The organism is Melioribacteraceae bacterium 4301-Me (genome assembly GCA_041538185.1).
GTDB lineage: Bacteria > Bacteroidota > Ignavibacteria > Ignavibacteriales > Melioribacteraceae > Pyranulibacter > Pyranulibacter aquaticus.
Window position 1 is genome coordinate 115,343 of sequence record JBGORM010000005.1, and the last position, 57,671, is coordinate 173,013.

Genomic DNA, 57,671 nt, shown 5'->3' on the forward strand with positions numbered 1-57,671 from the left:
GGTTATCAAACTCTTAGCAGAGAACTCACCTTCAATTTCCATACATAGTTGAATGAAGACACTAATTACACGAATTCTCACGAATTGTATTTAATCTCTCTTGTGTAGTAGAAAATTAATTTTTGAAATTAATATCTTTAGCCGAATCAAACTTCAATAAAATTGAATCTTAAAACCATTCCTAATTTTTAATTCCTAATTCCTAACTTTTAATTCCTGATTCCTAATTTTCATCATTTCTTTCAACTTCGGTTCATAATCCATATGAAAATGAAACGAGGGAAATTTTTTAGGAAGGTGGGTGATTTGATAAACAAGTACACTAATTGAAATCCTATCAAGCCACGAGGAAAGTGGCCATCCAAAATGTACGTGTATTTCTTTCTCTGACGATACTTCATATTCAATTGTTTTTAATAGGCCATGTATCATATCAAACAAACCAACGCCTCTTTGTCTTGAAAGCCAAAAGTGATTCGTATGTTTCGATTCAGGCATTTCAGTTCTTGGTAAGTAAAAACTTACGTAAACAGAATTATCTTCGTTGAGTCCTTTTTCTTCTTCGCGCGGCCTCCTAAAATAAATATTAACGACTTTTGATTTAATTTCGATTATCTTAAAAATTATTTCCATTGGTGAGTTTGAAAGCTTCCGTACTGCTATTTCTGGCGACCTTGTCTTAGCAATTCTAATTCCTGCTATCAATACTAAAGTTGAAATGAAAAGCCATAATAAAGTGCCATAAGGTCTATGTATAATTATATAAATGAATGTGCTCAATAGAATAATAAACAACACTAAGGTTCCTACTCTTGAGGTCGGCTCTGTAATTTCTTTCCTACCCATTGAATATCTGTATTTCAAAAGAGAAGCAGTGTTTATAACAAAACTTGCAACTAAACCCACAGCATACATTTCAGCTAAAATTGCTTGACTGCCACTTGTAATAAAAATTATAAATGAATAAAAAGAGGCATTAATTAAATGAATCTTATAAAAAGATTGTCTCTTATTTGTACTAATAAGCCAATGGAAAGAATATTTTTCTGCTATTTTTTCAATTAACTCTGCTGAAGCAACCATTGCAGTGTTTACTGCCATTATTAAAGTAATAGAAGCAGTAGCACTTACCAATAAAGCAAAAAATTCTCCGTTTACTGACTTTGCGAAAAAAGGAATTAAATCGGTTTCGTGCTGATCAACAGCAATATTTGCAGTTAACGAAAGAAGCGCTATTAAAGGAGTTAGTATTCCTACTGTAAATGCTAAGAATATGTAGGCTTTTTTTATATCCTTCCAGCTGTTTACTAACGAGGCTGTTTGAAGAACAGATTCTATACCAGAGTAAGCAAGGATGCAGCTGCCAATCCCTATTATAATAAACTCATAAGATTGAAAAGGATTACCAGCCGATAAATCAGCTAAAAAACCATTGAATCCTTTTCCTAAAATTACAAGTGAGTTGTGGTTGAAGTTTAATATTCCACCAAGTATTAAGTTCAATAAAATAAAAGAAGCCAGCACAAAAATTCCGAAAGTAAATTTGGCATTTTCCTTAATACCGATAATATTTAGTAGAGCTATAAACCAAACAACAGCAAAGTTAGTTATAAACTTTATGTTTGATCCGAAACCTAAGAATGTTGTTCCATTTTGAACTGCACTGACTGTTGAAATTGTAGCTGTCAAAACATAATCTACAAGTATCGATGAGATTGCAATAAAAGAAACGGTAGGACCCCAAACCAAATAAGAAAACGAAAATACACCACCGCCTTTCAGACCATTAACTTCTAGGATTTCAGAAATTTCTACCATTTTAGTAGATAAATATCTAATCAAAAGGGAAGTAAGTGCTATATAAATTATAGCTTTAAAGCCAATGAACCTATATGCTTCGAAAGGCGCATAATAAATTGATGTAAGTTCATCCATTAAGGTGATGATGCCTATTGCAAACCACGTAAGCCACCATTTGCTTCCATGAAAGTATGTTAAAAAATTGCTTTTCTTTATTATTAAAATAAATACAGCAACAAGGACAGTATTTAAAATTATAAACCAGTGCATAGTGTTATGAGTTGCCGATTAAATAGAATGAATAAAAAACTTGGTCTTCATTAATTAACTGGCTGGCTAGTGAGGAAATTTATCTTTGTATAATTTTATACTGTTGTTTATAACTTTATAAGCCTCGTCTTTTCCAAAGAACTGCTCTACAATTACATTCTTATGCTCTAATTTCTTGTAATCTTCAAAAAATCTTTTTAGTTGGATTGTTGTATGCGGGGGTAATTGTTCGAGATTATCGATATAATTTACTGACATGTCATTTTTAGCGACAGAAATGATTTTATCGTCGTACTCTTCGCCGTCAATCATTCGCATTAAGCCAAGCACTTTTGCCTCAATAATACATAAGGGGTCAACAGTTGCAGAGCAAATTACCAAAATATCGAGCGGGTCACCATCGTCACAAAAAGTTTGTGGAATAAATCCATAGTTAGCTGGATAATAAACAGCAGAGAACAAAATTCTGTCTACCCGTATCATTCCGCTTTTTTTATCGAGTTCATATTTAATTTGTGAGCCTTCTGGAATTTCTATAACTGCATTAACAATTTCAGGCGCTTTATCTCCAATATCAACTTCATGCCAGGGATGTAAAGTCATAGTTTATTTCTTAAAAAGTGAATTACTTATCCAAATTTAAACTATAAAAAGCCCATAAACAATATAACCTATTAGTGCTAATACGCTAACGAGTATAAGAAACATTAAGAAGTAAAACGAAAAATCTAAACCCCTATCTTTTTTTGAATCACTCACTTTTAATCTCTGTAAGTCTAATTTTTATAAATCGTTATTTATAACAAGTTTTTTATTGTTTTCATTTCATTATTTTATTTTATGCCAAGCTACGATATTAATTAAGTTTAATCGGCACTTAACATTCTTAATCCTTTTTTTGCAATTACATTTTTAGGGTCAAGAACCAAGACTCTTTTATATAGTTTAATTGCCTCACTATAATTTCCTAATTGATGTTCTGATGAAGCCAGCATAATTAAAAATGGAAGAACGTCGGCTTTCAGCTGCAAAGCTTTTTTTAAGTAATTAGATGCTAACGAGTAATTTTTTCTTTCGAAAGCACGTTGACCTAAATAGCCATAAGCATCAGCGCCTTCATTTCTGTAATTACTCTCTTTTCCTTCAATTAATTTCAACACAATCTGAAACTCATCTTCTACTTTAGAGAGTGAATCTAAAGCTTTATATACTTGTGCAAGCCAGAAGTGCGTGGAAACTTGGTTTTCGTTCAATCTAATAGCTTTAAGTAGGGCTTTTCTACTCTCGTCATATTTTTGTTCTTGAAAATATGCAAATCCAATATACCTATAAGCTGGTTCATTATTTGAGTCAACCTCGATTTGCTTTTTATAGAATTTTATAGCTTTGTCGTAATCTTTTTTAAGATAATTTAAATTTGCTAAGTCGATAAATATTTCTTTTAAGGTGCTGTCCTTTTGATATGCCTTGCTAAAAGATTGTAAAGCCAGGGAATCTTTATTAATAATTTCGGCTGCTCTACCTATTTTAATTAAATCCATAATATTGAGAAGTGAATCTGGAAGAGAAGTATATAAATTTACGGATTCATCGAGTTTAGTAAGGTAATATGCTGTAATTGCTTGTATTTTTTTTAGAGTATTATTGTTAGGATATAATTGTAAGCCACTCTTAGAATAATTATATGCTTCATTATATTTCCCTACTTCAAGAAACGAATTAGCAGCTTCTACATAAGCATCTTCACTTTTTTCTATATTTAAGTATTTAGTTAAATAAAAGGCAGCATTTTGATAAAGCTTAGCTAAATAAAATATTTTTGAAATATTTTTTATTGCCTGTACATTTGTTGAATCAACATGTAGAATTCTTAAGTAAGCGTTAACCGCATCTGTATATTTCTTTTGTTTATAATAAACCTCTGCTAATTTAAACTTTAGCGGGATATTTAATGAATCTCTTTTTTCGACTTCCAAATAATTACTTGCAGCAAGTTCTAAGACGCCTAATTTATTGTATACATCCCCAATCATTTCCTGTACTTTAATATTACCAGGCTCTTTTTCTCTAAGTATTATTAAAACTTTTAAGGCGGTGTCGGTCGAATCGACAGTTAACAAATCTTTGGCTAAGGTCAGGGCTTTTTCAAAATTACTGTTCTGAATAGCTTTATATGCCTCTTCAGATTTAGATTGTGCAAATAGAAGAGACACACTCAAAATAAAAAATAAAATAATGCTAATCTTTTTCATCGCGTTGTTCCAATTAATATAATTGTATTAGCTTTACAGGTACAGTAGCTGGACCAAGTTTATTATCTGCTACTATTTTTTGCCCCTCGTTACTAGTTAAAAAAGTGGTAAAGCCGGAAGCTAAACCAAGTCCTACCTCGTTCAATAAAATAATGGTTGTTCTAGTTAGCGGATAAGTTTCATTAACAAAATATCCTTGGGAGGGGCTATAATAAGTTGTTTCGTTCGCGTTATTCATACCAAGTTTAAGAGCTTTAATTTTGGTGTTTGAGCCTATCAAATCAATGCCTACAAATCCCATAGCATTTTTCACTTTTAAGATTTTATCGATGACATCTTTTTCGTTGTAAACAATATTTACATATTTAGGTTCGTTCCCATTAAGTAATTTTTGGGTTATAAATTCGTAAACGCCCGAATTTTTTTGCGGTAAATAGATTTTATAAGAAAAATCTTTTCCTGTAAGAAGATTTATTAATGTTGGAATTTTTATTCTATCAACGGCGCTTACAGAAGGAACAATTACAGCCACTCCATCGTAACAGAATTTAAATACCTTAGTGTCAGGTCTTTTTTTAGATATAAATTCTTTTTCTTCATTATTTAGTTCTCGTGAACAAACAAAAAATTTTGCTTCATTGTTTAACACTTTTGCTATTCCTTCTCTTGCAGTTATAAATTCAAGATCAATAACTGCATTATTATAAAGTGAAACGAACTTGTCTCTTTCGGCAATCATTACTTTTTTTAGAGATTCATCAACATAAGCCTTTAAGTAACCTTTTGTGGGAGTTTCTTTAGGTTCACTGCATCCTAAAAAAAGTGGAATGAAAAGAGTAAAACTAAACCACAAACAAAACATGCTAACACTATTCCTTTTCATTTGCATTATTTCTTTTAACTTTATACTTAGTTATTACTATTCTATAGGTTCCATAAAGAACAAATACAATGCCCATTATTTCTTTTAGTTGAGAAGGCAAATTTGTCGTGGAAATATTAGTAAAAAGAAATGCAAGACCAAACAAGATAAACAAGCTACCGGCACTGTAAGCAATATAACGTAAAAGCTTTTGCATTTTATTATTTATTCAACTCGAACTTAAAAGGAATAACAACCCAAACAGTAATAGGGTGTTGATTTTGAAGAGCAGGGGTAAAAACACTTTTCATTGCAGCGTCTATTGCTGCTTGGTTAAAAATTTCAGCATCAGTTTTAATAACAACGGCTTTTTTGGGTTTGCCTTCTTTATCCACCAATACTTTCACATATACTTTTCCACTTATACCTGCTCTTTGAGCAATTTCGGGGTAAACTGGTTTAGCAGCTACTACTATTTCTGGACCTTTTTCATAAGGAACGAATGCATTTATATCGGGCTCTTTATCTTCATCTTTCTCAATTTTAATATCTTGTGTTATTTGTGTGGTAACATTGCCAGTGCCGTTACCAATTGTAGGAGAAGACATTTGACTCATTTCCTCCTGAGTAGCTATCGTTTGTTCTGCAGGTGCTTTTTCGTCTGGTACTGGAACAGGAACCCCAACGGTTGGCTTAGCTACAGGTCCTGATACTGCAATTTGCGGTGGCACTTCATTTGCAATAGAAGGTGGTGGACCCAACTCACTGTACTTCATTATTCTAACTACGGGTGCTGATTCCTCTTCGTTTTTATTAATTGATTGGATAAAATAATATAAGCCAACACCCAAAATATGGAGCAACACAGCAACCACTAAACCAATAGTATAATTTCTCGTATAGAATTTTTTTAATTCGAAGGCACCAAAGAAATTTTCTGGGAATCCATCACTTTGTGGTTTGTTTATAACTATTGTATTCATTTTAGATTCCATAATTAAATTGCTTTAGACATTTCTTTTTGATCTATCTCATTCATGGGTGCTAAAGAAAACCTTGTAATTGAATCGAGATTTAATTCGTCTAAAACATCAATCATTACATGGTATTTGCTTTTTCTATCTATCTTTACTAAAACAACAAGTTTTGGATTTTTTTGAGCTTCACCAATCAAGAATTTGTGTAAATTATCCATCGACATTTTCTTAGGTATATCAATTCCATAATTCCAATACACAGTATTTTTTTCATCTATTCTAAGAGTGAGTAAATTTGATTCTGCCATTTCTACTTTAGCATCCTTAGGTGGAAGATTAATTTCCATTGTTTGTGGTTTTCTGAAAACTGTTGTAAGCATAAAAAATGTTAACAACAAAAAAGCCACATCCACCATAGGGGTCATATCAATCCTTATTGCTACTCTTCTTTTTTTCTTTTTACTTCCTTTTTTTCTTCTACTGCTTGCACCACCGCCAACATCCACTCCAGCCATTTTTTCTCCTTATTAACTTTTTTCTGTTTTAAGATTAGTTACCATTGCAAAACGTGTTATTTGCGTTTTCTGCAGTATATCCATTATGTCTGATATTATTCCGTAATCAACATTGGCATCGGCATTAATAATAGTTCTAAGTTTAGGATTGCTTATTCTTGCCTTTATTAATAAATCTGGTAGTTGGTCTAATGTTACAGGAACAGATTCCTTTAATCTGTTTTCCTGTCCAAACATCGATTGCATCATGTAAAAAGAGTCGAAGCCAAGATATACTTTACCGCTATCTGAGACAGTAATTTTCATAATATTAGATTCTGGTAGCTTCACGTCTGCGTGAGACAAAGGAAGAATAATCTGAACTTCTTCTGGCGGCCTGAATTGAGTAGTAAGCATAAAAAAAGTCAACAGTAAAAATGCCACATCAACCATTGGGGTCATATCTATTCTAATAGGGACTCTTGCTTTTTTAATGTGGGGCATATTCACCTCATTTCACTTTGTTTTCAAAAGTTGGATTACATTGTAAGATGCTTCATCAACTTGATATGTGAAATTATCGACTTTATTAACGAAGAAGTTATAAGCTACAATACCCAGAATAGCTACAAAAAGTCCGCCGGCAGTATTTACCAATGCTTCGGAAATACCAGTTGCAAGTTGAATTGCATCGGGTGCGCCTGCTTGCGCTAAGGCTCTAAAGGCTCTAATCATTCCAAGTACAGTACCAAGCAAACCTACCATTGTAGCTATTGATGCAATTGTAGATAATGCAATTAAATTTTTCTCTAAAAGGGGAGTTTCAAGCATCATTGCTTCTTCAATAGAACGCTGTACTTCAGCAAGCTGTTTATCTGCGTCAACAAGGTTGTGCTCACTAACAAGTTCTTTATACCTCTGAAGAGCGGCGCGTATAACATTTGCTACAGAACCTCTTTGCTCTTCACATAATTGTATCGATTCATCAATTTGTCCACTTCTAATTTTATCTAGAATCGAGGAAAAAAATTTATTTACCGATTTTTTACCAGAAGCTTTTCTTAGAGAAAGAGACCTTTCAATTATTATTGCAAAGTCCATTATAGACAATGCAATAAGCAGTGATACCAGTGGGCCACCAGTATAAACTTGTCCAATTATATTTAATGGCACTGACCGACCTTCGCCATCTTTAAAATTAACTGGATTACCCAAACCGTACTGGTAAATACTTATTGAAATTGCCAAAGCTAAAATGAAAAGAATTACAATAAAAGCAGATTGTTTCATTTCTGATTCTCCTATTAAAAAATGTTCTTTAATTTTAAGCAAGACTAATGCCGGATTATTTGTTTTAGCAAAACTTGTTTTTTACTCAAGAAAATGGCGATTCGTTGATTGGATTATCTTTGAAAGTATTTAAGGAAGGTGAATCCTACTTCTTTCGGATTTCAATTTGAAAATGTTTTTTTACAACTTGTTATTATTCAACAACTTAATCAAATTTCAAAATGAAATAATAATTAGATATTATATTCATTCCGTTTGCGCCACAGTGTTGTTTCTGAGATACCTAATATTTTAGCGGCTTCTTTAGAGTTCGAGGCAATTTTTATTACTTCCATTATATGTTTTTTTTCAAGTTCTTTTAGTGAAGGGATGACACTTAAAAATTGTTTTTGCTGTTGATTAAAAATTTCCTCAGGTAAAGATGACGGCTTAATTATTTTATCTTTCGAAAGCGCTACAGCTCTTTTAACAACGTTTTCAAATTCTCTAATATTTCCAGGCCAATTATAATCGGTAAGAATTTTTAAGGTCTCTGGTAAAACATAAAATTTAGTTTCTGGAGCAATTTTATCAAGAAAATGTTCAAGCAGAAGAGGAATATCGTCTTTTCTCTTTCTAAGAGGTGGAATTGAAAGTTTAAAGCCACTTATTCTATAGTAAAAATCATCTCTTATGTTACCGCTGTTCAAATCAAGCTTTACGTCTTTATTAGTAGCACTAATAATTCTCACATTTATTTTTCTTGTAATTCCTTCTCCCACCCTTTCAAATTCCATATTTTGTAGAAACCTCAACAACTTTACCTGCATTGGTTTTGGGATTTCAGTTACTTCGTCAAGAAATAATGTTCCACTGTTAGCAAGTTCTACTCTGCCAATTTTGTCTTTGAATGCACCTGTAAAAGCTCCTTTTACATGCCCAAATAATTCGCTTTCAAAAAGATTTTCGGGAACGGCTGCGCAATTTATTGGAATAAAAGGTCTATCGCTTCGGAGACTATTTTGGTGAATAAATCTTGCAAGTAGTTCTTTACCAGTTCCGCTTTCCCCTTCAATTAAAATAGATATTTCACTATTTGAAATATCTTTGGAAATTCTTAACAGTTCTAACATTTCGGCGTTTCTTGTAACAATATTTCCTGTATTAATTAGGTCTTCTATTTGTGTTTTTAGCCCAAGAACTTCTTTTGTTAACTTATGATATTCGTAGACACGTTCAGCAATAAGTATAAACTCTTTATGAGTAAACGGTTTTGTAATATAGTCATACGCACCTTTTTTAATTGCCTCTACTGCAGTATCAATTGATCCATAAGCAGTCATTATAATTGCTGTAGTATCGGGAGAACTTTTTTTTAATTTTTCAAGAAATTGAAGACCGTTTAATGGATGCATTTTGAGGTCGATAAATGCCAAGTCAAAATAAACTTCTCTAATTCGTTTTAGAGCTTCTTCAGCGTTTTGATAAACTTCAACCTCAAAATTTTGTGAGGTAAGTGAAAGTTCTATAGTTTTTAAGATGTTTACCTCATCGTCAACTACTATTACTTTGCACTTATTCATGTTTATGCTATAGGCAATTTAATTTGAAAAGTACTCCCACTCTTTGGTTCACTCCAGGCTTTTACAGTTCCTTTGTGTATTTCGACAATCTCTTTAACAATTGATAAACCAATTCCAATGCTGCCTGGAACGTTGCTATCTACTTGGTAAAATTTATCGAATATTTTTCCAATCTGGTCTTCTTCAATTCCAATTCCATTGTCTTGCACTTCGAAAAAGGCAAATCCTTCTTTACTGTAAAGCGAGACATTAATTGTACCACTATTGCCTGTAAACTTATATGAATTCGATATTAGGTTTTCAAATGCGCTTATTAAGTAATCTGAATTGCCATTAACAAACAGTGATTTTTCAGATACAAAAAAATTAAGTGCTATGTTTGTAGTCTTATCATATTGTCTTCTGAATTTCTGTATCAAATCATCAGTCAATTTTATTAAATCAATTTTATTGAATTCAATTTTTATGCTGCCCGACTGAAGTTTAGTTAACTGAAGTATTTCGTATACAAGTTTATTTAATCTATTATAATCCTGTTTCATTGAATTGTATAAATCCTTTTGTTTTTCGTTAATATTGCCTACTATTCCTTCGCCTAAAATTTCAAGAGCCATACCTAAAGAAGTCAATGGCGTTTTAAGTTCGTGTGATACCTTTCCAATAAATTCTGATTTCATCCTATCCAACTCTTGAAATTTTGTTACATCGTTAAATACAATTACTGTTCCAGTCATTTCACTGGCAAAACGTTCAAGCTTAGAGCGGTTTATCTTAAAGTACTTTAGATTTCCATTTTTATCTTTAACGGTAAGAAACTTTTCTTTTCCCGATTTTTCTTCTGAATTTATATCGTCGAGATACTCTTTCAGATCTATTAATTTTTCTATTTGTAAACTTTTTTCTTCTTTAATGTCAAATAATTCTTTAAATGAATTATTGGCAAGCAGAATTTTGTTAGAATTATCAATCATTGCAACAGGTTCGTACATACTTTCAATAATCAACTCAGATTTTTTCTTCTCGTACAAAAGCTTATCAACATTTAACTTTTCATATCTTCTAAGTTGCTCACTCATTTTATTGAATTCGACAGCCAAATTATTAATTTCGTCATTATTTTCGCTTACATCAATTTTCTCGTCAAAATTTCCATTTGCAATATGTTGTACAGATTGTGTTAAATTTAGAAGGGGACGAACAACATAATTTGAGAATTTCATAACAAAAAGGTAACTGATTATAATTCCCCCCACCAGGATAATTGCAATTAAAATTGCAGCCGATCTTGTAATATCATTAACTTGCTCTAACGTATTATTCATTAACTTATGATTAATCTCATATATGCTATTACATTTAAGTTTTATGTTACGAATTAACTCTACTGCTTTATTGAACATATTATTTTCCAAATCAATTTTATGAGATTGTATACCGTTCCAATTAATATTAGAATATGTTTCTTTTAAGAATTGTCCATAAAGCAGATTCATATCATCTAAGATATTTTGTTCCATCTTAGTAAAGGCGCTCTGACGTGCTTTTGTGTACCAGAAATAAAAATCCTCTTTAGAGCTTTCGAATAATTTTTTACCTTGAGCTGAATTGCCCGTAAAAACTAACAAAATAGAATGGAATTGGTCATCAAGAGCACGAACCATATTCTCGGCGGCTATTATACTAGAATAATTTTGGTTTAGAGTGGTTTTTATCGACTCATTCAATCTATAAAAATTGTAAACGCTCCAAAACGTAACAAATAACATTATAAAAATTACGATAGAATAGCCCGCAAGAATTTTACTTCTTAAGCTGGCATTAAATATTTTGAGTATTTTCATTTAAGTAAAAATAAAGATATAAACTTACTTTCTTTACTTTAAATTAAGCGAACAACAATCCATAAACAATATATCCCACAAAAGCCAAGACACTTACAACTATTAAAATCATCAAAAAGTAAAATGAGTAGTTCAATGATTTATCATTTTTTTCATTACTCATGATAATCTCCCGTTGAATTTTTTTGTAAATAATAACTTGATAAATTCAATGGGTTTTTATGTATCTGTTGAGTGTTGTATTGTTAATAAAGACTGGATTGAAATAATTATGAAGTACGGTTTAACTATTTGATGGGTTGAATATTTAGTAATGATTGCACAAGAGAAATTTGTAGAGTATAGATTTTTTAGAAAGTCGGATTTAACCTTTGTCTCTATTCTTCTATTATCTTCAGGTAGATTAATCTGTGAAGTAACTTGATTTATAATTTGTGTGGGGTAATCCCCTGAAGTTAATTTGTTAGTTAAAACAAACTCATTAATCTGAGTAAAAAACAAATTTAGAATTATTAGTAGATTCAAAAGCTTTTTAAAATGCATCATTAGTTTCTCTTTCTCACAAAAAAATCTTAGCAAAGTTAACATTATTATAAATATTTAAGAGCCTGGAAATACTATCTCCTGCGTCCTAAAATTTCTTGGAAATTGGCTTTTAAGTCCTTCTTTTGTCGCTACTGCTGTGCCAATTATTTCATCATTATACATAACTAGTTTTTGACCTAATTCACTAAAACTTTTTTTTATAAGTCCACCTTTCAAGTAAATTTTAAGATCTTCCAGACTTTCTAATTTTACTATATTTTTTTTGATATGCTTACCAAGCACTTGAGCAGCTAAAGAATACAGTTGTAATTTATTATCTTTATCAATTAAACCAAGTCGAGCGCCAATCCTAACAAAATCTATGTGATATTTAGTATGCCAGTCTTTATTTACAAAAAATATCTCATTTCGTTTTAATAAATAATTATAATTCTCAAAAACAGTATCATCAATACAAAAGCTGCTTTTAACGTTATTCAAATAATTTTTTACAGATGGGTCGTTTAAATTTCTTAGGGATAGTTTATTTAAAACTAAGTTGTCATTTACTTCAGAATATATCTCTCCAATCTTTCTAAGTTTAGCAATAAAAAATCCCTCTGAATTTACTTCCCACGGCAAAATTCTTCTCGCATTAGCCAAGGAAGGATTTAACTTTTCATTACCATATATTGTGAATGCCTGATGGGATGGTAAAGGCAAATTAATTTCTTCAACTTCTAATGGATAATTGTTAATAAGTTTATTAACAACTAATTCATTCTCTTCAAGACTAAGTGTGCATGTGGAATAAACAATTTCACCGCCAACTTTACACATTTTTGCTGCACTGAGCAAAAGTCGATATTGAAGATTAGAAAATTGAGGGATTTTATTTTCATTCCACCAATTATTTACTTCACCTTTTTTTTGAAGGATTCCTAATGCACTGCATGGCGCATCAACCAAAATTTTATCGAAATAATTATCAAAGATTTTACTTAATGCTTCTCCTTTTTCATTAATTACACCAACATTTAATAGATTCAATTTCTCGATATTAAAGACCAGACTTTTTATTCTATCTATTGAAATTTCATTAGCAATTAAAGTGCCTTCGTTATGCATAATTTCAGCTAACTGGGTAGTTTTTGAACCGGGTGCCGCACATAAGTCTAATACTATATCATTTTTTGAAGGATTTAATACTAATGGTGGAATCATTGATGACAAACTTTGAATGTAATATTTGCCTAATATAAAGTGAAAGGTTTTACCAATAATTTCATTTCCTTTAATAATTTGGTATGCATTAGCAATGTTGTTAACGGGTAGTAGTTGAATGCCATAGTTATTTAGTTGTTCTATTATCTCGTTTTTCTTTTCATTTGAATTGAACAATCTAATGTAATAGTTAGGCGTGGAATAAAAAAAATCTCTGTAATTTTTGAGGTAATTTTCTCCGAAGAATTTTTTTATATACTCAGCAATTTTTTCGCTTAGCTCTATCAATTTAGTAGCGGGAAATATTCAATGAATTAAATATTAAAGCAGATATTCTCTTGAAGCCTTTGGAATTAGGAAAATTCGTTTTGAATTCAATTTCAATTTCCTTTAAGATGTTATCCAAATACTTCTCATAATCTCTAACAATTTGGTAAACGCGTAAATCGGATTTAGGCATAAGCAACTTAGTCGGTCTCGTTCTATTGGCATAAATAACGTATTTAGCTTTATATTGATTATCCGTTGAATAAATAGTTTCACCTGTCTCATCAATAATTTGGTATTTATCAAAAAGCGGCGGTGGAAAAAATAATAATTTACTGGGCAATGATAATTCTTCACACTCATCATTGCCTAGAAAGTCATCCGGAAATTTTTTCAGGTCATTCTTAATCTTTTCTATGTAACTTGCCGCAAAATCCTTTTCGGTCATCTATTATCTATCACTCCATGTTAATTTGCGAGCACAAAAAACAATTTTAAACCAGGGTAAAATGCTAAATATACAAAACAAGAAGAGAAGCGAATTATTAATCTTATTTTCAATTACCAAATGTTATCACAAGATACAGAGCAAATAAACAGAAATTTTAACGAACAGATTTAAAATTCATATCGACCTTTTGTGGTTCTTCAATCCAATCCGCGATAAAAACATTAGTTTCGTGGGAAAATTTTCTATCAGCTCTTCTGTTTGAGCAAAATATTAAGTGTTTCCCGTCGTAAGAAAACATTGGGAAAGCATCAAAAGTTTCAGAATGCGTAATTTGTTCCAATCCTGTTCCATCAACGTTTATCATAAAAATATCAAATATTCTTCCGCCTTTATGCAAGGTATGATGATTTGAACTAAACAAAATTTTTTTACCGTCGGGATGAAAAAAGGGAGCCCAGTTTGCACCCGGAAGATGAGTAACTTGTCTGGCATTTTTACCATCAGCATCTGCCACAAAAATGTTTAATTCTTTGGGTTCAACATAACCCTGTGAAAGGAGTTTTTTATAATTTTCAGCATCTTTTCCTACTGGTCTACTTGCGCGCCAAACAATTTTTTTAGAATCTCTTGAGAAAAAAGCGCCTCCATCATAACCCAAAGTATTAGTTAATCGAAGATATTCTTTAGATTGCAAATCGTAACGCCACAATTCTAAATCGCCTGAACGAGTTGATGTAAAAACAATATACTTTCCATCTGGCGATACTGTAGCTTCCGCATCGTAACCTTTACCGCCAATTAACAAACTCAAATTAGAACCATCTTCGTTAGCAATATAAATATCATAGGAATCCAAGATTGGCCAAACATATCTGCCTTCAGCAAACATTTTTGTTTCGGGGCAATTTTCATTACTTGCATGTGTAGATGAATAAATAATTTTACCATCTTTCAAAAAATAACCGCATGTAGTTCTGCCCTTGCCAGTAGAAACCAGCATATATTTCATCCCATTTTTATATGGGGAACCATCGGCATTCATTTTAAAAATCTGATCACAAGGCTGTGAGTTTATTTGTGACCAATCACTTTGGAAAATTATCTGCTTATCATCAAAACTCCAATAAGCCTCAGCATTGTTTCCACCAAAAGTAAGCTGTCTTATATTTCTTAGATGATACTCACCTGTGTAGCGCAATGAATCCTTTAAAGGTTTGTAGGAATCTTGCTGAGCAAAATTAATTGTCACAAAAACAAATTCTGCCAACAGATAAATTAACGCACTTCTAACCACATTCATTTTTAGATTATTTATGTAAATCAATTTTAAGTTTTTTTGTTTCTTTCCTTAGGACAAAATAAATTCCAGCTGCAATAAAAGGTATGCTAAGCAGTTGACCCATGTTCAACGGTAAATACTGTTCAAATTGAGATTGATTTTCTTTCAAAAATTCAACACAAAATCTGAAACCGAAAACAGTTATTAAAAATAGTCCAAATATTAGTCCTTCTTTTAATTGTCCAAATTTCTTTTTGTAAAAAGAAAACAAAAAAATAAAAATAGATAAGTAAGCCAATGCCTCATAGATTTGTGTTGGATGGCGCGGTATGTCATCAACCGAGGCAAATATAAACGCCCATGGTAAATCGCTGGGTTTTCCGATTATTTCAGAGTTGAAGAGGTTACCAGTGCGAATAAAAAAACCTGCTAATGCAACTGTAATTACAATACGATCAATTGTCCATAAAAACGATTGTGCAGACTTTTTTCTTGAGTATAAATAAATTGCAATTAAAATTCCGATGCCAGCGCCATGACTTGCCAATCCACCTTTCCAAATTTCCAATATTTCTATAGGATTACTTAAATAATAACTTGGGTTGTAAAATAAAACATGACCTAACCTGGCACCTATGACTGTACCAAGTATCATATACCAAATTAGATCATTTAAATCATTTTCATCTTTTCCTTCCTTTTTAAAAATGTAGGCCATTATATAATATCCTACCAAAAAAGAAGTGGCAAACAACAAACCATACCATCTGACTGTAATTGGTCCCCAAGAAAAAATAATTGGACTTACATCCCAATAAATAAAATTAAGCATCATAAAAACTATTCTTAGTTTAAAGTTAATATAGGTTACAAGAAAAAAACGCCCTTTTGTAATTTACTCAATAAGCCGATAACAAATCAAAGATTAATTTCAAAAAATTTATTCTGACAAATACCCTTAAAAAACGGCTGATAGAAGCAAAATGCATTTTTTAGATTTAACCTAATTAAAAATTTATCAGCTGCATTTTTACTAATTTCATAAATTCATTAGAACTGATTAAATATTACCATATTTCTTAGATAAAATTTGTCTATAAGCTCTATTTGTGCACTTTTACGCAATTTGCTGTTCCATTCAAAGATGTTTGACAAACAAATATTCGTATTCACTTTATTTAAATAAAAAAATTATATTTAAATACTAACCATTATGCACATATTCAGCTTTGCAGCAAGAAATTACGTCTGCAAGCAAACTTTAAAAGAAATGATAATTCAATATGTAAGTAAAAGCAGTTTTTTATTAACTTTATAATTGAAACTCAATTATAGTTTAAGTTTGGTATGGAAGACATCCTAAAAGTAATTTATAATTTTAGCAGTCCTGTTGTTTATTCTTTCCTTATTATTGCTACTATATTCTTATTGATATACTACTTCTATAAGTACTTATTAATACCTACCGTTATAAAAGTAAATAAGGAAAAGGAAACACTTGAACTTCAGCATGCCCGCATGATGGCATTATTTGCTGAATTAGATCCCGACCCCTTAATTAGAATAGACAGTAATGGAAAGATTATCCAAACAAATGAAGCTGCAAAAAAAGTATTTGGGGATCTACTCCTTAATGAAAAAAATATTGCTGAGGTTTTACCAATTAATGAAAATCAAATAAAAGAAAGCATAACAAAAAACACCTCAATTATATTAACAGAAAAAATAGCAAATAAACATTACACGGTTTTACTACGTGGTGAACCCAACTTTAACATTGCACAGGTATATTTTAGAGATATTACTGACAGAAAAAAATATGAAGAAATGTTAATTAAAAGTGAAAAAAGATTACGCCAGCTTTCCGAGCGTACAAGTGAACTGATTGAAGAAGAACGGCAAAGAATTGCAAGAGAATTACACGATGGAATTGGGCAAAATTTATCTTTTCTTAGACTAAAAATGCTCAGTCTTGTAGAATCGAAAAATAATCTCAACAATGTAAAATATGTAAATCAACTGATAGAATTACTTGAAAACTCAATCGCAGAACTAAAAGAAATCTCATACAAATTAAAACCAAGAATTATTGAAGAAATGGGCTTAAATCTCGCTATCGAGCACTTGGTAGAAAAAATTACTCGTGAAAGCAATATTAAAGGAAGTTTCAACGTTAGCGGTCTAACTAAAAGACTAGACTATAACTTAGAAATATACATATACAGAATAATTCAAGAAGCGCTGAATAACATAATTAAACATTCTCAGGCAACTGAATTTAACATACAAATTACATTTGAAAAAGGTTTAATAAGAATAATGACCTCAGACAATGGAAAAGGTTTTGACGTTGATAAGGCATTAAACAACAACGGTAAATTAAATGGAATGGGTTTAATTAACATTCAAGAACGAATAAAAAACTACGGTGGTAAATTTAAAATAGATTCCCAATTAGAAAAAGGTACCGTGTTAATAATTGAAATACCATTTAAACAAACTAAAAGATGGAAAACAAAAGTAAAATAGAAATATTAATAGCTGATGATCATAGTTTGTTTAGAAGTGGAATAATTTCTTTGTTAAATGAAGTGAAAGATATACAAGTAATAGGAGAAGCATCTAACGGTAAAGAATTAATTCAAAAATATTTTCTTTTAAGGCCCGACGTAATACTTATTGACATCTCAATGCCAGAAATTTCTGGAATTGACGCTTTTAAACAAATTAAAAAAAGAGATAAGAACGTTAAAGCGTTATTTCTAACCATGTACGACGGAGAAGAGTATATATATTACACAATGAAAATTGGTGCAATGGGACTTTTAAACAAAAACATAGTGAAGGAAGAACTCTGCGATTCAATTAGAATGGTTGCGAACAAAATAAAATACTTTGGCAGAAAGTATACAAACGAAATGCTTGAAGAAATGGAGGCTAAATTTAAATCAAAAAAACAAAAGGAGCGTGTAGATATTTTAAGATTATCACCCAAAGAAAAACAAATACTTTATTATGTTAGTCAAGGTCTTACAAGCTTAGAAATATCCGATAAATTAAAAATTGGAAAAAGAACTATAGACACACACCGAGCAAGAATAATGCATAAAATGAAAATTAAAAGTTTACCCGAGTTTATCTCTTTTGCAATAAAAGTTTCCAACTTACAGCAAATTGAAAAAAAACAATGATATGTTATGCCGCCTGTATACTTCACATTGTACTATAATATAATTGTTGTTTCTGTTATTTTATGGCTTTTACCGCCAATAAGGAACTATAAGACTAACTTCTTTATTTACTTTTTGGTATATGCAATTTCTGATCCAATTGCAATAATTCTATCAAAGTTTCACTTATGGGGCTCAATTACAACATTTAGTATTCTTTCTTACTTCATTTTATTGTCACTAAAAAAATTTACAAGCAATTCCAAACTATATGATGTAATACTGGTTTTTACATTCTGTCTTACACTGTTTATTGTCTTTTTTGAAAAGGGATACAGTTATGCTGTCTTTATATTAATGCACTTCTTTATTTTTTTTACTATTCTAAGAAAAACTATTCTAAACATAGCACAAACATTTACTATAAACATATTTTACTTTGTAATACTTTTTTATGAAGCAACAACAATTATAAAATTCCTTATATCATTACTTGACACCCAGCATGGTAAAATTCAATTGTTAGTTGTGGGTACATTTCAAATTTTGTTTGCTGTTTTTTTTACAATATTTAACGAAAACAGCCGTAAGATGAAAGTTAAGTTAAAAGTAGAAGCCAAATCCTAAAAGTTATTCTTTCCAAATAAAATCAAACAAAAGATAAGAAGCTGTTAGCATAATTACATCGTAACAAATTAAAACTGCAATTTCAACAAGGGATGAAGGGATAGAATTGCCATCCATAGAAAATTTAGTTAATTCCAATAAAGTAAGTATCAGAGGAAGTAATATGGGGAAGGAAAGAACCGGATAAAGTGTTCCTTTAGAACTTGCTTTTGATATTATTGCTGCAATAATTGTCGATGAAACAGCAATGCCTATATTACCCAAAAAAAATGCAATCAAAAAAAGAAGAAAGTTCTTTATTGCAAATGAAGGAAAAAATAAAAAAAACAAAATTGTTATAACAACATTCATAAGAAAGACAAGTATTAAATTAAATATTAACTTGCCCGAGAAGATGGTTGATGGAGCTGCTATTAATTGCAATGTCATTGTTGTACCGCGTTCTTCTTCGGAAACAAATGCTCTTGCCAAGCCAGACATAGCAGAGAAAAAAATTACCACCCATAATAATCCTCCAGTAAGGTATTCAGAAATTTTTTCACTTCCAATTGAAAACAAAATTACACTTATCGTCACAAGTATAAACATAGCAAGTGCATTAATTGCATATCTTGTTCTCAGTTCCGACTGCCAATCTTTTTTAAAGATTGAATAAGCTTTCATAAATCTTTTCTATATTTTCTTAAATCAATTATTTCGCTGCAAAGCGCAAGGTCATTGTCATCGTTGCTTGCAATAATTATAAGCTTTTCGTTAGCCTGTTCGTTTAACAATTCGTATACTTTTTCTTTACCCTCATTATCTAAATTAGAAGTAGGCTCGTCTAACAAAATAAGTTCGGGCGAGTGAATGATTGCAAAAATAAATTTCAGCCTTTGTTTCATCCCTGAAGAATAGCTTTTTACAAAATCATCTTTGCGGTCGTACAAACCAAGTTTATTAAACAAATAATTTTTCTTTTCGTTGTCATATCTTACGCCGCGAATGCGGGAAAAGAAATTGAGATTTTCTTCTGCAGTAAATTCATCATAAAGAAAAAGGTATGGTGCTGTAAAACCTATATGGTTATGAAGTTTTTCCGGCTCTATGGTATGAGAGTTGAAATAATGAAAAACTTTACCTTTAGTGGGTGATAATAATCCCAAAATAATTTTTGATAAAGTAGACTTTCCCGCGCCATTAGGACCAGCTATTCCATATATTTTAGCCGGATAAAATTTGTAATCAAGTTCATCAAAAATTAATCTTCTTCCGTAAATCTTTGTTACTTTCTGTAATTCTAAGTTGTACTCAATCATTATAAATTACAAATTTTCCTTTTTTTGTATTCTCGCCAGACTTTGTTACATAAAAATAAACACCTGTCGGAAGCCTGTTACCATTATTATCCAGCCCATTCCAGCTTACAACAAATTTGTCAAAAGCTTGTATTTTCTTTTGCGATGAATATACTAACTTCATACTTATCGAATAAATATACAGGTCAGCATAACCATTGTTATCCTTGCTAACAGGAATATAAAGACTGCTGTTAGCGGAATATTTAAACGGCTGCGGGTAGCAGAAATCAATTTCACTTCTTTTTATAATTCCATCATTAACAGGCACATAGTTAAAAATATTTGACTCTGATAGATAGTCGGGCTTGCTTGTTTCTAAAAGTGAATAAAAACCATCGATAACTGTTTTACTTCCAGAAAAAGGAACAGAAGAATAATAGTAAGTGAGACTTAGCAAATTTGAGTTAGAATTAATGCCGCTGTAGACATCAGAATTGGATATCACTGCAACCATTGTATCGTTGAAGTTATTGAAATAAACAAAGTTAAGAGAGACAGGCGAAGTATTAAGCATTAATGAGTTTTTGTTTTTATCATACGCTAAGTTCATAATTGGCTTTACAAGAGGGTAATTAGCAGCTTCTTTAAAATATTTCCCTGGTACACTCCTAAAATTTGTGAAATAAATCCACTGTCCAAATAAATTAAATTCAATTTTAAAGTTAGAATTGTTCTCTTGAATTGCTGCGCTAATTGAGATTAAAGCGCGGTTGTGAGCTTTCATTAATTCCCAAGTTCTTTTTATAATATTCACACCAAAACGGTCAGCTAAAAAGATATTCCAAATAGCTAAATTATATCCGCTGTTAGCTGAAAAACTTCTTCCTGGATTTGAAAAATATGAAGACATATAAAAATAATAGTCGTTAACATCGTTGAACACAAACTCTTCCATTGATGAAGATGTAATTTCATAATAATACTGGTCAGAAGAACGGTAGATGTAATTGCCCATTTGAATTGCATGATGCATTTCATGGGCAACTGTTACGCGTGCAGCATTGATTCTTTTTGTATTATAGTTAGAATAATCATTATCAATTACAATAAAACTTGTATAAGTGCTGTCGCCTATAAGCTGGTCGATTTCTGTATAACCATAAAATCCGTTTGAAAGATTTTGAATATAAATATCGTAAAGATTGTCACCTCCTGCACCATTATCAGGGGGTGGCGCTGGATAGCCTAGTATATTTACTTCGTAATTATATGCTGAGTCTACAGCTATAGCCAAAGAATCCAAGTAAATTTTCTTATAAAAAATTATTTGCTCTGGTGTTATGTTCTTGCGTACCTCATCAGGTATATAATCAGGGTAATCAGATTTATTAAAATGAATTCTAAACTTTCCATTTGGAGTAACAAAGCTTGTATCTGTTGCCGGTCTTTGTAAAAGTGAGGTTATTTCTTTTCGTCTTTTTAAATCATAGTTCTGTAAATTTTGTATAACTTGGTTTATTATTCCCGTTGCACATTTCTCTGTATCTAACGTAATATTTGTTTGTGACTGTATTGAAAAAACGTGAACACCTTTAACAGACAATAATCTTAGATAAAGGCTATCTAAATTTTGCGAGTAAAGATGTGCTAAAGGGAAAAAGATTATTATAAGTTTTAGTAGTGATTTCATTATTCAAGATTCTTAAATTCAACAGCATTTGATTTAGTAGTAGAAATAATTAAATAACTATCTCTTTTTATTGAGGTAGCAAAATAATTACTTATATCTTGCAATTCAATTAATTTGCCTCGTTTAGCTGTTTTATCTCCTTTTGCAAATTCGTACTTAATTAGCTTTGATTCATCTTTATCGTAATAAAACAAAGTGTAAGTTTTACTTCGTGCATCATAAAGAACATTAAAAAAGTTTTTGGGGCAGGCAATTTTAGAGTTGTCAATTTTAACGGGCTGAGTTTTAATTTGATAAAAGGCAAATAATTTTTCGTTTAACCAATAGAGTAATATAGGTATGGAATTCTTTACCCTATTTTCTAAGGTAATTAGAATTGTATGCGTTACATCCTTATAAGGCACATGGTAAAGTTCTTCTTCCTTATAATTCTTCAATTGATTTGTAGTTCGGTAAAAATGAATTTCATTATTAATTTTTGCTATCCAATAAATTTCCACAGAACTGTTAATATCAATAAGAGCATCTTCTGAATAACTGCCAATAGTTATAATTCCTTCGCTTACGAAACGAAAGTCCTTGTAAACAAACTTTTGTAAAAGCAATTTAGAACCACTATTAAGCAGCGCATAAATCGTTTGATTTTCGTATTCATTGCTCGTATGAAATTTAGCATCGTAAATGGGATAAGGTGTATAAAAGACTTTCCTAGAAAACTTATGGTCTTCAGAGTCAATAGAGAGCAGTTCAATTTTTCTTTCTCCTGTTTTAAAAAGGAGCAAATCTTTTTTACCGCCTTCAAGATAACTTACATCAATGTTAGTGTAATCGTCAGAAATAGGATATTCATTGTAAGTAGCTACAATTCCATTTTTTTGCACCGAAAGTACAATCATCTTAAGTCTTACAGTATCAACAATAAAGTAATTTCTTTCATTTTGCTTATTGTTAGTGGTAATACGCAGTAATCTTGGATAAGGTGTAAAAGACAAGCTAAAGCTATCTTTAACAAATCTTAAACTTGTTATCTCAAAAATATTGCCGGTTGAACTAAGCGCTATGAGATGCTTTCCTCTTCTATCAACGAAAGATATTATAGTACTTAAGCCAACTCGCTGGAAGTAATTTATTGGCTGGTAAAATTTATTATTATCCTTGTTAAATAACACAAATAAATTACCCGTATCTAAAGAAATAAAAGAAACATCATCTAAACCGTCGTCGTTATAGTCTAACACATTAAACTCGGTAGGCTTATCTTCAGTGTTTATAATTATAGTATTTTGAAAAGAAGAAACAGAATCCCCAATTACATATTCAAAACCATTATCATTTGCAGCTAATATATCACTAAAGCTATCTGAGTTAACATCACAAATTTGAAATTTGTTAGCAACGTACATTAGCTTTATTGAGCGGTATTCTTTAAAGCTGCCCGACTGGTCGTTATAATAAAAATGTATAGTATTATTTATAGCATCTAATGCTGCTATATCAGGATAACCATCATAATCAAGATCGATGAACTTAGCCTCTTTAAACTTTTCTTTCGTTATAATCTTTTGTTCTATTAGTCTGCCATTTTTTTCTTTTAAAATAGACAAACCCACAAAATTAGAGCCGCAGACTAAAATTTCGTTACTACCGGTATGATTTATATCGGCAACATCAAAGGAAGAAGGATATGAATCGAAATGTAATTTTGCTTTTATTAAAGGTAATCCACTGGTAAGAAAAGTTAATATACCAACTGTTCTACTTGCTTTAGAAACAAATACATATTCCTTGTTTTGTTGATTTAGCTTACTTAATAAGCCAATCTTATATATTGGGTAAGGGAAAAATATTACTCTACCTTTTAAATAAAACGATTTAGGGTCAGCTTTATGAATGACTAATTTCCTTTCGACATTAGAGAACAAAATTAAGTCTCGGTAACCGTCGTTATTAAAATCTATTGCTAATAGTCCATTAAAATTTGGGTAAGTAGTTGTTTCGTTCCACTTACAAAATCCGTTTATATTGATTTGGGCGTATAGTTCAATCTCAAAAAGAAAGTAAATCAAGAAAATTTTTTTACAATTTGTGTACAACTCCGACTTAAAAGAGGAACTACTTGCAGTTTTCTTTTTAATTTTTTTAACAGGTTTTAAATGCCTGTTCAATAGCTTTTTAATTGATTTATAAACACGAAACATTTTCAAGAGTTATAGACAGTTTTTGATGAAAAGTAATAAGTCGGTTTAACAGCAAAGAGTTTCTAAGGACTTCTATAAATCAATCTGTTTTTTCTTCGCAGCAATGCTTCCTCGTATCTTCTTTTTTCATCATCAGTCTCAGGTTCTATTTCAAATGTTTCAACAGGTTTGCCATTTTCATCTACACTAACAAAGGTCAAATATGCGGTATTGGTATGCACCACTTTACCATCTTTAAGGGATTCAGCAGTAACTTTTACGCCAACCTCCATAGAAGTTTTAAATGCTCTGTTAACAGATGCTGTTAACGTTACAACGTCGCCTAATTTTATTGGGTGGTGAAAGTCAATTCTATCTACAGAGGCTGTAACACAAACTCGTTGAGAGTGTTTAGAAGATGATAAAGCAGCACAAATATCAATCCAATGCATTAATTGACCGCCAAGCAAATTACCAAGTTGATTAGTGTGGTGGGGCAAAACAAGTTCGGTCATTGTTACTATTGATTCAGAGACTTTTTTTGCTTTTGCCATAAGTAACTTTCTTTACAAAATTGTTATTTACTGCTTATTTGATTTAAAGATGTCTCAAGTTCTTTTAGCTCTTCTACTCTTTCATTATTTGGGTAACGAATTAAAAAAGTGTTAATATCTGCCAACGCTTTGTCTTTCATTTTTCTTTTTACTTCCAGCTGTATTTTACGGTAAAGAGCAAGAGGTCCATACTTTGTATCGTGATAAGTATCGGCTACATTACCATAATAATCCATCGCAGCAATTTGGTATTCCATCTTTTCATAAATTAAAGCACTATTATATTCTTTTTCTGCAAGCTTGTTCGTCAGCTCCTTAATTTTATTTTCAGCTTCTTCCACTTTTGGATTAGTTGGGAAAAAATCGATAAAAGCCTGATACTCATCAATTGCCTTTTTTGTGTAGGTTTGGTCTAACGGAAATGGTGGCGATAATTGATAATAACATTCGGCAAGCATAAATTGAGCTTGTGGAACAAATGGGCTTGCCGGCATATTTCGGACAAGCTTGCTAAACTCATATGCACCAAGTAAATATTGCTTCTTCTTGAAATATGTCATTCCTATATAAAACTGCGCATCATCACTTACCGCGCTGCCCGGAAATTGTAACAGCACAGTCTGAAACTCCTGTAAAGCTAATTCATAATCACCATCATTATACAGCTTCATTGCATATTCAAAGTATTGTTCAGAATTAAATTTGGTTGTATCAACCGAGCTTGAGCAACTTAGAATTACAACTAATAGCAACGCATGTAAGACTGCAAATTTTAATTTCTGCACTTTTCTCTCTTCCAATTAAAAAATTAATACAAAAATAAGTAAAAAGGATAATGCCAAGAAATACAAATTTTAATTTACCTGCTTCTTACTGTAAAGAATAAAATAATAGTTACAATAAGCGCACCTAAAGCAATAGCTGGTTCTACAAGGTTAGAAAAGAGAGGTTCTCCGGGAACTTCCCCTCTTGTAAAAGGAAGTTCAGTATTTTCTATTCGTTGAATCATATCATAATTAACAGTGTCTTTATATGTATTAGTAAATCGATTTGAAACAATAACTTTTCCATTCTCTGTTATAAAATATTCACCTTCTAATTTTACAATCCTATTTACAAAAACATTTCCAAACAATCCTTCTTTTTCTACATTATTATACAATACGGAAATATTTTCAATAGTGTAATTTAAAACATCACTCTCATCTCCAGTAGTTTTTATCTCGAAATCACGTTTAATAAGGCTGTTGATTAAATCACCTTTTAAAATTTGCATTGAAGGAACAGAAAAAAACACAAGCGATATTTTCTTTTCTTTTCCTAAAAAAGAAGAGTCTATCTTTGCCGTTGAGTTCTCAATTAGTTTACTGATAACTGACAAGTTTGTTAAAGGCTGAGCCGGTAATGACAAAGCAAAGAAAAATAACATCAGGGAAAATGTGAGTACTTTTTTCAATATTATAATCTGTATTAATAAAATAACCACAATAAAATTAGGAATTGAATCAGCAAAGTGCAAAAAGACAATACGTGCATTCTAAGAATATTCAGTTAACCCATATTAAACTAATAGTAACTTCTGAAAAAACCCTTTTACCTTTCGTTTGTGAAAAAGAAATTCACTTCCAAATTAGAGAATTCCAACTTACACTCGTTAGATTGATATTTACGAGAATGACATGAAATTTCAAATATTGCCTTTGAGTTTTCTTTGGTTTACAAAAAATAGCTAACCAGCAGATTTATTTATCTGCAAACTTTTTATTTTAGTAATCATGTAAAAAGTTTCTATAGAAATTGGTATTTAATTAATTAAGCGTTGCTCTTTTTACTATTGCAATCATTTTTAACTTAAAACATATATGAGAAAAATTATGCACAACAAAAATAATATTGGCGATGCGTCAATTGAAGAATTTCAAAAATATGGCCACGAATTAATTGATTGGGTTGCCGGCTATTTAAAAAATATTGAGAATTATCCAGTACTTCCTAACATTAAACCTGGTGATATAAAAAAGAGACTGCCAGAAAATCCACCGGAAAAAGGTGAACCCCTTAGTGAAATCTTAGCCGACATTGATAAAATTGTAATGCCGGGAATGACCCATTGGCAACATCCAAGTTTTATGGCGTATTTTAATTCAACTGCAAGCGGAGCAGGAATATTAGGTGAAATTTTGAGTGCAGCTTTTAACACTAATGGAATGCTATGGAAATCAGCCCCTGCTTCAAATGAAATTGAAGAAGTAACAATTAATTGGTTTCGTCAACTTATTGGATTACCAAATTACTTTTGGGGAATAATTTATGATACTGCTTCAGTGAGCTCTATGCATGCTATTGCTGCAGCCAGAGAGTACAACCAAAATTTGCAGATACGTCAAAAAGGAATGATTAACAAAGAACTCCCAAAACTAAGATTATATGCTTCTGAACAGGCTCATTCATCAATTGATAAAGCAGCATTAACACTTGGGATTGGTTTAGAGGGAATAAGAAAAATACCTGTAGATAATGAATTTAAAATGATTCCTGAAGAACTAGAGAAAGCAATTAGAGAAGATAAACAAAATGGATGGCTACCTTTTTGTGTGACAGCTACAATTGGAACAACTTCTACCACTAGTATTGACCCAGTCGAACTGATAGCTCCAATCTGCAGAAAAGAAAATATTTGGCTTCATGTGGATGCTGCTCATGCTGGTGTGATAGCAATGGTGCCTGAAATGAAATTCATCTTAAAAGGTGTTGAACAAGCTGATTCGTTTGTCGTTAACCCCCATAAATGGATGTTCGTACCAATAGATTTAAGTCTGCTCTACACTAAACATCCTAAAATCTTAAAATCAGCTTTTAGTTTAGTACCTGAATACTTAAAAACAGCAGAAGACGATTTAGTCAATAACTATATGGATTATGGTATACAGCTCGGCAGGAGATTTCGTTCACTTAAATTTTGGTTTGTTATGCGTTACTTTGGTAAAGAAGGTCTAATTGCTGTTTACCGTGAGCATTTAAGATTAGGCAAATTATTTGCTTCTTGGATTGATAATGATCCTAACTTTGAAAGATTAGCTCCTGTCCCATTCAGCACGGTATGTTTTAGGGCAGTCCCAACAAAATTAAAAACGGAAGAAGAACTGAACAAATTTAATGAAAGGTTAATAAACGAAATTAATTCAACAGGTAAATTGTTTTTAAGTCACACTAAGTTAAATGGCGTATTCACAATTAGACTTGTAGTTTCCGGTTTGCGCACTACTGAAAAACATGTTTATGCAGCTTGGGATGTTATAAGAAAAACTTTTGATTCTTTGTTGAAGAGTTATAGGAATTAATTACTTTGAAAATCACTATTCTCAATGGCTTTTTTTATGCTTTGAATTGCATGCTGAATTAACTTTTTCGTCCGTTTGTGAGAATACAAGTTCAGTTCTTCTCTGCCAAGTATCTTAGAAAGTGCGTGAATTGTTTTAGTAATTATAGTTTCCAGATTTGTATCTGTTAATAAAAGTTCTACTGGCAGCAAAATTATCGTATCAAAAACTGCTGCCTCTATAACAGCAATAAGTTCTTGATAAGTTAATTGTTCTAAGCGGACACCTTTTAAAATTATGCCCGCCTTTTGCCTGTTAGCCAATTCTAAGCTCATTCTTTCAAGAAGAAGCTTAACAGCATCATCAATTGTTATTTTAATTTCAATCATAGCTAAAAAATAATTATTAAGACTGCACTAATGAATCAGCAGAAAGCACAGAAGTAACTTTTTCTGCGGCTTCTTTTAGACTAAGTGCAACCTCAAAGTTAAGGCCTGAATTTTCAAGCAATTCTTTAGCCTCGGCAGCATTAGTTCCCTCTAGTCTAATAACAACAGGCACATTTACACCAATTTCGTTAACTGCGTCAATCACACCGTTTGCTACGCGGTCACACCTTACAATGCCGCCAAAAATATTAATTAAAATTGCTTTCACGTTAGGATCAGATAAAATTATTTTGAATCCATTTGCAACGGTTTCTTTATTTGCTGACCCGCCTACATCGAGAAAATTAGCTGGTTGCCCGCCTGCAAGTTTAATAATATCCATTGTAGCCATTGCAAGTCCTGCACCATTAACCATACAGCCGACATTTCCATCAAGCTTTATGTAATTTAAGTTATACTTAGATGCTTCAATTTCAAGCGGGTCCTCTTCATCAAAATCTCTGTATGCAACTATATCGGGGTGGCGGTAAAGGGCATTATCATCGAAATTCATTTTGGCATCAAGAGCAATAATTTGATCATCATTTGTAATTACTAATGGATTTATTTCAAGCAGAGAGGCATCTGTTTCTTCATATGCTTTGTACAGCTTGGGCACAAATGAAACGAAATTCTTAAATGCAGTACCGTTCAGGCCCAAGCCAAATGCTAAGCTGCGAGCTTGATAAGGCTGAAGTCCAACAGCAGGGTCTACCCACTCCTTTAATATTTTTTCGGGCGTTTCTTCAGCTACTTTTTCAATTTCAACACCGCCTTCTGTTGAAACCATAATCACATTTTTTGATACTGCTCTGTCTAAAAGAATTCCCAAATAAAGTTCCTTTTTATAATCCAGCCCTTCAGCTAAAAAAATTGTTTTTACTATTTTCCCTTCTTTCCCAGTTTGATGGGTAACTAATAAATTTCCAAGTATTTTTTGAGCATATTCTTTTGCTTTTTCAACTGAAGTTGTAAACTTAACTCCGCCTTCAAGTATTAGTTCATCTTTATTATTAGCGTTGTAAATTTTTCCTTTTCCCCTGCCGCCAGCATGAATTTGCGATTTTACTACAAATTGATTTATACCCCGTGATTGTAACTGTGATATGGCACCATCAAATTCTGCCATGCTTTTTATAGCAATACCATCTTGTACAGGCACACTAAACTTTTTTAATATTTCTTTTGCCTGATATTCATGTACTTTCATTAATTGTTCCTTTTGTTTATCAAGATTCTTTGTGAATTATCTTATTAAAATTTACCCGACACAAATTAATATCATTTTGTTAAAAGAATCAATTCAAACTTTCTTACTTAATTTTAACATTGTGTCCTATTTTTCCTATAATTAAGTTTCAAGTAAAATAAGTAACTCTTAAGAGGACATAATGAACAAAAAACAAAAAATAATTGTCTATATTGCAATAATTATTATTATCGCCTCATTAGCAATTTGGCTTGCAAGCGGAGGCGAGGTTTTTACGAAAAATCAAGTCCTTGTAGAGAAAAAAGATGAGCTTTTCGGCACCACCTATAAAGTGTGGGAAAATAAATTCATTTGGGGACTGGACTTAAGTCTTTTAATAAGCGGGGTTACAGTAATTACTGCAGCAATTTTATATTTCGTTCTAAGAAATAAATCAAAAGAATAAACAAAAAAATCGAGGTATTAATGAATAAATTAATGAACTCATTTATCGCTTTAATAGTTTTAACATCTTTTACCTTTTCACAAAATTTTAAGGTGAATGTTAAAGGCATTCAAACTTTCAACTTTGCAGATGATAAAGGAAGAAATCAAACAACATTTTACAGTGCAACTCCTCTCGAAGATATAAATGGAACAGCAAACGGAATTTCCGGCACTGTTTCTTTTGATCCTTCTAATTTTGCTCAGACAATAAAAGGAAAAATTGTTGTTGCCGTTAATTCATTGAATACAGGCATTAATTTAAGAAACCATCATTTGATGACACCTAATTGGCTTGATGAAAAAAAATATCCTCTAATTACTTTTGAAATAAAAAGTGTCTCTGATATAAAACAACTTGCAGATAACAAATTAGAGTTCAAGGTTACCGGTGCTTTTACACTTCATGGCGTAACGAAAGAAATAACAGCAGATGCTGAGGCAACTTACTTAAACGAAAATGAACAAACTAGAAAAAGAGCACCAGGCGATTTATTAGGAGTAAGAGCCAAGTTTACTATTAAGCTTTCAGATTACGGGGTTAGTAATGAATTAATTGGCAGTAAAGTTGCAGAAAATATTGAAATAGGTGTTAACATTGTTGGTTCTAATAAAATTTAACCCAACTTAGATTTTTCGTTAGAAAGAATTTACTCTTCTGTGTAATCCGTAAGCCCAAAATAAAACACGGGTTATCACAGACAAAAATTATTTGATTTTTTGACTGACGGGAAATGTTGATTAGCACTTAACGCAAACTAATTTTTAATGAATTGAGTCTATTTGTTCTTTTCTATAAAGAAACTGTCTGATAGCCCCTGGTTAATTTTGTAGTTTGAATAATTAATTGTTATATGTCCGCTTAATTTAGGTAAACTACGAATTTGTGGAGAGTTATTTTGTCTTTTCTCAGTTAATGAATCTGAACCGGAATCTTGAAATGCAAATTTTACAGTCGATGGCAAAATCAAATTGTTATCGTAATTTAAATCAATAAAAATCGGTCCTGTTCTTTTTCCAATAGATTCAACCCTTCTTATTATGTGTTTTGTTTTATCAACCCACAATGTTGTAACAACAATATCACTAGAATCATTATTTGGGATTACTTTTATAACATCAACGTTGTAATTGTTTAGCTTTTCCTTCCTTAAATATATCGGTGTAAAGTCACCAGTTAGTAAGTCTAAAGGTGAAAAAATTAAGCTTTGTTTTGGAAGTATTGTAAAACCTTTAGACTCGAATTTAACTTTATTTGGCTGTTTAAAATATATTTTAGCTTTTGTGGTTGGCATTTTAATAAACTCCATATCGACAATAATTTCCATATCGGCTTGGTAGTCTTGAATCTTGTTAAATGTTTTTATTACTTGCTGCAGAACTTTTTTTGCGTAGTTAACTTGAGCTGCTGTAAATCCTGCACATAAAAAAAAGATTAAAAATTTTTTTAGCACTTTTTTCATTTATCTTACTCACGATAAAATATCTTTTTTAAGAAAAATATAAACTGTAAATAAAAATAAAACAATTATGTGGATGATAAGTATAAGTGATGAATTAAAGATACTCTGCCAATCAACAGTATCATTAAAGAAATTCTCCCATACTGTCATATGCGTTGTGAATAAAAATGGTTTTAATGTTTGAAAAAATTCTATTGGAATAGCTGATATAATTAAAAAGATGATAATCACCGCCATAGTAGAAATTATGGGGCCAATTGCATTTTCAACCATTGAAGAAAAGAAAAATGAAAGAGTTAATACAGTAGACATGCTTAAAGCGGCAAACCCATAGGCACAAACAAACCGCCATATCACATCATTTTGTGAAAAGATTATTAGCTTGTTTTTAAAAGTAATTAATTCTCCGCTGCCAAATAAAAATAAGCTTAAAATAAAACTTAAAAGCACCAGCCACAGAATTAAAATAAACGTGTAAATAATCCCAGCAAAAAATTTAGCAACTATAATTTGTAACCTTGATACCGGTCGAATCAACAAAATCCTGTAAGTACCAGCAGTAGCTTCTCCAGCAAGTAAATCACCACCAACCAAAACGATGAGAAAAGGTATGTGTATAACTAAGGAGTGTAAAATTAAATATGCAACAAGATAGCCATTGAACAAATTACCATAAAAAACAAATGCATCTTGCAAACCTCTTAACAAATGGTTAACGTAACGTTGCCCCGTGAAATATAACGCTAATTGAACAGTTGGAGTTAAAATGCCAATTGCAATAAAACCAATGTATGTACGCCACTTCTTAAATATTTTAATAAGTTCTATCGATATTAGAGTTAAGGTCATGAATTACCCGTAGTAATTTTTAAAAAGTAATCTTCTAAGGATCTTATCGGTATTACTGCACTAACATTTATGCCGTTTTCAATAAAGTATTTGTTCAATAAAGCTATGTCATTGCGGTGCATTTCAAATGTCAATTCATTTCTTTCTTTTGATATAAAATTTTGTTTCCACAGTGTGTTGCTTATAAGATTTATTGCTTTCATAAGGTCGTCAACTTCAAAAGTAACTTTAAGAATATCAGAATTAAGCAAGTCTTTAACATTTCCCTCTACTTGAGCTTTTCCTTTGTTGATGATAATCATTCTTGAAGCAATTAGCTCAATTTCTCTAAGAATATGTGAAGAAATAAAGACAGTCTTATTTTTTTCATGACTGAGATAAGTAATTATATCTCGTACTTCTTTCATTCCTTGAGGGTCTAAACCTATTGTGGGTTCATCAAGAATAATTAGTTCGGGGTCGTGTAAAAGTGCTTGGGCAATTCCTAACCTCTGCTTCATCCCATGTGAAAAAGTTTTTACTTTGCTGTTAGACCGTTTAGATAAACCAACAATATCTAATATCTCCATGATTTTTTGGCGGGATATTTTAACGCCTGAAATTTTGCTTAATATCTCTAAATTTCTGTAAGCTGATAAATACAAGTAGAAATCCGGCTTTTCTACAATAGCACCAATTCGTCTAAAAATATTTTTTCTGTTTTGCTTTATTGATTGTCCAAAAATTTTAATTTCACCAGAAGTTGGTTTAATTAACGACAACATCATTCTAATTGTGGTGCTTTTACCTGCACCATTAGGACCAAGGAAACCAAGTACATCGCCTTTATATACACTAAAGTTAAGATTGTCTACAGCAATGACCTTACCAAATTTTTTTGTAAGTCCTGCTACTTCAATTACTTTTTCACTTTCCATAAGTTCATCAAAAGGGATATTTGTCAGTTACAGTTGGAATGTTCATAATAACTCAAAATAAAAAATTTTGCTTTAGAATTTCATAGATTACCTGTGCATTATTAATTGAATCAATTATCATACAGTAATTACTTATTCTAAAGTAGGGAAAATTTTCAATAAAAATTTAGTTTACGATTAACCAAAAACCTTCAGCAAAAAATTCTTTTGAATTATCATGAATTCTTTGGGTTAATATTAAAAAAATTATCAGCAATTCTAATATTTATTAAAAAGTTATAATTGACTTATTAAACTTTCGTTCATAGATTTATATTAGATTTTATAACATCCCTATTATTAAAAATGTCAACTCTAGGAAGAAACAGCATTTCCATTTTATCCCGTATACGTTCAGCTGACAAGCAGGCTATTAAATAGATGTATTATTAAAAAACAAGGAGGTAATATGCCTTCGCAAAAAGTAAAAGAGTTTCTTGACCAGCATAAGATCAAATATGTTACCATTAAACATTCGCTGGCGTTTACAGCACAGGAAATTGCTGCATCAGCGCATATTAAAGGGAAAGAATTAGCAAAGACTGTATTAGTTAAAGTGGATGGTAAAATGATAATGACGGTTTTACCAGCATCTTACAAAATTGATTTTGATCTTCTTAAAAAATACTTGGGATGCAATAATTGCAGATTAGCAAATGAAACAGAGTTTAAAGACAAATTCCCAGATTGCGAAGTTGGGGCAATGCCCCCTTTTGGAAATTTGTTCAACATGGAAGTTGTTGTAGCAGACAGCATAGCCAAAAACGAGTTCATCGCATTCAATGCTTGTTCGCATACTGAATTGATCCAAATGGAATATAAAGATTTTGAAAAATTAGTTAAACCAAGGGTCCTAAGTTTTTCTTATCAATCAAAGTTATAGAGCTAATTTGCATATTAAAATTTTGTGCGGTTAACTCCTATTATATTGCTAAGAATAAAATATTATGTGCCGACTTGGTTAATTGATTACTTCCTCTATGCATTTTTTATGAAAAATCAATTGTTGACTTTCTAAAAATAATCTTATACTTGGTACATATTTTTATTTATTAAGAGTAAGTAAGCTCTTAATGAATATTAATACACATAGATTGAATAATCTATTCAAATATTAATTCTTTATTGCATATTCTTTCAGAAAAATTATAATAGCACTTGAAAGTCGAAAATATTGGAGATAATTTTGCACTCAATTTTTCGTGATATGACACACACAATAAGGGTATAGATATGAGTCTAAGTCAAATTGCAAGATCAATTAAAGCGTCGCCTACTTTAGCTTTAAACGAAAAAGCGGCAATCCTAAGGGAAAAAGGCGACCCAGTAATTCACTTGGGAGGAGGCGAACCAAAAAGTAAAGCTCCAATGGATGCAATACTTGCGGCAGTGAATTCATTAAACACGGGTGAAATTAGATATGCACCGGCAGACGGAATTCCTGACCTTAAAAAATCAATTATTCGTTATACGGAAGAATTTTATCATAGAAAAGTTAGACCTGAAAATGTGATTGCTTCAGGTGGTGCTAAACAGGCAATAATGGTTGCTTTGCAAGCTATTTTAAATCCTCAAGAGGAAGTTATTTTCCCTTCACCATATTGGGTTAGTTACCCGGATATGGTAAAACTTTGTGGCGCTGTGCCTGTACCAACAATCCCAGAGGACGGTTCATTTTATCCAACTTTAAAAGATATTGAAATGCGCGTTGGAAGTTATACGAAAGCAGTTATTATTAATAGCCCAAATAACCCAAGCGGTGCAATGTACTCCGAGGAATTTATTGCTGATGTTGTGGACTTCTGCGAGAAAAAAGATATTTATTTAATTATGGATGATATTTATCACCGCCTGATATTTGACGGAAGAAAACCTATAAGTGCTTATGACTTCACAAAAAAATCAGTAGATGAATCTAAACTTATTATTATTAACGGTGTTTCAAAACAATATGCTATGACTGGCTTCAGAATTGGTTGGGCGGTTGGAAATAAAAAGTTGATTGAAGCAATGGCAAACATTCAAGGCCATCAAACATCAGGACCATCAGTTTTATTGCAGAAAGCCGCTGTGGGTGCTTTGAACGGGATTCAATCTAGTGTGGAAAGTTTGAGGGTAACACTTGAAAACAATAGAAATGTTTTAATAGAACAACTTCGTTCTTTTGATGGCGTTAAAGTTACAATTCCCGATGGTACATTTTATTGTTTCGCCGATTTTAGTGCCTACGAGAAAGATTCACAAAAATTATCTAATTTTCTTATTGACAAAGTTATGGTGCTGACTGTACCAGGAAAAGAATTTGGTATGGATGGGTTCCTAAGAATTAGCTTTTGTGGAACAATAAAAGACATCACCGAAGGCATAGAAAGAATAAAATGGGCTTTGGACCCAAACGCACCAAATGAACTTTACATCGGAGACCGCAAATTAGTGAGGAACTGGTTATGAGCAAATACTTAGAATTTAATACCCCAGCAAGTAAACAAGCTATGGAACTGGCTTCAGACTTTAGGCTGAAGAACCAGGGTTTAACTAATTTAGACCGAGTTTACTGGAATTTACCAGAGGAAGCTCTTTACGAAGAAGCAATTTTCAGAAATGAAGGTAAGCTTGTAAAAGGCGGGGCACTGTTAGTTAATACCGGAAAACATACTGCTCGAGCAGCAGCAGATAAATTTGTTGTTAAAGAAGAATCAACCGATAAAGATATTTGGTGGGGAACTTACAACCGCCCTTTTGCACATGAAAAATGGTCGCTTCTAATGGGAAGACTTCAAGCATGGGCGCAAGGAGAAGAACTTTTTGTTCAAGATGTATATGCTGGAGCAGACCCGGATTACAAAATGCCCGTAAGAATTATAACTGAAAAAGCATGGCACAGCCTCTTTGCAAGAAATATGTTTTTAACAACTAACAATCCCGACGAACTTAAAAATTTTGTACCACAATTTACTGTTATTGCTGTTCCAAGCTTTAAAGTTGATCCTATTATAGATGGGACAAGAACAGATACTGCGATAGTCTTAAACTTTGAACAACGAACAGCTATTATAGCTAACACACTTTATGCAGGCGAAATTAAGAAATCAGTTTTTACAGTATTGAACTTTCTGCTTACTTATGAAGATGTGCTGCCAATGCACTGTTCTGCTAATGTTGGAAAACAAGGTGATGTTGCTTTGTTTTTTGGTCTCAGTGGAACAGGTAAAACAACCTTATCGGCAGATCCTAACAGAAGATTAATCGGCGATGATGAACATGGTTGGAGCTCACAAGGTGTATTTAATTTTGAAGGCGGCTGCTATGCTAAAGTAATTCGCCTTTCTGCAGAAAGTGAACCACAAATTTATGAGACTACCCATCGCTTTGGTACAATATTAGAAAATGTGGTTTTCGACCCGATATCGCGCAATATTGATCTTGAAGACGACTCAATTACAGAAAATACTCGCTGCTCCTATCCAATTGAATTTATTCCAAATGTAATTGAGGAGGGATATGTTAAATCACATCCTAAAAATATCATATTTCTTACTTGTGATGCTTCAGGTGTTATGCCTCCTATTGCACGTTTAACCCCTGAACAAGCACAATATCATTTCATTAGTGGTTATACATCAAAAATTGCCGGGACAGAAATAGGGTTAGGCATTGAACCGCAAATTACATTTTCCGCATGCTTTGGTGCCCCTTTCATGGTCCGTCATCCTTTCGAGTATGCAGAAATGCTTAAACAAAGGATTTTAAAACATAAGACAAACGTTTGGCTAGTAAACACTGGTTGGGTAGGCGGTAGATTTGGCATAGGTAAAAGAATTTCAATTCGTCATACAAGAAATTTGTTGAACGCTGCACTTGACGGCAAATTAGATAAGGTTAAGTACAGAAAAGATAAATTGTTCGGATTTGAAATTCCACTAACCTGTCCTGAAGTTCCAGAAGATGTGTTATTCCCAGAAAATTCTTGGGGTAATAAAGATGAATACTGGAAAAAATATGATGCACTTGCCGCTCGCTTTATTGAAAATTTTAAACTCTTTGAAAATGGATGCCCAAGCGAAGTTTTAGCAGCTGGACCTAAACGATTGTCACTAGCAAAATAAAATATACTTTCATTAAACAATCACCCAAAATTCAAAGCTCGTTCACATTTACTTAGTGAACGAGCTTAGTATTATGTTAATTCCAAAAAATTCATGAGAAATCTGTGACTGACTAATGAGAATTCACCACTTCGTGGAGTATCCCACAATACGGGATTGCCAAAGGCTCGTTTCTCATTGTTTATAAACGGCTTTGGATTGGTGATTTTGAAGTAAAAAAGAAATTTATAATAAAATAAGAAATTACTGTTATTAGGAGAATGCCCTTGCATTTTTCATCAAGACAACTGAAGTATCTCACTCAAACAAAAAAGTAAGATGATGAACTTTTTGCAGCAGCTTATGAAAACGAATGGTTTAATGGTTGTAGGGTTGAGGTCCCCTCAACCATTTATTCAAAGTTTATTTGAAAATAAAAATGGGAAACCACTATTTAGTGATAAGGTTTTGTTTATGGTATAATTGAGTCAAAGGCTTCATCAGTAACATTACTCTATTTAAACCTTATTAGCTTGTTTATGAATCAAATAAAAGCATTTCAATTATAGAGTGCAAGAATTCTTCGACCTTTACATTCTCCGTAAATTCTCTGTGGTTCTCCGTATAACTAATAAAGAAAAAGCCGATACCTCAATCAATCATGATTTCACTGCCATTTCGAACGAAGTGAGTAAAGCAGTTTCAAACAAAAAATGTAAGATGTTGAATTCTTTGCAGTAAGAGATTACTTTGGGGCCGACTAATAAGAATTTATCACATTGTGGAGTGGTAGGTTGTCATTTGTAGATTGTCTTATATCTCCTATTTCTCCCGAGCGGATTTTAGTTTCGTTTGGCTTAATATAATTAAGCTGTAATTGCTTCAATTGCAGAGGAAACATTTTCAACAGGTACTAGATTTAGGCTCGTTTTATTATTTACTGATTTTAAATTGTTAGATGGAAGAATAACATTTTTAAAGCCAAGCTTTGCAGCCTCTTGAATCCTTTTGTCAGCATGTGAAATGCTTCTTACTTCTCCTCCAAGTCCCACTTCACCTATTACAACGTATTCATTTTTGACAAATTTATCATTAAAGCTAGAAGCAATTGCACAACAGATTGCCAAATCAACGGCGGGTTCATCAACTCTTAAGCCACCTGCCATATTCAAAAAAACATTTTGTGTGGAAAGTCTAAGTCCAGCTCTTTTTTCTAAAACTGCCAGTAAAATTGATAACCGCCTATAGTCGAAACCAGTTGCCACTCTCTGTGGATTACCATAACTTGATGGGGTTACAAGAGCTTGAACTTCAAGAAGTATTGAACGGGTACCTTCCATACTTGCAGTGATAACAGAACCTGTAACTTGCCTTTCCCTTTCATTCAAAAAAATCTCGCTTGGGTTTTTTACCTCGTGCAAACCGTCCTCATGCATTTCAAAAATTCCAATTTCATTTGTGCTACCAAATCTGTTTTTCTGAGCTCGTAGAATTCTATAAGAATGACTTTTTTCACCTTCGAACTGCAGTACTGTATCAACAATATGTTCTAATACTTTTGGTCCAGCAATAAATCCTTCTTTAGTTACATGTCCAACTAAAATCATTGCACAATTTTTTTTCTTTGCAATCTGCATTAATTCAACTGTGCATTCTCTTATTTGTGTAATTGTACCTGGCGCATTATCAAAATCTGGTTTGTATGTTGTTTGGATTGAATCAATAATTACAACTTGAGGGGAACTTTGTTCGACGGCATTTATTATCAAATCAATATCAGTTTCGGTTAGCAAATAAATATTATCCGATTTTAAGTTCAGTCTTTTAGCCCGCGTATTTATTTGGTTAATTGATTCTTCACCGCTGACGTACAGAACACTGCCATTTATGGATGCGGCAGCTTGTAAAGCAAGCGTTGATTTTCCAATACCAGGGTCACCCCCAATTAAGGTTACCGAACCATTTATTAAACCACCACCTAACACTCTATCAAATTCAGAAATATTAGTTTTTATGCGTTCTTCCAAGTGAATTATTGAATTTATTTTTTTCAGTTTAACTTGTGGTAGAACTTTTCTGTGAGTGTGTTTTTTTTCTTCAATAAGCTCTTCAATAAAAGTATTCCACTCCTCACATGAAGGGCAACGCCCTAACCATTTTAATGATTCATATCCACAATTAGAACAAATATATTTTATTGCCTTTTTCAACTCTACCCTCCCAAATTATCAAAATACCCAATTTAATTTAAGCTCTTGCTCTTTTATCAGATTCAAGTTAAACGGTCAATGCTAAGATTGTAAATAAGAACAAGAAAAGATGAGTTAAAATTTCGTCCTCTTAATAAAATTTAATATTATTTGATCTTCAGTACCTACAAATTCACTTAGACTTCCAGTAAAATAAATTTTGCCCTCGTGTATCATAGCAATTTTTTCGGCAGTATTTTTAACACTGAACATATCATGAGTAACTATTATGGAAGTAACCTCTAACTTTTCGTTTAATTCTCTTATTAGTTCATCTATTGAATCAGACATAATAGGATCTAAGCCTGTTGTAGGTTCATCATAAAGTATATATTCTGGATTAGTGATAAGTGCTCTTGCAAGAGCTACTCTTTTTTTCATTCCGCCGGAAAGCTCGGCCGGTCTTAATTTTTGGATTCCCGGAAGACCAACAAGTTCAAGTTTCTCTGCAATTAATTTATCAATTTGACTTTTATTTTTATTGTCGCCATGCTCAATTAAAGGTAGACCAATATTTTCTTCAACTGTCATAGAATCGAATAAGGCTGCACCTTGAAACAGAAAGCCAAATTTTTTTCTAACATTATAAAGCTCGTTTTTGTTTAATTCACTTATTGCTTTACCCTTAAATTTCACTGTGCCTGAATCAGGCTTAAATAGCCCAACTATATGTTTTAATAAAACACTTTTTCCGCAGCCGCTTCTTCCAATTATTGCTAAGGATTCACCTTCATTAATTTGTAGATTTATCCCCCTTAATACATAATTATTGCCGAAACTTTTATGGAGGTCTACAATTTCTATCATAGATATTTGAAATTATTGTGCATTAAATATAAGAAAGATAATATCATCTGGAAAATTTGACTTTCATAAACGTAATTTTAAAACCACTATAATCTAAGAATTTGCATAATGATAAATTCATCTTGAGAATTTTAATTCACAAAATTCAATAAGAATGAATTTTTTCTCTCGGGATTAAACTCGGCTGGCAGAGTAAGAATTATACTATTACCAAATAACCACAGTAACTTACAACTAATCTAATAACTTAGCCCAAGTTTTATTTAATAAAAAACCCGAGTGAAAAATTATGGATTTAATCCCGTATGACATTCAACACATGCCATTTCTTTCCATGCTTGGTCTATGTCAGTTGGGTGCTTAAACTCTAAAGAGCCATTTATAGGTGCAGTTTCTAATTTGTCGGGCGGACCTTGGGCAGTAATATCATGGCAAAGTCTACAATCCTTAGATATTAACTTACCATTTTGCGAACTATGGGTTCCATTGTGGCATCTGAAGCAACCCATAAATTCGATGTGACCAATATTGTTTGGGTAAGCATCCCATTTTACTTTCATCTCAGGGAAAATATTTTTCTTAAATTCATCTTGAATACCATTAATAGCTTTGTCCACTAAATACTTTTTAGTAGAATAAATTTCAGGGTAATTTTCCTTGTAAAATTGATTTATAGAATTACTTATATACTGCATTGCAGAATCAGTAGTTGTAAACTGCTTACCTAAAATTTCCATTGCCTGGGCTTTAATTTGAGGAAGTTCTTTTGGGACATTGCCTGCTGTAATTGCGTTATTTATAAAAAATGCTGGCGGTTTATAATCATGTGAAGGCCTATTATGACAATCCATGCAATCCATTACTCGTGTTTGAAGACTGTCTAATTTAGATTTTTCCAACTTATTATCCTCATCCTCAAAGATGGTCACTTCACCAGTCTTTAAATTTGTATAACGTACCCATGGTATAACCTGTCTTCTTTCATCAGAAGCTTTATATTCAATCTTAACGTCTGGATTAATATGCCAATGAATACCTTCTTGCAGGCCAAGTGCACTTAAACTTGAACCAATTTTCATTGTTAAAATTATATCCCACTCAGAATTTGTTTCATCGGCTAAGTAATGTTTTTCCGTTCTTAAGCTGCGCGAATAAAATTTTTGCGGCCAGTGGCATTCTTCGCAAGTTTCTCTAGCAGGACGCAAATTAGTAATTGGAGTTGGAATTGGCTTTGGATACTCTCCTAAGGTAACTGCATAAACCTGATACAAACCTGAAAGTTTAGACCTGACATACCAGCTTGCGCCAGAACCAACATGGCATTCAACACAAGCTACTCTTGCGTGCGGAGAATTTTGATATGCTATATACTCTGGTTTCATTACAGTGTGACATATAGTTCCGCAAAAAGTTACTGATTCAGTAAAATTAAATGCTTCATAACTGCCAACAGCAGATAAAAAAAGGAAAATTGTTGTTCCAATCGTAAATATAAAAAATGCATTCCTATGCCTTATGTCGTTTAAATTTATTTGCGGCCAACCTTTGGATGGTATTATGTTTTTCTTTTTATCTCTCCTTATCTTTAAATACATGCCAATGGGTATTAAAAGTAACCCAATTATCAAAAAAACCGGAAGAATGATATAAGTTACCAATCCCAAATAGGATCTGCCTTGTGCAGAGAAAGCGGTTATAACAAACAAAAAGATTATCATGAAAAGAGTAATTAATGCTATTGTAGCACCAATTAGTGAGACCCAGTTTTGTGATGAATAAGGAAGTTTGAGTTTCATATTTAGGCCTAAAAAATAAAAGAATAATTTAATTGATTTTTGTTGGCAAAATTAGATAATATAGTATAAAAATACCAAAATGGATTTTAATGATTATACGAAAATTTAATTTGTCTTTTGCAAAATTCATGAAAATGAGACTTCTTGAGGATAGACACTGACAACAAAGATTATACTGATGCTTCGTAAACTCAGCTTTGAATCTTACTTTTTAGTCAATCACAATAAAAAAATTTTTTAGCGGTCTCAACTACATATTTGGGTAGTGAATGTTTACAATAAAGTTATAATTTAATTAAAAAAATAATTACAAAAATGTGATGAAAATTCATCATTTCGTGTTAAAGTTTCTGCTTATTATAGTTTCATGCACAACGATAATCTCTGGTCAAACTTATCCCGATCAACATTTTTTTTATGAAAAAGAAAAACTTGTTCAACAGATAGAAAGCTTAAACGGCACAACAATCAGTGGTGATGGAAAAAAAATTATACTTTCAGAAGAAGCTACAACTGGTACTGTAATTTTTAAGCCTGATTCATCACAGTTTCCATTCAATCGCGGTCTGCCTTCATGGAATGGTCATGCACCTAATGACAGCAGCAGTTTTAAAGTAATGATGAGGTTCTATAAAAATGGATGGTCATCATGGCTTACTGTTGGATTTTGGAAAGCAAATATTTGGTCTTCTTATGGACCAACTTCATACAATGGGAATGAGATAAATGTTGAAATTGATTACGTTATACTTAAATCTTATTATACTAAATGGCAGTTCAAAGTAGAAATGAAAAGAACAAGCATCAGTCAGCCATCACCAGAACTTTACAAGTTAAGCTTTTTTGTAAGTGACCAAAAAACAACGGATAACGTTAATATTACATCTATTATTAATGATAAACCTGAAGCTATCTTTATTGATACCAAGCATATTTATCAATATAGCGTTGATCCAGAAATCGGAGGGGAGATTTGTTCGCCTACTTCAGTTGCAATGGTTTTGCGCAGTTATAATATCGATGTAGACCCTCTACAATTTGCAAGAGACACTAAGTGTCCGTACTGGGGAATTTTTGGAATATGGCCGCGCGTAGTCCAAAACGCTGCAGAATATGGACTTAACGGCGCTGTTACTCGATATCGTTCGTGGAGCCAAGCGCGAGAGGTACTAGCTTCCGGAGGCAGAGTGGTTATGTCTGTCGGTTCCCCACTATATCCAAATGGTCATCTTATAATGCTTGCAGGCTTCGATACAAACGGCAATCCAATCTCACATGACCCAGCTAAATCGAACGGCTACAAGTATGTCCACAACAAAACTGATTTATCCAAATCTTGGTTTAATAAAGGAGGCATTGCTTATACTTTCTTTTTAGAAAATATAACTGATGTAAACTCTGTTGAAACAATTGCATCCCCTCAGCCAGAGGAATTTAAACTCTTGCAAAATTACCCCAATCCTTTTAATGCTGTGACAATTATTGGTTATCAGCTAAAAGCTAATAGTCATGTTACATTAAAAGTATACGACATTCTCGGTCGAGAATTAGCTACACTTGTAAATGAGGATAAACCAGCCGGTAAATATGAAGTGTCGTTTGATGCATCAAAACTTGCAGCTGGGGTTTATATTTATTGCATTTATGTTCAATCAATAGATTCGAAAACTACGGGCGTCATGAATAAGAAAATGATCTATTTGAAATAACAGCTTTTGCTGTATTTAGCCCAAAATTCTTATAACTTTCAGCACCACGTCTTGAGATATCAGTTATAAAGTAATAATTTTTAAGTAGTAGATGAATTTAGATTAGGGGGAATCATGGTCTGGCATTTTAAGACAATTCTTACTTTAATTTTAGTCGCACTTTTGTTTTACTCGTGCAGTTCAGTTCCAATTACAGGCAGAAAACAATTAGATATAATTCCTGATAATGAAATGCTTTCAATGAGTTTTCAACAGTACAATCAATTTCTTAAATCAAATAAAGAGAGCACCAACCAGAAAGAAACAGAACTAGTTAAAAAAGTCGGCAGAAGAATTGCTGATGCAGTAGAAAAATATTTTGCTCAAAATAACCTTTCAAATCGATTAAGCGGATATAAGTGGGAATTTCATTTAATTGAAAGCAAGGAGGCAAACGCATGGTGTATGCCTGGCGGAAAAGTTGTAGTATATACTGGAATTCTACCAATAACAAAGAACGAAGCTGGTTTAGCAGTCGTTCTTGGTCACGAAATTGCACACGCAGTTGCCAAACACGGAAACGAAAGAATGAGTCAGGCATTACTTAGTCAGTTGGGTGGATTAGCACTTTCTAAAGCAATTGAAAAAAAGCCAGCTGAAACCCAAAAAATATTTATGGCTGCTTACGGAATGGGTTCACAGATAGGCGTTCTTCTTCCGTTTAGTCGAGTCCAAGAAAGTGAGGCTGACCATTTAGGATTAATATTTATGGCAATCGCAGGCTATAATCCAAATGAAGCTCTCGATTTTTGGCTTAGAATGGAAGTAGCAATGAAAGGGAAAGAACCGCCAGAGTTTTTAAGCGACCATCCATCAAATTCCACCAGAATTGAAGATATTAAGAAGGAACTGTCCGAAGCAATTAAGTACTATAAAACAAAGCAATGAAATATCGATAAAGAGTTAGAAAAGTTACATGCTTTCAGTTAATATTTTTTCTTAGCTTATCATCTTTTATGTGGTGCATATTAAATTACAAATAAAATAAAGCGCTTCCAAAGGTGAGTATATTTTCACAGGCTGTTAGTTGAAAAACACCTTACAAAGTATGGAAGTCTATAATTTCGAGATAAAAAACTTTTGAAGAAAGCAAAAATTAGAAACAAGGTAATAAGATTAGGTCTCATTTTTGTTAAGTGATATCAATAAGGTTACGTCTAATACTATAAAGCATTATTACTCTTCCTACCAATAGAAAGAAGCTGTAGATTAAAATAAACACTTAAAATGTTTCAACCGGTGAACGTTTTCCATCTTCTGGAGAACGCATTTTTGCTTTTTCTTTTCCCAAAACTTTTTCTCTAAGGGAATAAATCTGTTGGTCTATATTTTGAAATTCTTCCAAAGAGAAAGAAAGTGGAGGTGCCAACAATTTACGGAAGTTTTCAATACGAACAGAAGGAGCTTCGGTTACGCTTTCAGGAAGCTCTGACAAAATAGATGCTGCCTCTTTGAGTTTATCAAACCTGTGACAAAGTAAAATTAAATCACTTCCAGCTTTCAACGGCAATTCTAATGAGTCCTTAAATGAATAATTGTCGATTATAGCTCCCATATCGATATCATCTGAAATAAGAAGCTTATCAAATTTCCATTCTTTCCTTAAAATATTACTAACAACAGCCATTGATAAAGAAGCGGGATGATTTTCTGGATCTAAGTTTGGGTTACGAACATGAGCAAGCATAAAACTATCGCATTTATCTTGTAATCTTTTAAAAGGAACCCACTCATGAGATTCCATTTCTTTCTTGGTTCTTAAAATAAGAGGAAGTTCTAGATGAGGGTCACACTTGGCAAAGCTATATCCGGGGAAATGCTTCCCACAAGTAAGAATACCCTGAGATTTTAGCCCATCAATAAACTCTTGTGCATAAAGTGAGACTTTTAATGGGTCGACAGCGAAAGTTCTTCCTTTTAAGGAGTTATGCTCTTCTTCGTTAGTTTTTAAATCTAATACAGGAACAAGATCAAGATTAAGTCCAAAAAGTCTCAGTAGCTTTCCAGTAAGTTCCCCATGCAGACGAATCAATTCCGTATCATCTTTTTCTCCAAGGTCTTGTACAGAAGGCGGTTCACTACCAAGCATTTTAAATCTTGACACCCTACCGCCTTCTTGATCAATAGTTAAGATGGGTTCATGATTAAGAATGGAACGTAAAGTATCAACAAGACTTCTGAACTGGGAAGGATTTTTCAAATTTCTTGTAAAAAAAATAAACCCTGTAGGCTGCACCTCACGAATGGTTTCAATAGTTTCCTTAGAAAGAACTTTTTCGTGGAATCCAACTATAAGAAATCTTCCGCCGAAAGAAAGCGGCTTTTTTGCAGAAAATTGTTTTCCCACTTTGCTTAGCCTAATTTTTTTAATGTAATATAGTCAATTAGCATTTAAGTCTCAATTTTACTGCAGTGGGATTGTATACTACTAACGGCAATTAATGAGATGTACAAAAGCAACAGAATAATTTCAGAAATTGATTTATATAGAAAATCATTCGAGCCTTTATAAGAATTATTTTGGATTTAAATCACATGCTAATTGAACATAAAAAAATAGATTCTCAAGAATAGTAAATCGCTGCTTGAAAGTTATGATGTTGTTCTGCAAAATAAAGATTGGTTTTATAATGTCAACTATTTTTCAAAAACCCACTCCATAAAAACCAGAAGGCGGTATCCTGGAAAAACAGCCCAGCCGAGTACCGTTTCTCCAAACACCGCCACTATAGAAGAAAGCTTTTCGAGGGTTATTTGCTTCCTTAGAGGGTGCTTATTTACTTCTTGAAAACTCAAATGATATGCCACACTTTAACATGTTTTTTGACTTGTTTTATTAACAATTTCTAAGGTTGTTAATTTTTTTGTGTTCCATTCTGGAAAAAGGCACTAAAACAAGTCACTTCAAAGCAGAGTAAAATGGTTGCATAATGTTCCTTTAAAAACAAAAAACCCGATCCTTGTAGAACCGGGTTTTTGTTCATCAATGAGTGAGAGTACCTCAACTCTGCCCTCGTAGTTACTTTTAGAGACTTCTGAAATATTATTTATACATGACAGTATGAATGTTTCAGAAGTCTCTTATAGTTAGTATCATTTGATACTACTTCATCAATATCATCTTTCTGGTTATGTTTACATTTTGTCCGCTCAGCTTGTAGATGTAAATTCCTGAAGCAAAGTTACCTGCATCAAAAGTTACTTTGTGAATTCCAGGCATTAATTGTCCCTTTACTAAAGTTGCTATTTCTTGACCAATAATATTATAAATCTTCAATGTGTATTGACCAGCCTCAGGTATTGCAAATCTAATTGTTGTTGATGGATTAAATGGATTTGGGTAATTCTGAAGAAGTTCAAAAGCTTTAGGAACAGATTTAACATACTCTTCTTCTAATAGATTCTTTGCTAATTTAGGTTCAATTCCGCTGGAGCCTGCAACAAAATATTGCGCCGAAACAAATTGCATTGTTGCATCCCTAACATCAACACGCAAATAACTATCACCACCGCACAGATAATAATTAAGAGTAGAGCTGTTAGCACCATTAATTGGCATCCAGCTATCACATGCTGCATCTGGTTGGATTAAATCTTTCCCTTCAGATGTTAAAGCAGAGCTGTTGCCACAATCCCACTTATAAAACCATTCAAAGGTGTATGGAGAATAGCCACCAGAAACATTTGCTGTCCATGTCCCAACATCACATGGTGCTGTGGATGGGCCGGTTATGTAAACAGATGGAGGCGGAGGCGGATCAGCAATAACACTAAAAGAAAATGGGTCTCGATATGCCCAATAAGATTCCCCTCCAAAAAGACTTTGTACATATGCTTTACCTTGAATTTGAAATGTGCCAGCTACAGTTACCCACCAACCACCTGTTTCACCATACTGCCATGCACTCTGTGAACCATCTGGATAAGTTAATTTAGCATAATAGGAATATACAACTATAGAATTATCATGATAAAAATTATAGGAAATTCCTACACTACCACCATAAGGTAAATGATATACTGAGCTGCTTGTAGGTTCACTAAAATAAATTCCTTGACCGAAAATTTTAGGACTATAGGATACAGTGAAAATTAATACAAAGCAAATAGATTTTTTCATAGCCCCTCCTAACGATCGATGGTATTTATAAATTTTCTTATAATTACTGGAGAAAATAATTTCTATATATTTTTAACTATAGATATTAAAAAACAATACCTAACAAAATATTATTTGTATTAGGAATTGCTCTATTAAATTGATAGAAATATTTCATCTCAAAATAAATCGATGGGGTAATACTAACTTTACTACCAATTCCTATCTTAAAACTATAAGACCAATCTTTAGAGATCGGTGGGAATAAATTCCTATATTCAGCGGGTATTTCATTATATGTATCATAAGAACCAGCTACGTTATATTCTATGGGTGTAGTATGAATTTTTGTACTATAGAAATTATAACCAGCATCAAGGAAAAAAAGCGGTGAGAAAATTACATTCTCAAAAATATATTCAACCCCAGCAGAAATTGGTATTATGTCATATTCAATTTTTTCTCTATTGTATGTGTAGGTTTGATATTTTCCACTATTATCGATATTAATGTATCTAAAGGACTTAATATTATATTTATCTTTTTTATATGCTTCGGAGTAGCCTATCGAAAAATTTACATTCAAATTGTGAGTTGCATTTGTTTTTCCTACTATCATTAAGGATGAACCAAGGTTCTGAAAGGACGCAAAATTGACACCTATTAAAACTTCAAAGTGAAAGGAAGAAAACGCTGTCTGTTTCTCTGTTCCTTGTGCAGATATATTGCTGGATAGTATTGCTATGAAAAGTATAAAAATTGAACACTTCATTTGTTCACCATGTTTTATCTTAAAAACAAATTGTGGTCCACACACTAAGTGGTGAATTTTTACCCTTTGTAGTCAGTTATAAACTGTATAAGAAACCAATTCCAAAGGATAGATTTTTAGTCTTCATTTCACCTCCTTCTTTGTTTACATTAGTTAACCCAAAGGAGTACCCACCATTAAGGAGCAATGAAGTCCTTTGCAAAATGGGAATTTCGCTTTCTAAAGCTATATCCATAGTCATATTGAATGATTTTGTAATACTTTTCAATCCCCCTTCCGCAAATTCATTTTTGAATTTAGAATTCGTTAAATATCCTAAAGACGCCCCACCGATTATTTTGGTAGAGATTGTTTTTTGAAATAAAGTATACACAAAGTAAGACGAAAATTCTAAATAATTCAGATAAATTTTGTTATGAACAGTGCCCCATGTACCAAATGAATTAATAGTATTCTTTCCTCCCAGCTGACTATATTTCAGCATCACACGAGCTGATAATTTTTCTAAAAAAAGGTATTCAGCTAAGGCTCCTATCAAAAATCCAGCTTTATTCTCTAACGAAGTACCAGAGCCTTGATTAGATAATGAATACGATGCAAAGTTAATCCCACTGCTTAAACCGATTCTTATTTGAGCATTAGTTAAAGTAAAAAAGCAAAATAGAAAGAGAAAAGTCTTTTTAACAGAAAGAGTGGCTGTCATTTTCATTCTCCCTTGCAATGAAGGACAGATATTATTGCAGTTACTATTGGAGAATCAATAAAGTTTGTAATGTCGTAATAAAAAAGAATAATTTTTCTTTCTTATAATTAATCTAAAAAAAAAAAAATAAAACTTGCAAGGTTTATTATAAACACTATAAAATGTTTTTTCTGAGGTCAGTCTATTTACATTTTTTTGTTGTTTTTTAACCGGTTTATTAAGATAAAAAACCCGATCCTTGTGGGACCGGGTTTTTGTTCATCAATGAGTGAGAGTACCTCAACTCTGCCCTCGTAGTTACTTTTAGAGACTTCTGAAATATTATTTATACATTTATGGTCACTCTATAGATTCCCGTTTATACGGGAATGACAAAATGAATATTTCAGAAGTCTCTTATAGTTAGTATCATTTGATACTACTTCATCAATATCATCTTTCTGGTTATGTTTACATTTTGTCCGCTCAGCTTGTAGATGTAAATTCCTGAAGCAAAGTTACCTGCATCAAAAGTTACTTTGTGAATTCCAGGCATTAATTGTCCCTTTACTAAAGTTGCTATTTCTTGACCAATAATATTATAAATCTTCAATGTGTATTGACCAGCCTCAGGTATTGCAAATCTAATTGTTGTTGATGGATTAAATGGATTTGGGTAATTCTGGTTAAGTTCGAATTTTGTGGGTATCACATCAACATAATCGTTAACGCTAGTGGTTGTATTTGCAGATGCCATCATAAATACCTGTCCACCTTTAGTGCCTGCATAAACATTTCCATTAGCAGGATTAACAACCAATGTGCTTACTCCAAAACCATACATTCCAAGCGAAGTCCATGTAGCGCCCATATCACTGGAGGAGTAAACACCGCTCGCCCATGAACTTACATAAATATTATTGCTTGCATCTACTGAAATAGAATAAATGAATTGTGCGCTTAATGATGTTGACTTTGACCATGTGTTGCCGCCATCATGTGAAATATAGAGGCCATCTCCGTAAGTGCCGGCAAGCAGTACATCTGTTGAAGTTGCAGCAAGTGCCCATACAAAATTGTAGTTAATATTTAAGTGTGTCCATACAGAACCATTATATTTAAATAAACCGCCGCCAACAGTAGCTGCAAACAAATGAGAATTTGAAGTAACAGTAAGCGCTTGGATAGTTAAATTATAACCTAATCCATTATTGATTGCATTCCATGTAGCGCCTAAATCGTTTGAGAAATAAACACCTGTTCCATATGTACCCACATAAATTGTATTTGATGCATCAGCAGTAACAGCATGTACATCTATTCCGGCAAATCCAGTAAGTATCCAGTTCGAACCATCGAATTTGAACAAGCCCTGTTCTGTAGCTGCAAAGATGTAAGAGCCAACAACTTTCAACGACCAGATAAAACCAACATGCATGTTTGGATTAATTAAGTTCCATGAATGACCGCCGTCGGTTGATTTATAGATTTTTCCACCCCAAGTGCCAGCATAAATATTTCCATTTGCATCGTAAGCTATTGCATAAACAATTTCTTCTGATGAGAATGAGCCAATTTGCTGCCACTGGTTTCCATTATTATTATTTCCATTGCCATTATTGTTTTGAACTTGTGTTATTGTAATGGTTGCACTTGCAGTGTTGTTGTTTGGATTAGGATCGTCAGTTAAATTAGCAGTAATTCTAGCAATATTTGTCAACTCTTTTTCCGGAGGAATATTTCCAATAAAAGGTGTGTAATTAAACTGACCAGGTCCATTTAATGATTTGCATATCATCTGTCCATTCTGTACGCCGCTAATAAAGTTAACAGCTGCAAATGGAGCTAAAATTGAACCCCTGAAATCAATTCCTTGAATTGTAATGCTTGTAGCTTCGTTGAAATTAAACAATACATTTTGATTTGTAGCACCGCTAACGTTCATTCCGCCGCTAATCGAAATGGTTGTTCCACTTACGTTAACAAGAGCGACCGACCCATTGGGCACATTAATTTGGATATTGTTTGCACTTGACAAATTAGCACCCGATACAGCAAATACATTTAAGAATGGGTCTGTACCAGTAAGACTCAATCCACCATACTGATAAGATACAGTTCCGTTGGCAGTGTAGCCAGCCAATGTAGTTGAGAGATTTTCTAAGTATACTTTTGCAGCTGCAAAGTTGATTGGGCTGTCTTGTCTCAGTGTTCCTCCACTAATGCTTACTGACGATTGTGGTAAGTTTGTACTGTTTCCATAGACAACATTACCATTATAGACTGCACCGCTTGTGTAAGTAAGATTACGTCCAACTATCAATACATCGCCGCTGTTCGGAGGTAACTGATCACCAATGCTATAGTTACTAAAGTTAGCATCTCTACCTACAGCTACCTTACCTTGTGTATCTGCTGATGGTGAAGTTGCGTCTTCAATTACAAATAAGTTAAAATCTTTTGCGACACCAAAATCGAACGTACTGTTGCCAAGTTGACTGCAATCTACATTAATTGTGATTGTTAGTGTTGCATATGCTCCACTGGCTAAGTCACCAACCATCCACAAACCGGTATTTGGGTCATATGTACCTTGTGAAGCATTACTCGAAACATAATTTAGACCAGTCGGGAGTAAATCTGTTACCTGTACTCCTTTAGCTTCATCAGGACCATTATTTGTTACTTTTATCGTAAAGGTTGTGTTTTCTCCGCATTGAGGATGTTCATTATCAACAGTCTTTTCAATTTTTAAGTCTGCATGTTTATCTTGTGGTGGCGGACAAACCCAAGGATACCAGTATAAATCACGACCGGCACCATCTTTAATTGGGTTACCATTGCAATCGAGTATGTTCACTCCATAATGAATTTCAACTACTTGATCTGACGGTCTTATACCTGGCCACAGTGCAGTTATTGTAAATACAGTATCCTTTGTAATCTTTACTGTTGCATAATGAGTTGAGTTATCAACACTGCCATCGTTCGGTTCTACAATTCTCCAGCTTGTTTGCAAGTATGCAATGCTTGGGTTAGGTGTTAAGTGAACTTTACCAGTTATTGTTATGTATTTAGAGTCGTACTCGCAAATTGCAGAATCTGGACCTATTTCAACTGACCAATCTGTTGCACATACTTCACCACAATTAACATGAACAGTAGCGGAAGACTGTGCAGTAACATCAGCAGAGCCGTCAACTGGGTGGCCAACCGCTGTAACATTGTTTACGAGTTCACCGCAATCATTTGAACCTGGGGTATACGTCATTGTAAATGAAGTTGATTGTCCCGCATCAAGTACATCAATGTGTTTGATTTTGTGGTCGCCATTTGGATTTAACATTGCGTCGTAAACATCTACTCCGCCATGGAATTGAATATCACCGCAATTTTCAATTGTGAATGTGTAAGTGATAACATCTGACTTATTATAATCAGATTTATCAGATGTCTTAATTATACTAATACATGTTTTGTAAAACCCAAAATCAATAGTAGTGTTATCGGCACAATTAAGTGATACTGTAACTGATTCACCAATGTTAGCATCACTATCTTTAGAGTCATCATTACCTTGATTCTTTTTAGTGGAGTACCACTTTGTATTAGCTGTACTCTCAAGAACACCGCCGGAAGAGAAATTAGAAGAAGCTACTCTCACTTTGTAAGTGCCGTTATCAAGATTGGAGAATTCGTAATGGCCGTTTGAATCTGTTGTATCGGTTGCAATTATATTGTTATTCGAATCAAGGAGCTCTACGATAACGCCTGGGATTCCAGGTTCATTAGAATCTTGAATGCCATTAACATTGGTATCGTGCCAAATAAAATCGCCTATTTTATTTTTGCATGGCGAACAAATTTCCGGAACTATCAGATTATCAAAATTGAGTTTATTAGGCGAATTGTGCATGCCAACTACTTCAACTTTGCCAAATCCAGCTGAACCGAAAGCTGAACTACTAACAGTGGCTTCGTATATCATGTCAAAAATCCAATTTGGATAGTTTGGATTTGGAGTATAATTATTATCTGTTGAAGGTGAATTAGTCGTTAAAACATATCCAAAATCATTAAAGTTCTTACTTAAAGAGGTGTTTTGGTAAAGAATATAAGGTGAATTACCGGATTTAATATACGAACCATATCCACTTGGTGTCGGCTGTCCACTTTCTATATAATCAATTACAAAATCCAAAACTGGATTATTGTTAGCATCGTATAATTTAAACTCAGCTTGGTCACTTCCTTTTAATTGATTAAAAGTATGACCTCCAGGCCAGCCAATTGCACCAGTCCCATAAGTATTATCGTTAAGTGTTTTTTCTAATTCTAATCTAAAATTAATATTTCCGTTTGAAAGGTAATTTGTATAAAGTTTTGCTACTGGATAATTTACACTGTTCTTGTTAGTAGCGCACAAATCAGTTACAATTGTTTGAACTATGGTTGGTCCACAAGTTAAATAACCATTGTCAACAGTTCCATTATCGAAGTTTTCATTAATAGCTGCTGCTACATCATTAACATCACTGTAAGAATAAGTTGATAGGTCGCCGCCTAATACTTGATTTGCTATTACTAAAAATTGATTAACAGTCATACCGGCAAAAGGACCGCCAATAATATAAAGATCACCAAGATTAGTTGAGTTGGTCCCAATATAGCCCGCTGCATCAAATTGAACATTCAAAGTTAATGCAACAATCTGTCCAGCAAGTACTCCTGCACTTGTTGAGGTTACATCAACATAGTTAGATGTTAACTTATTAGGTGTTCCCCCTTGCGGCAAGAAATTTTTAACTGCAGTTGCAGAGGTTAACTTTAATGTTTTAGTTCCGCCAACAGTTAGACCATTTGGAAAAACAGTTGAGAAATACATGTCTCTTATCTTTCCTGGGGAACTATTAGAAGGACTTCCCCACCCTCCTTGAGTAAATGTGGTAAATCCTTTGGTGTCACAACTTTGAGGTGTGTACCACTCAACTGTTGCTGTTACTTCTTTTGTGTCGAATGAAGGAGTTGCAAGAACAAGTTTTTGCTTCCCATCTGGATTTGTTTTATGAACATATCTTGTACCTTGAGGAATTTCTACATCTGCCTTAGCTTTTATTGTTGCTGTCCCAACACCATTGTATGATAAAGTTATTGGTCCTGCGTGTCCATTAGCATCGGTCGTTACTGTTGAAGCACTCAAAGTTCCAAGTGTTGTTGATAGTTGAACTTGAAGGTTTGCTATTGGATTACCGTTAACATCTGTTGCGTAAACATCAAATGATGCTGGACTTCCTTGGGGCCACGATTGAGAAGGAGGTATAATTAACAATGTTTGAAGAAACTCGTGTGTGTTGTAATTTGTATCGGCATCACTAATAATAGCGAGTGCACGAGACTTGATGGTATTATCAGTAATTGTATTTGCATCTAGTCCATCGCTAAAATGCCAAATTGCTAATTGGACGGCTGCAGCTTCTTTATTATTATCAGTAAGTTTACCAGGATAAGAATTTTTATAAGGAAAATAGTTATTTAATATGTAGGTCATTTCAGGTGGTGTCTGCCCTTCATCCCAATAATCTTTATTGTATTCCAAGTTATGCTGAAGATCAATACAATAAAATTTTTCTGCATTGCCGTTCAACGTCCCCTTAAATGTGCCTGCGTACGATGTTTGATTGTTGTTTGTATATGGATTCTTGTAGGTCACATTTATGCCGTCGGCAGTTCCTGATACTTGAGCTATACTAGTATAGTCAGTTACCTTTTTTGCCCCACTTTTAATTTGTGCCTTTGTCGAGCTTAGCACAACTAAAAAAGCTGAAAGCAAAACTAGCATAAACACATTGTTTAGATGCTGCTTCATTTATTTTCTCCTAAATTGATTTTTACTCTTGTGAGACTCTTAAGACAAGCAGGGTGCCATAAAAAAAATTTTGATTTTTAAACGAAATAAAGACTTATCATGTTAAATTTAAAATAGCTGGTGTCTCAAACTGATATCTAGGTGATTTATGAGTCAAATAAAAATTAATTTTGGATTGAACGGTTTTAAGAAGGTAATCAGTTGTTGGACTAACTTATTAGAGTAGTTACTTAGCTAAGTGACAAACTTTTTAACTAAAAGATTACATTTAAATATTTTTTAAGAATTTATTTCCATTATTTACAATAAAAATTATATTGCAATTATTACTATCCAAAGCTTTTAATATAATGAGACTAAAATTATTTTTAGAAGCACCCCATAATAGTAGAATTGATATCAATTACAACTATAAACTTTCTTCGGCTATTTACAGCTTGCTTCGTTTTGGCTCAAAGGAGTTTTCAACTTTTTTGCATGACATCGGTTACAAGTTAAATGGCAAGTCGTATAAACTTTTTTGTTTCGCTCTTCGTTTTAACGAATTCAAAATTATTGATAATAAAATTAAACTTATTGACCCAGCATTAAATTTAATTATTTCATCTCCATTGATTGATGAGTTCGTTAAAAATTTTGTTCTCGGCTCATTTGAAACTACTTCAATCAGCATAACAAATAACACAGAAATAATTAAGTTTCGGATTAAACAAATTGAGTCCCTCCCAAATATTGATATTATCAGCCCTGTCAAATTGTTTTTGCTATCACCTCTTGTTTTATCTACTATCAAAGAAAAAAACGGGAAATTATCTCAGTACTATTTGCGCCCAGAAGATTCAGAGGATATAAATCGAATTTTAACTTCTAACCTGTTGAACAAAGCCAAGCTAATATTCAATAAAGAAATAAATGCTGAGGCTCTAAAACTTGAGTGGGATAAAAACTACTTAATGCGTCATCCCCGTATAACAAAAAAAATTACAATCAATGAATTCGGGAAATATCCTATTGATGTGATTGGAATGCAAGCACCATTTACTTTAAGCGGAAATCTAGAATTAATAAAAATAGGCTACGAATGTGGCTTCGGAGAAAAAAATTCAATGGGATTTGGATTGACTGAGGTTCTTAATGATTAGGATATTACCAAGATTACCAAATTACCAAGATTAACAAATTACCATGATTAACAAATTAGCAAGATTAGCAAATTAGCAGGATTGATAAGTTAGCAAAGCTAAAAAATTGTAAAGCTTGTAGACAAAGAGACATACTTTAAAAATAAGATTGGATGAAAAGATTAGCGAGGTTGTAATGATAAAAAATTGACTTTATGTAACTGACGTGGCGAAGCTGTGCCTTTTCTTTCATATATCTTAATCTTCTAAAACTTTTTTAATACAAATTATGCAACCTTAGTAATAAATAAAATTCAGAGTAAATTAAACTTATTACCCTTTAAAATAACAATTAGTCTAAAAGAATTTACCGCAAAGATAATTAAAGCAAAAAGAGCAAGAATAAAGTACTAAAGAGAGCGAGTGAATAAAAATGTAAACAAAAAAAATGCAGACGAGTGGCAAGTAAGAATGAATATATAATTTTCTAATATATCAGTTGAGTTTAATTGTATTTATGAAAGACTTCAAAATAAAATTTAAACGCCAATGCGAAATTTTAGGCATCATTTTGCATTCTCCAAATACTTATAAAATCACTGAGCTCGAAGATATGTTTGGTGTAAACAGTTTAACAATTAAAAGAGATTTACAAGAACTTAGAAGTCTCGGAATTTCAATTCATTCAAAAAAAGGAAAAGGCGTGAGTGTTTTTCAAAAGATAAATGACGACTTGATAAAAAATCTTATTATGCAATATGTGGGAGTAGCGGTAAATCAAAGTTCGTACAATAAAGCAACAAATCTTATGGTAAATAAACTTCATTACAAAGCACTTTCGTTTATAATTATTCTTCAGAGATGTATAGAAAGCAATCTTAAGGTAAAGATTGAATACGAAAAGCCGGAAGAAAAGAAAATCGAAGAAAGAATATTAGATCCTTATTGTATATTCCAAAGTGAAAATAATTGGCGATTGCTTGCAAATCACGAAAATATCATTAAACAATTTTTGCTGAATAAAATAAAATCCGTTCAACCGCTCAATAAAAAATTTAAGCCAATAGGACAAAACAAAATAGATGAAATTTTTTCTACTTCTTTTAAAAGTTGGCTGGGCAACGAACGTTATTTAGTCAAATTGA

The 57,671-nt window shown here is 32.6% G+C and carries 48 protein-coding genes (1 of these 48 cut by a window edge); 13 read left to right on the top strand and 35 right to left on the bottom strand.

All coding sequences use genetic code 11. The annotated features are described in order from the left end of the window. Nucleotides 1–195 precede the first annotated feature (195 nt). The 15 genes from ABRY23_09720 to lgt form a co-directional block, all read right to left on the bottom strand. Nucleotides 196–2,070: an APC family permease gene (locus ABRY23_09720; GenBank protein ID MFA3783327.1), complete on the bottom strand. Its 1,875-nt coding sequence runs from the start codon at nt 2,068–2,070 to the stop codon at nt 196–198. A 66-nt stretch (nt 2,071–2,136) separates the two neighbouring features. Continuing rightward, nucleotides 2,137–2,673 (bottom strand): inorganic diphosphatase, encoded by a 537-nt coding sequence (locus tag ABRY23_09725; protein MFA3783328.1) that lies wholly within the window; start codon nt 2,671–2,673, stop codon nt 2,137–2,139. A 263-nt stretch (nt 2,674–2,936) separates the two neighbouring features. Next, complete coding sequence (locus ABRY23_09730) at nt 2,937–4,322, bottom strand: tetratricopeptide repeat protein (protein ID MFA3783329.1); 1,386 nt, start codon at nt 4,320–4,322, stop codon at nt 2,937–2,939. Between the two features lie 13 nt (nt 4,323–4,335). Further along, the gene (locus tag ABRY23_09735; protein ID MFA3783330.1) at nt 4,336–5,205 is read right to left on the bottom strand and encodes a PstS family phosphate ABC transporter substrate-binding protein; all 870 of its coding nucleotides are present in this window, start codon (nt 5,203–5,205) and stop codon (nt 4,336–4,338) included. Further along, complete coding sequence (locus ABRY23_09740) at nt 5,192–5,401, bottom strand: hypothetical protein (GenBank protein ID MFA3783331.1); 210 nt, start codon at nt 5,399–5,401, stop codon at nt 5,192–5,194. Before ABRY23_09740 ends, ABRY23_09735 begins: the two co-directional genes overlap by 14 nt. Nucleotides 5,402–5,405: 4 nt before the next feature. After that, nucleotides 5,406–6,167 carry a TonB family protein gene (locus ABRY23_09745; GenBank protein ID MFA3783332.1) on the bottom strand — a complete coding sequence of 254 codons (762 nt, stop codon included), beginning with the start codon at nt 6,165–6,167 and terminating at the stop codon, nt 5,406–5,408. Between the two features lie 14 nt (nt 6,168–6,181). Further along, nucleotides 6,182–6,676 (bottom strand): ExbD/TolR family protein, encoded by a 495-nt coding sequence (locus ABRY23_09750; protein MFA3783333.1) that lies wholly within the window; start codon nt 6,674–6,676, stop codon nt 6,182–6,184. Between the two features lie 12 nt (nt 6,677–6,688). After that, nucleotides 6,689–7,159 (bottom strand): ExbD/TolR family protein, encoded by a 471-nt coding sequence (locus tag ABRY23_09755; GenBank protein ID MFA3783334.1) that lies wholly within the window; start codon nt 7,157–7,159, stop codon nt 6,689–6,691. Between the two features lie 12 nt (nt 7,160–7,171). Beyond that, nucleotides 7,172–7,945: a MotA/TolQ/ExbB proton channel family protein gene (locus ABRY23_09760; GenBank protein ID MFA3783335.1), complete on the bottom strand. Its 774-nt coding sequence runs from the start codon at nt 7,943–7,945 to the stop codon at nt 7,172–7,174. A 233-nt stretch (nt 7,946–8,178) separates the two neighbouring features. Continuing rightward, nucleotides 8,179–9,507, bottom strand: a complete 1,329-nt coding sequence (locus tag ABRY23_09765) for a sigma-54-dependent transcriptional regulator (GenBank protein ID MFA3783336.1) — start codon at nt 9,505–9,507, stop codon at nt 8,179–8,181. Between the two features lie 2 nt (nt 9,508–9,509). Next, a complete protein-coding gene (locus ABRY23_09770) occupies nt 9,510–11,348 on the bottom strand; it encodes an ATP-binding protein (protein MFA3783337.1) in 1,839 nt (612 codons plus the stop codon). 600 nt (nt 11,349–11,948) lie between these two features. Beyond that, nucleotides 11,949–13,385, bottom strand: a complete 1,437-nt coding sequence (locus tag ABRY23_09775) for an NOL1/NOP2/sun family putative RNA methylase (GenBank protein ID MFA3783338.1) — start codon at nt 13,383–13,385, stop codon at nt 11,949–11,951. Between the two features lies 1 nt (nt 13,386). Further along, nucleotides 13,387–13,812 (bottom strand): hypothetical protein, encoded by a 426-nt coding sequence (locus ABRY23_09780; protein MFA3783339.1) that lies wholly within the window; start codon nt 13,810–13,812, stop codon nt 13,387–13,389. 157 nt (nt 13,813–13,969) lie between these two features. Further along, complete coding sequence (locus ABRY23_09785; protein ID MFA3783340.1) at nt 13,970–15,139, bottom strand: TolB family protein; 1,170 nt, start codon at nt 15,137–15,139, stop codon at nt 13,970–13,972. Further along, nucleotides 15,123–15,929: a prolipoprotein diacylglyceryl transferase gene (gene lgt, locus ABRY23_09790; GenBank protein ID MFA3783341.1), complete on the bottom strand. Its 807-nt coding sequence runs from the start codon at nt 15,927–15,929 to the stop codon at nt 15,123–15,125. The genes ABRY23_09785 and lgt overlap by 17 nt, the downstream gene beginning before the upstream one ends. 512 nt (nt 15,930–16,441) lie before the next feature. Here lgt and ABRY23_09795 point away from each other — a divergent pair. From ABRY23_09795 to ABRY23_09805, 3 genes are read left to right on the top strand one after another with little or no spacing between them, the layout of a single operon-like run. Continuing rightward, the gene (locus ABRY23_09795; protein MFA3783342.1) at nt 16,442–17,623 is read left to right on the top strand and encodes an ATP-binding protein; all 1,182 of its coding nucleotides are present in this window, start codon (nt 16,442–16,444) and stop codon (nt 17,621–17,623) included. Beyond that, entirely contained in the window at nt 17,602–18,285 is a 684-nt protein-coding gene (locus ABRY23_09800; protein MFA3783343.1) for a response regulator, read from the top strand. Before ABRY23_09795 ends, ABRY23_09800 begins: the two co-directional genes overlap by 22 nt. Before the next feature lie 6 nt (nt 18,286–18,291). Further along, nucleotides 18,292–18,891, top strand: coding sequence for a hypothetical protein (locus ABRY23_09805; protein MFA3783344.1), 600 nt, complete (start codon nt 18,292–18,294; stop codon nt 18,889–18,891). A 3-nt stretch (nt 18,892–18,894) separates the two neighbouring features. Here ABRY23_09805 and ABRY23_09810 read toward each other — a convergent pair whose 3' ends face one another. The 7 genes from ABRY23_09810 to ABRY23_09840 all read right to left on the bottom strand — a co-directional run bounded on the left by ABRY23_09810 (nt 18,895) and on the right by ABRY23_09840 (nt 26,021). Continuing rightward, nucleotides 18,895–19,554, bottom strand: coding sequence for a heme exporter protein CcmB (locus ABRY23_09810; protein MFA3783345.1), 660 nt, complete (start codon nt 19,552–19,554; stop codon nt 18,895–18,897). Continuing rightward, on the bottom strand, nt 19,551–20,189 hold the full coding sequence (locus ABRY23_09815) for an ATP-binding cassette domain-containing protein (protein MFA3783346.1): 639 nt from the start codon (nt 20,187–20,189) through the stop codon (nt 19,551–19,553). The genes ABRY23_09810 and ABRY23_09815 overlap by 4 nt, the downstream gene beginning before the upstream one ends. Next, on the bottom strand, nt 20,182–21,861 hold the full coding sequence (locus tag ABRY23_09820) for an MXAN_6640 family putative metalloprotease (protein ID MFA3783347.1): 1,680 nt from the start codon (nt 21,859–21,861) through the stop codon (nt 20,182–20,184). The genes ABRY23_09815 and ABRY23_09820 overlap by 8 nt, the downstream gene beginning before the upstream one ends. Then, nucleotides 21,861–24,026 (bottom strand): FG-GAP repeat domain-containing protein, encoded by a 2,166-nt coding sequence (locus ABRY23_09825; GenBank protein ID MFA3783348.1) that lies wholly within the window; start codon nt 24,024–24,026, stop codon nt 21,861–21,863. The genes ABRY23_09820 and ABRY23_09825 overlap by 1 nt, the downstream gene beginning before the upstream one ends. Nucleotides 24,027–24,121: 95 nt before the next feature. Next, entirely contained in the window at nt 24,122–24,592 is a 471-nt protein-coding gene (locus ABRY23_09830; GenBank protein MFA3783349.1) for an acyl-CoA thioesterase, read from the bottom strand. 23 nt (nt 24,593–24,615) lie between these two features. Next, a complete protein-coding gene (locus tag ABRY23_09835; protein MFA3783350.1) occupies nt 24,616–25,377 on the bottom strand; it encodes an outer membrane protein assembly factor BamD in 762 nt (253 codons plus the stop codon). Between the two features lie 74 nt (nt 25,378–25,451). After that, nucleotides 25,452–26,021 carry a hypothetical protein gene (locus ABRY23_09840; GenBank protein ID MFA3783351.1) on the bottom strand — a complete coding sequence of 190 codons (570 nt, stop codon included), beginning with the start codon at nt 26,019–26,021 and terminating at the stop codon, nt 25,452–25,454. Nucleotides 26,022–26,466: 445 nt separating this feature from the next. Here ABRY23_09840 and ABRY23_09845 point away from each other — a divergent pair, with 445 nt between their 5' ends. After that, complete coding sequence (locus ABRY23_09845; GenBank protein MFA3783352.1) at nt 26,467–27,933, top strand: aspartate aminotransferase family protein; 1,467 nt, start codon at nt 26,467–26,469, stop codon at nt 27,931–27,933. On the opposite strand, the gene ABRY23_09850 is transcribed toward ABRY23_09845, so the two are convergent. Both ABRY23_09850 and sucC read right to left on the bottom strand, forming a co-directional pair. Continuing rightward, nucleotides 27,930–28,301: a hypothetical protein gene (locus tag ABRY23_09850; GenBank protein ID MFA3783353.1), complete on the bottom strand. Its 372-nt coding sequence runs from the start codon at nt 28,299–28,301 to the stop codon at nt 27,930–27,932. The two genes, ABRY23_09845 and ABRY23_09850, sit on opposite strands and share 4 nt — an antisense overlap. A 16-nt stretch (nt 28,302–28,317) precedes the next feature. Then, nucleotides 28,318–29,550 (bottom strand): ADP-forming succinate--CoA ligase subunit beta, encoded by a 1,233-nt coding sequence (sucC, locus tag ABRY23_09855; protein MFA3783354.1) that lies wholly within the window; start codon nt 29,548–29,550, stop codon nt 28,318–28,320. Between the two features lie 181 nt (nt 29,551–29,731). On the opposite strand from sucC, the gene ABRY23_09860 reads away from it, so the two are divergent. Together ABRY23_09860 and ABRY23_09865 are read left to right on the top strand one after the other, a co-directional pair. Continuing rightward, nucleotides 29,732–29,995, top strand: coding sequence for a hypothetical protein (locus ABRY23_09860; protein ID MFA3783355.1), 264 nt, complete (start codon nt 29,732–29,734; stop codon nt 29,993–29,995). Between the two features lie 20 nt (nt 29,996–30,015). Continuing rightward, nucleotides 30,016–30,654: a YceI family protein gene (locus ABRY23_09865; protein ID MFA3783356.1), complete on the top strand. Its 639-nt coding sequence runs from the start codon at nt 30,016–30,018 to the stop codon at nt 30,652–30,654. Between the two features lie 158 nt (nt 30,655–30,812). On the opposite strand, the gene ABRY23_09870 is transcribed toward ABRY23_09865, so the two are convergent. From ABRY23_09870 to ABRY23_09880, 3 genes are read right to left on the bottom strand one after another with little or no spacing between them, the layout of a single operon-like run. Beyond that, nucleotides 30,813–31,496: a hypothetical protein gene (locus ABRY23_09870; GenBank protein MFA3783357.1), complete on the bottom strand. Its 684-nt coding sequence runs from the start codon at nt 31,494–31,496 to the stop codon at nt 30,813–30,815. Nucleotides 31,497–31,505: 9 nt separating this feature from the next. After that, entirely contained in the window at nt 31,506–32,345 is an 840-nt protein-coding gene (locus ABRY23_09875) for an ABC transporter permease (protein MFA3783358.1), read from the bottom strand. Beyond that, nucleotides 32,342–33,262, bottom strand: coding sequence for an ABC transporter ATP-binding protein (locus ABRY23_09880; GenBank protein ID MFA3783359.1), 921 nt, complete (start codon nt 33,260–33,262; stop codon nt 32,342–32,344). Before ABRY23_09880 ends, ABRY23_09875 begins: the two co-directional genes overlap by 4 nt. Nucleotides 33,263–33,710: 448 nt before the next feature. Between ABRY23_09880 and ABRY23_09885 the strand changes: the two genes are divergently transcribed. The 3 genes from ABRY23_09885 (at nt 33,711) to pckA (ending at nt 37,407) form a co-directional block, all read left to right on the top strand. Beyond that, nucleotides 33,711–34,184 carry an aminoacyl-tRNA deacylase gene (locus ABRY23_09885; protein MFA3783360.1) on the top strand — a complete coding sequence of 158 codons (474 nt, stop codon included), beginning with the start codon at nt 33,711–33,713 and terminating at the stop codon, nt 34,182–34,184. Between the two features lie 350 nt (nt 34,185–34,534). Further along, a complete protein-coding gene (locus tag ABRY23_09890; protein MFA3783361.1) occupies nt 34,535–35,752 on the top strand; it encodes a pyridoxal phosphate-dependent aminotransferase in 1,218 nt (405 codons plus the stop codon). Further along, on the top strand, nt 35,749–37,407 hold the full coding sequence (pckA, locus tag ABRY23_09895; GenBank protein MFA3783362.1) for a phosphoenolpyruvate carboxykinase (ATP): 1,659 nt from the start codon (nt 35,749–35,751) through the stop codon (nt 37,405–37,407). The genes ABRY23_09890 and pckA overlap by 4 nt, the downstream gene beginning before the upstream one ends. An 845-nt stretch (nt 37,408–38,252) precedes the next feature. On the opposite strand, the gene radA is transcribed toward pckA, so the two are convergent. The 3 genes from radA to ABRY23_09910 all read right to left on the bottom strand — a co-directional run bounded on the left by radA (nt 38,253) and on the right by ABRY23_09910 (nt 42,238). Further along, complete coding sequence (radA, locus tag ABRY23_09900) at nt 38,253–39,596, bottom strand: DNA repair protein RadA (GenBank protein MFA3783363.1); 1,344 nt, start codon at nt 39,594–39,596, stop codon at nt 38,253–38,255. 114 nt (nt 39,597–39,710) lie between these two features. After that, nucleotides 39,711–40,442, bottom strand: a complete 732-nt coding sequence (locus ABRY23_09905) for an ABC transporter ATP-binding protein (protein ID MFA3783364.1) — start codon at nt 40,440–40,442, stop codon at nt 39,711–39,713. A gap of 287 nt (nt 40,443–40,729) precedes the next feature. Then, nucleotides 40,730–42,238 carry a cytochrome c3 family protein gene (locus ABRY23_09910; protein ID MFA3783365.1) on the bottom strand — a complete coding sequence of 503 codons (1,509 nt, stop codon included), beginning with the start codon at nt 42,236–42,238 and terminating at the stop codon, nt 40,730–40,732. Between the two features lie 320 nt (nt 42,239–42,558). Between ABRY23_09910 and ABRY23_09915 the strand changes: the two genes are divergently transcribed. Next, a complete protein-coding gene (locus ABRY23_09915) occupies nt 42,559–43,947 on the top strand; it encodes a C39 family peptidase (GenBank protein ID MFA3783366.1) in 1,389 nt (462 codons plus the stop codon). 114 nt (nt 43,948–44,061) lie between these two features. Then, nucleotides 44,062–44,874 (top strand): M48 family metallopeptidase, encoded by an 813-nt coding sequence (locus ABRY23_09920; protein ID MFA3783367.1) that lies wholly within the window; start codon nt 44,062–44,064, stop codon nt 44,872–44,874. Between the two features lie 334 nt (nt 44,875–45,208). On the opposite strand, the gene ABRY23_09925 is transcribed toward ABRY23_09920, so the two are convergent. The 5 genes from ABRY23_09925 to ABRY23_09945 form a co-directional block, all read right to left on the bottom strand. Further along, a complete protein-coding gene (locus ABRY23_09925) occupies nt 45,209–46,333 on the bottom strand; it encodes a glycoside hydrolase family 3 N-terminal domain-containing protein (GenBank protein ID MFA3783368.1) in 1,125 nt (374 codons plus the stop codon). A 756-nt stretch (nt 46,334–47,089) separates the two neighbouring features. Beyond that, complete coding sequence (locus ABRY23_09930; GenBank protein MFA3783369.1) at nt 47,090–48,106, bottom strand: T9SS type A sorting domain-containing protein; 1,017 nt, start codon at nt 48,104–48,106, stop codon at nt 47,090–47,092. An 85-nt stretch (nt 48,107–48,191) separates the two neighbouring features. After that, a complete protein-coding gene (locus tag ABRY23_09935; GenBank protein MFA3783370.1) occupies nt 48,192–48,857 on the bottom strand; it encodes a hypothetical protein in 666 nt (221 codons plus the stop codon). A gap of 76 nt (nt 48,858–48,933) precedes the next feature. Further along, on the bottom strand, nt 48,934–49,560 hold the full coding sequence (locus ABRY23_09940; protein ID MFA3783371.1) for an outer membrane beta-barrel protein: 627 nt from the start codon (nt 49,558–49,560) through the stop codon (nt 48,934–48,936). A 418-nt stretch (nt 49,561–49,978) separates the two neighbouring features. Beyond that, nucleotides 49,979–55,405 carry a choice-of-anchor A family protein gene (locus ABRY23_09945; GenBank protein ID MFA3783372.1) on the bottom strand — a complete coding sequence of 1,809 codons (5,427 nt, stop codon included), beginning with the start codon at nt 55,403–55,405 and terminating at the stop codon, nt 49,979–49,981. A gap of 350 nt (nt 55,406–55,755) precedes the next feature. Between ABRY23_09945 and cas6 the strand changes: the two genes are divergently transcribed. Beyond that, nucleotides 55,756–56,547 (top strand): CRISPR-associated endoribonuclease Cas6, encoded by a 792-nt coding sequence (gene cas6, locus ABRY23_09950; GenBank protein MFA3783373.1) that lies wholly within the window; start codon nt 55,756–55,758, stop codon nt 56,545–56,547. A 496-nt stretch (nt 56,548–57,043) separates the two neighbouring features. Next, nucleotides 57,044–57,671, top strand: the 5' portion of a protein-coding gene (locus ABRY23_09955) for a helix-turn-helix transcriptional regulator (GenBank protein MFA3783374.1). It continues 230 nt past the right edge of the window; only the first 628 of its 858 coding nucleotides appear in the window; it begins with the start codon at nt 57,044–57,046; the stop codon falls past the right edge of the window.

Coding starts and splice junctions, on each gene's coding strand:
- ABRY23_09720 (MFA3783327.1), bottom strand. CDS start 2,070: ATGCACTGGTTTATAATTTTAAATACTGTCCTTGTTGCTGTATTTATT.
- ABRY23_09725 (MFA3783328.1), bottom strand. CDS start 2,673: ATGACTTTACATCCCTGGCATGAAGTTGATATTGGAGATAAAGCGCCT.
- ABRY23_09730 (MFA3783329.1), bottom strand. CDS start 4,322: ATGAAAAAGATTAGCATTATTTTATTTTTTATTTTGAGTGTGTCTCTT.
- ABRY23_09735 (MFA3783330.1), bottom strand. CDS start 5,205: ATGAAAAGGAATAGTGTTAGCATGTTTTGTTTGTGGTTTAGTTTTACT.
- ABRY23_09740 (MFA3783331.1), bottom strand. CDS start 5,401: ATGCAAAAGCTTTTACGTTATATTGCTTACAGTGCCGGTAGCTTGTTT.
- ABRY23_09745 (MFA3783332.1), bottom strand. CDS start 6,167: ATGAATACAATAGTTATAAACAAACCACAAAGTGATGGATTCCCAGAA.
- ABRY23_09750 (MFA3783333.1), bottom strand. CDS start 6,676: ATGGCTGGAGTGGATGTTGGCGGTGGTGCAAGCAGTAGAAGAAAAAAA.
- ABRY23_09755 (MFA3783334.1), bottom strand. CDS start 7,159: ATGCCCCACATTAAAAAAGCAAGAGTCCCTATTAGAATAGATATGACC.
- ABRY23_09760 (MFA3783335.1), bottom strand. CDS start 7,945: ATGAAACAATCTGCTTTTATTGTAATTCTTTTCATTTTAGCTTTGGCA.
- ABRY23_09765 (MFA3783336.1), bottom strand. CDS start 9,507: ATGAATAAGTGCAAAGTAATAGTAGTTGACGATGAGGTAAACATCTTA.
- ABRY23_09770 (MFA3783337.1), bottom strand. CDS start 11,348: ATGAAAATACTCAAAATATTTAATGCCAGCTTAAGAAGTAAAATTCTT.
- ABRY23_09780 (MFA3783339.1), bottom strand. CDS start 13,812: ATGACCGAAAAGGATTTTGCGGCAAGTTACATAGAAAAGATTAAGAAT.
- lgt (MFA3783341.1), bottom strand. CDS start 15,929: ATGATGCTTAATTTTATTTATTGGGATGTAAGTCCAATTATTTTTTCT.
- ABRY23_09795 (MFA3783342.1), top strand. CDS start 16,442: ATGGAAGACATCCTAAAAGTAATTTATAATTTTAGCAGTCCTGTTGTT.
- ABRY23_09800 (MFA3783343.1), top strand. CDS start 17,602: ATGGAAAACAAAAGTAAAATAGAAATATTAATAGCTGATGATCATAGT.
- ABRY23_09805 (MFA3783344.1), top strand. CDS start 18,292: ATGCCGCCTGTATACTTCACATTGTACTATAATATAATTGTTGTTTCT.
- ABRY23_09810 (MFA3783345.1), bottom strand. CDS start 19,554: ATGAAAGCTTATTCAATCTTTAAAAAAGATTGGCAGTCGGAACTGAGA.
- ABRY23_09815 (MFA3783346.1), bottom strand. CDS start 20,189: ATGATTGAGTACAACTTAGAATTACAGAAAGTAACAAAGATTTACGGA.
- ABRY23_09820 (MFA3783347.1), bottom strand. CDS start 21,861: ATGAAATCACTACTAAAACTTATAATAATCTTTTTCCCTTTAGCACAT.
- ABRY23_09830 (MFA3783349.1), bottom strand. CDS start 24,592: ATGGCAAAAGCAAAAAAAGTCTCTGAATCAATAGTAACAATGACCGAA.
- ABRY23_09840 (MFA3783351.1), bottom strand. CDS start 26,021: ATGTTATTTTTCTTTGCTTTGTCATTACCGGCTCAGCCTTTAACAAAC.
- ABRY23_09845 (MFA3783352.1), top strand. CDS start 26,467: ATGCACAACAAAAATAATATTGGCGATGCGTCAATTGAAGAATTTCAA.
- ABRY23_09850 (MFA3783353.1), bottom strand. CDS start 28,301: ATGATTGAAATTAAAATAACAATTGATGATGCTGTTAAGCTTCTTCTT.
- sucC (MFA3783354.1), bottom strand. CDS start 29,550: ATGAAAGTACATGAATATCAGGCAAAAGAAATATTAAAAAAGTTTAGT.
- ABRY23_09860 (MFA3783355.1), top strand. CDS start 29,732: ATGAACAAAAAACAAAAAATAATTGTCTATATTGCAATAATTATTATT.
- ABRY23_09865 (MFA3783356.1), top strand. CDS start 30,016: ATGAATAAATTAATGAACTCATTTATCGCTTTAATAGTTTTAACATCT.
- ABRY23_09870 (MFA3783357.1), bottom strand. CDS start 31,496: ATGAAAAAAGTGCTAAAAAAATTTTTAATCTTTTTTTTATGTGCAGGA.
- ABRY23_09875 (MFA3783358.1), bottom strand. CDS start 32,345: ATGACCTTAACTCTAATATCGATAGAACTTATTAAAATATTTAAGAAG.
- ABRY23_09880 (MFA3783359.1), bottom strand. CDS start 33,262: ATGGAAAGTGAAAAAGTAATTGAAGTAGCAGGACTTACAAAAAAATTT.
- ABRY23_09885 (MFA3783360.1), top strand. CDS start 33,711: ATGCCTTCGCAAAAAGTAAAAGAGTTTCTTGACCAGCATAAGATCAAA.
- ABRY23_09890 (MFA3783361.1), top strand. CDS start 34,535: ATGAGTCTAAGTCAAATTGCAAGATCAATTAAAGCGTCGCCTACTTTA.
- pckA (MFA3783362.1), top strand. CDS start 35,749: ATGAGCAAATACTTAGAATTTAATACCCCAGCAAGTAAACAAGCTATG.
- ABRY23_09905 (MFA3783364.1), bottom strand. CDS start 40,442: ATGATAGAAATTGTAGACCTCCATAAAAGTTTCGGCAATAATTATGTA.
- ABRY23_09910 (MFA3783365.1), bottom strand. CDS start 42,238: ATGAAACTCAAACTTCCTTATTCATCACAAAACTGGGTCTCACTAATT.
- ABRY23_09915 (MFA3783366.1), top strand. CDS start 42,559: ATGAAAATTCATCATTTCGTGTTAAAGTTTCTGCTTATTATAGTTTCA.
- ABRY23_09920 (MFA3783367.1), top strand. CDS start 44,062: ATGGTCTGGCATTTTAAGACAATTCTTACTTTAATTTTAGTCGCACTT.
- ABRY23_09930 (MFA3783369.1), bottom strand. CDS start 48,106: ATGAAAAAATCTATTTGCTTTGTATTAATTTTCACTGTATCCTATAGT.
- ABRY23_09935 (MFA3783370.1), bottom strand. CDS start 48,857: ATGAAGTGTTCAATTTTTATACTTTTCATAGCAATACTATCCAGCAAT.
- ABRY23_09940 (MFA3783371.1), bottom strand. CDS start 49,560: ATGACAGCCACTCTTTCTGTTAAAAAGACTTTTCTCTTTCTATTTTGC.
- ABRY23_09945 (MFA3783372.1), bottom strand. CDS start 55,405: ATGAAGCAGCATCTAAACAATGTGTTTATGCTAGTTTTGCTTTCAGCT.
- cas6 (MFA3783373.1), top strand. CDS start 55,756: ATGAGACTAAAATTATTTTTAGAAGCACCCCATAATAGTAGAATTGAT.